At 58.2% G+C, this 57671-nt stretch carries 45 protein-coding genes and 2 pseudogenes (1 of these 47 running past the window's edge); 11 read left to right on the forward strand and 36 right to left on the reverse strand.

Annotated elements, in window-relative coordinates:
- The 8 genes from trbE to PQU94_RS04220 form a co-directional block, all read right to left on the reverse strand.
- Positions 1-2242, reverse strand: partial view of a conjugal transfer protein TrbE gene (gene trbE, locus PQU94_RS04185; RefSeq protein WP_272740242.1) — the 5' portion only. Its footprint begins 179 nt before the window's first position; only the first 2242 of its 2421 coding nucleotides appear in the window; it begins with the start codon at positions 2240-2242; its stop codon lies off the left edge, out of view.
- Complete coding sequence (locus tag PQU94_RS04190) at positions 2236-2499, reverse strand: VirB3 family type IV secretion system protein (RefSeq protein WP_272740243.1); 264 nt, start codon at positions 2497-2499, stop codon at positions 2236-2238. Before PQU94_RS04190 ends, trbE begins: the two co-directional genes overlap by 7 nt.
- Positions 2499-2855 (reverse strand): TrbC/VirB2 family type IV secretion system protein, encoded by a 357-nt coding sequence (locus PQU94_RS04195; RefSeq protein WP_272740244.1) that lies wholly within the window; start codon positions 2853-2855, stop codon positions 2499-2501. The genes PQU94_RS04190 and PQU94_RS04195 overlap by 1 nt, the downstream gene beginning before the upstream one ends.
- Complete coding sequence (gene trbB, locus PQU94_RS04200) at positions 2856-3881, reverse strand: P-type conjugative transfer ATPase TrbB (protein WP_272740245.1); 1026 nt, start codon at positions 3879-3881, stop codon at positions 2856-2858.
- Positions 3881-4291, reverse strand: coding sequence for a CopG family transcriptional regulator (locus PQU94_RS04205; RefSeq protein ID WP_272740246.1), 411 nt, complete (start codon positions 4289-4291; stop codon positions 3881-3883). Before PQU94_RS04205 ends, trbB begins: the two co-directional genes overlap by 1 nt.
- Positions 4288-6390, reverse strand: a complete 2103-nt coding sequence (locus tag PQU94_RS04210; RefSeq protein WP_272740247.1) for a conjugal transfer protein TraG — start codon at positions 6388-6390, stop codon at positions 4288-4290. Before PQU94_RS04210 ends, PQU94_RS04205 begins: the two co-directional genes overlap by 4 nt.
- Positions 6391-7166: 776 nt before the next feature.
- Positions 7167-8846: a methyl-accepting chemotaxis protein gene (locus PQU94_RS04215; RefSeq protein WP_272740248.1), complete on the reverse strand. Its 1680-nt coding sequence runs from the start codon at positions 8844-8846 to the stop codon at positions 7167-7169.
- A 40-nt stretch (positions 8847-8886) separates the two neighbouring features.
- Positions 8887-10584: a methyl-accepting chemotaxis protein gene (locus PQU94_RS04220; protein WP_272740249.1), complete on the reverse strand. Its 1698-nt coding sequence runs from the start codon at positions 10582-10584 to the stop codon at positions 8887-8889.
- A gap of 335 nt (positions 10585-10919) precedes the next feature.
- On the opposite strand from PQU94_RS04220, the gene PQU94_RS04225 reads away from it, so the two are divergent.
- From PQU94_RS04225 to PQU94_RS04235, 3 genes and pseudogenes are all read left to right on the forward strand, one after another.
- Positions 10920-12158 (forward strand): hypothetical protein, encoded by a 1239-nt coding sequence (locus PQU94_RS04225; RefSeq protein ID WP_272740250.1) that lies wholly within the window; start codon positions 10920-10922, stop codon positions 12156-12158.
- A 26-nt stretch (positions 12159-12184) separates the two neighbouring features.
- Positions 12185-12565: a response regulator gene (locus PQU94_RS04230; RefSeq protein WP_272740251.1), complete on the forward strand. Its 381-nt coding sequence runs from the start codon at positions 12185-12187 to the stop codon at positions 12563-12565.
- Between the two features lie 388 nt (positions 12566-12953).
- Positions 12954-13064, forward strand: a pseudogene (locus PQU94_RS04235) (HU family DNA-binding protein); the annotation flags it as partial.
- 104 nt (positions 13065-13168) lie between these two features.
- Here the strand turns inward: PQU94_RS04235 and PQU94_RS04240 are convergent.
- The 9 genes from PQU94_RS04240 to PQU94_RS04280 form a co-directional block, all read right to left on the reverse strand.
- Complete coding sequence (locus tag PQU94_RS04240; protein WP_272740252.1) at positions 13169-13612, reverse strand: Ros/MucR family transcriptional regulator; 444 nt, start codon at positions 13610-13612, stop codon at positions 13169-13171.
- A gap of 128 nt (positions 13613-13740) precedes the next feature.
- Positions 13741-13980 carry a hypothetical protein gene (locus tag PQU94_RS04245; RefSeq protein WP_272740253.1) on the reverse strand — a complete coding sequence of 80 codons (240 nt, stop codon included), beginning with the start codon at positions 13978-13980 and terminating at the stop codon, positions 13741-13743.
- A gap of 77 nt (positions 13981-14057) precedes the next feature.
- A complete protein-coding gene (gene rlxS, locus PQU94_RS04250) occupies positions 14058-16046 on the reverse strand; it encodes a relaxase/mobilization nuclease RlxS (protein ID WP_272740254.1) in 1989 nt (662 codons plus the stop codon).
- A 180-nt stretch (positions 16047-16226) separates the two neighbouring features.
- On the reverse strand, positions 16227-16802 hold the full coding sequence (locus PQU94_RS04255) for a lytic transglycosylase domain-containing protein (protein ID WP_272740255.1): 576 nt from the start codon (positions 16800-16802) through the stop codon (positions 16227-16229).
- Positions 16799-17305, reverse strand: a complete 507-nt coding sequence (locus PQU94_RS04260) for a S26 family signal peptidase (RefSeq protein ID WP_272740256.1) — start codon at positions 17303-17305, stop codon at positions 16799-16801. The genes PQU94_RS04255 and PQU94_RS04260 overlap by 4 nt, the downstream gene beginning before the upstream one ends.
- A gap of 20 nt (positions 17306-17325) precedes the next feature.
- Positions 17326-17562 carry a helix-turn-helix transcriptional regulator gene (locus PQU94_RS04265; RefSeq protein WP_272740257.1) on the reverse strand — a complete coding sequence of 79 codons (237 nt, stop codon included), beginning with the start codon at positions 17560-17562 and terminating at the stop codon, positions 17326-17328.
- Between the two features lie 255 nt (positions 17563-17817).
- Positions 17818-19008 (reverse strand): DUF932 domain-containing protein, encoded by a 1191-nt coding sequence (locus PQU94_RS04270; protein ID WP_272740258.1) that lies wholly within the window; start codon positions 19006-19008, stop codon positions 17818-17820.
- A gap of 425 nt (positions 19009-19433) precedes the next feature.
- A complete protein-coding gene (locus PQU94_RS04275) occupies positions 19434-19742 on the reverse strand; it encodes a DUF736 domain-containing protein (RefSeq protein WP_272740259.1) in 309 nt (102 codons plus the stop codon).
- A 312-nt stretch (positions 19743-20054) separates the two neighbouring features.
- Complete coding sequence (locus PQU94_RS04280; RefSeq protein WP_272740260.1) at positions 20055-22106, reverse strand: ParB/RepB/Spo0J family partition protein; 2052 nt, start codon at positions 22104-22106, stop codon at positions 20055-20057.
- A 379-nt stretch (positions 22107-22485) separates the two neighbouring features.
- Between PQU94_RS04280 and PQU94_RS04285 the strand changes: the two genes are divergently transcribed.
- The 5 genes from PQU94_RS04285 to PQU94_RS04305 all read left to right on the forward strand — a co-directional run bounded on the left by PQU94_RS04285 (position 22486) and on the right by PQU94_RS04305 (position 26776).
- Positions 22486-22761, forward strand: a complete 276-nt coding sequence (locus PQU94_RS04285; RefSeq protein ID WP_272740261.1) for a hypothetical protein — start codon at positions 22486-22488, stop codon at positions 22759-22761.
- 171 nt (positions 22762-22932) lie between these two features.
- Positions 22933-23544 carry a GntR family transcriptional regulator gene (locus tag PQU94_RS04290; protein WP_272740262.1) on the forward strand — a complete coding sequence of 204 codons (612 nt, stop codon included), beginning with the start codon at positions 22933-22935 and terminating at the stop codon, positions 23542-23544.
- A 143-nt stretch (positions 23545-23687) separates the two neighbouring features.
- Positions 23688-23837 (forward strand): lasso peptide astexin 2, encoded by a 150-nt coding sequence (locus PQU94_RS04295; protein ID WP_013479924.1) that lies wholly within the window; start codon positions 23688-23690, stop codon positions 23835-23837.
- A gap of 448 nt (positions 23838-24285) precedes the next feature.
- Positions 24286-24954, forward strand: coding sequence for a lasso peptide biosynthesis B2 protein (locus PQU94_RS04300; RefSeq protein WP_272740263.1), 669 nt, complete (start codon positions 24286-24288; stop codon positions 24952-24954).
- Between the two features lies 1 nt (position 24955).
- Positions 24956-26776 (forward strand): asparagine synthase-related protein, encoded by a 1821-nt coding sequence (locus tag PQU94_RS04305; protein WP_272740264.1) that lies wholly within the window; start codon positions 24956-24958, stop codon positions 26774-26776.
- A gap of 9 nt (positions 26777-26785) precedes the next feature.
- Here PQU94_RS04305 and atxE2 read toward each other — a convergent pair whose 3' ends face one another.
- The 11 genes from atxE2 to PQU94_RS04360 all read right to left on the reverse strand — a co-directional run bounded on the left by atxE2 (position 26786) and on the right by PQU94_RS04360 (position 43781).
- On the reverse strand, positions 26786-28873 hold the full coding sequence (gene atxE2 / locus PQU94_RS04310) for a lasso peptide isopeptidase AtxE2 (protein ID WP_272740265.1): 2088 nt from the start codon (positions 28871-28873) through the stop codon (positions 26786-26788).
- A 3-nt stretch (positions 28874-28876) separates the two neighbouring features.
- Positions 28877-31429 (reverse strand): TonB-dependent receptor, encoded by a 2553-nt coding sequence (locus tag PQU94_RS04315; protein ID WP_272740266.1) that lies wholly within the window; start codon positions 31427-31429, stop codon positions 28877-28879.
- Positions 31430-31917: 488 nt separating this feature from the next.
- Positions 31918-33330 carry an NAD-dependent epimerase/dehydratase family protein gene (locus tag PQU94_RS04320; RefSeq protein ID WP_272740267.1) on the reverse strand — a complete coding sequence of 471 codons (1413 nt, stop codon included), beginning with the start codon at positions 33328-33330 and terminating at the stop codon, positions 31918-31920.
- A 145-nt stretch (positions 33331-33475) separates the two neighbouring features.
- Entirely contained in the window at positions 33476-34222 is a 747-nt protein-coding gene (locus PQU94_RS04325; protein WP_272740268.1) for an SDR family NAD(P)-dependent oxidoreductase, read from the reverse strand.
- Positions 34222-35094, reverse strand: a complete 873-nt coding sequence (locus PQU94_RS04330) for a 2,4-didehydro-3-deoxy-L-rhamnonate hydrolase (RefSeq protein WP_272740269.1) — start codon at positions 35092-35094, stop codon at positions 34222-34224. Before PQU94_RS04330 ends, PQU94_RS04325 begins: the two co-directional genes overlap by 1 nt.
- Before the next feature lie 107 nt (positions 35095-35201).
- Positions 35202-36401, reverse strand: a complete 1200-nt coding sequence (gene rhmD, locus PQU94_RS04335; RefSeq protein ID WP_272740270.1) for an L-rhamnonate dehydratase — start codon at positions 36399-36401, stop codon at positions 35202-35204.
- An 8-nt stretch (positions 36402-36409) separates the two neighbouring features.
- Positions 36410-37210, reverse strand: a complete 801-nt coding sequence (lra1, locus tag PQU94_RS04340; RefSeq protein ID WP_368407058.1) for an L-rhamnose 1-dehydrogenase Lra1 — start codon at positions 37208-37210, stop codon at positions 36410-36412.
- Between the two features lie 20 nt (positions 37211-37230).
- The gene (gene rhaT, locus PQU94_RS04345; protein WP_272740272.1) at positions 37231-38316 is read right to left on the reverse strand and encodes an L-rhamnose/proton symporter RhaT; all 1086 of its coding nucleotides are present in this window, start codon (positions 38314-38316) and stop codon (positions 37231-37233) included.
- A 9-nt stretch (positions 38317-38325) separates the two neighbouring features.
- Positions 38326-40680, reverse strand: coding sequence for an alpha-L-rhamnosidase-related protein (locus PQU94_RS04350; protein ID WP_272740273.1), 2355 nt, complete (start codon positions 40678-40680; stop codon positions 38326-38328).
- An 87-nt stretch (positions 40681-40767) separates the two neighbouring features.
- Positions 40768-43122, reverse strand: a complete 2355-nt coding sequence (locus PQU94_RS04355) for a TonB-dependent receptor (protein WP_272740274.1) — start codon at positions 43120-43122, stop codon at positions 40768-40770.
- Between the two features lie 323 nt (positions 43123-43445).
- Positions 43446-43781 carry a hypothetical protein gene (locus PQU94_RS04360; protein ID WP_272740275.1) on the reverse strand — a complete coding sequence of 112 codons (336 nt, stop codon included), beginning with the start codon at positions 43779-43781 and terminating at the stop codon, positions 43446-43448.
- Positions 43782-44165: 384 nt separating this feature from the next.
- On the opposite strand from PQU94_RS04360, the gene PQU94_RS04365 reads away from it, so the two are divergent.
- The 3 genes from PQU94_RS04365 to PQU94_RS04375 are packed head-to-tail and all read left to right on the forward strand — an operon-like array spanning position 44166 to position 49760.
- Complete coding sequence (locus PQU94_RS04365) at positions 44166-46808, forward strand: glycosyl hydrolase (RefSeq protein ID WP_272740276.1); 2643 nt, start codon at positions 44166-44168, stop codon at positions 46806-46808.
- An 8-nt stretch (positions 46809-46816) separates the two neighbouring features.
- A complete protein-coding gene (locus tag PQU94_RS04370; protein ID WP_272740277.1) occupies positions 46817-49051 on the forward strand; it encodes a beta-glucosidase family protein in 2235 nt (744 codons plus the stop codon).
- Positions 49052-49094: 43 nt separating this feature from the next.
- Positions 49095-49760 (forward strand): TetR/AcrR family transcriptional regulator, encoded by a 666-nt coding sequence (locus PQU94_RS04375; RefSeq protein WP_272740278.1) that lies wholly within the window; start codon positions 49095-49097, stop codon positions 49758-49760.
- Positions 49761-49912: 152 nt separating this feature from the next.
- Here the strand turns inward: PQU94_RS04375 and PQU94_RS04380 are convergent.
- The 8 genes and pseudogenes from PQU94_RS04380 to PQU94_RS04415 all read right to left on the reverse strand — a co-directional run.
- Positions 49913-50014, reverse strand: a pseudogene (locus tag PQU94_RS04380) (transposase domain-containing protein); the annotation flags it as partial.
- Positions 50015-50132: 118 nt separating this feature from the next.
- On the reverse strand, positions 50133-50963 hold the full coding sequence (locus PQU94_RS04385; protein WP_272740467.1) for a protein NO VEIN domain-containing protein: 831 nt from the start codon (positions 50961-50963) through the stop codon (positions 50133-50135).
- A gap of 2 nt (positions 50964-50965) precedes the next feature.
- The gene (locus PQU94_RS04390) at positions 50966-52861 is read right to left on the reverse strand and encodes an SNF2-related protein (protein ID WP_272740279.1); all 1896 of its coding nucleotides are present in this window, start codon (positions 52859-52861) and stop codon (positions 50966-50968) included.
- A 17-nt stretch (positions 52862-52878) separates the two neighbouring features.
- Positions 52879-54183, reverse strand: a complete 1305-nt coding sequence (locus PQU94_RS04395; protein ID WP_272740280.1) for a hypothetical protein — start codon at positions 54181-54183, stop codon at positions 52879-52881.
- Positions 54184-54194: 11 nt separating this feature from the next.
- Positions 54195-54656, reverse strand: a complete 462-nt coding sequence (locus PQU94_RS04400) for a BglII/BstYI family type II restriction endonuclease (protein WP_272740281.1) — start codon at positions 54654-54656, stop codon at positions 54195-54197.
- A gap of 3 nt (positions 54657-54659) precedes the next feature.
- A complete protein-coding gene (locus tag PQU94_RS04405; protein WP_272740282.1) occupies positions 54660-55547 on the reverse strand; it encodes a DNA-methyltransferase in 888 nt (295 codons plus the stop codon).
- Positions 55548-55719: 172 nt separating this feature from the next.
- A complete protein-coding gene (locus PQU94_RS04410) occupies positions 55720-56664 on the reverse strand; it encodes a FecR family protein (RefSeq protein WP_272740283.1) in 945 nt (314 codons plus the stop codon).
- Positions 56665-56721: 57 nt separating this feature from the next.
- Positions 56722-57576: a sigma-70 family RNA polymerase sigma factor gene (locus PQU94_RS04415; RefSeq protein WP_272740284.1), complete on the reverse strand. Its 855-nt coding sequence runs from the start codon at positions 57574-57576 to the stop codon at positions 56722-56724.
- Positions 57577-57671 lie beyond the last annotated feature (95 nt).

Consider the following 57671-nt stretch of genomic DNA (forward strand, 5'->3'; position numbering starts at 1 on the left):
TTCCCCTGCGAGATTGCAGATAGTATTGGCGTTTGGGTATGGCCTGAGCGATCAGTTCAATCTGACGGGTATTGAGCCCCATGCGCTGGTAGGCTGTCTGAGCTAGCGGCTCGACCGCCCGCTCATTGGGCAGAAAGAGCCGCTGCGGACAGGACTCGATAATGGCCGGCGCAATGGCACTGTCGGCGATATCGGCCAGAGACTGGGTGGCAAAGACGACGCTGACATTCTTCTTGCGCAGGACCTTCAGCCATTCCCGCAGGCGGCTGGCGAACTGCGGGTTATCGAGAAACACCCAGGCCTCATCAAGGATCAGAAGCGTTGGCCGACCATCAAAGCGCGCTTCCAGTCGGTGGAAGAGATAGGTCAGGACGGGCGCCACAAGGCCCGTATCGCCCATCAGGTCTTCAGTCTCAAAACAATGGATGGGGGCCAGATCGAGCCCCTCGCGGTCGGCATCGAGGCACTGGCCGTAGGCGCCCTCAAGCGTATAGGGGGCCAAAGCCTGCTTCAACGCATTGGACGACAAAAGGACACTGAGGCCAGTCAGGGTGCGCTCGCCAATAGGTGCCGCTGCCATATTGTTGAGCGCCGTCCACAGCGCTGCCTTGATATCAGGGGTCACCTCGATCGTCTCATTGCCGAGCAGGCTTAGCAGCCAATGAAGTGCCCAGGTACGCTCATCGGTCTCATCGATCCGTGCCAGGGGCTGAAACGACAGGGCTGAGGTTCGTCCGAGGGCATGATGCTTGCCGTTCATCGCCAGCGTCGCGGCTCTGGCGGAGCCCCCCTTGTCAAAAATGAAGGTTTGCGCGCCCGCGTAGCGCTGAAACTGCAAAGCCAGAAAGGCCAGAAGGACCGACTTGCCCGCACCCGTGGGCCCCACAACCATCATATGACCGACATCACCGACGTGGGTCGATAGACGAAACGGGGTTGCCCCCGAACTCACCGCGTGCAGCAGAGGCGGGCCATCGAGATGGCAATTGCGCTCAGGCCCGGCCCAGACGGCTGAGAGCGGCATCAGATGGACCAGATTGAGAGAATGAACCAGCGGCTGACGCACATTGGCGTAGAGGTGCCCGGGCAGTGAGCCCAGCCACGCTTCGACGGCGTTCAGGGTTTCACGAAAGGTGGTGAAGCCTAAGCTGTTGATCGCCTGTTCCACCGCCCTGACTTTTTCATCGACCAACTGAGCGTCAGTATCGAAGACCGAGATGGTCGTGGTGAGGTAGCCGAAACTGACGTGATTGCCGCCGAGCGCCTGAAGGGCAGCGTCAGCGTCAGCCACCTTGTTGTCGGCATCGGTGTCGGTCAGAGGTGAGGCCTGCGCATACATCACCTCGCGCAGCATGGCGGTGACGGACTTGCGCTTATTGAACCATTGGCGCCGAACGCGGGTCAGGGTCTTGACCGCGGCCTCCTTGTCAAGCGCGATGAAGCGGGTCGTCCAGCGATAGCCAAAGGCCAGATGGTTGAGGGAATCAAGCAGGCCCGGATGGGTATGGTTTGGGAAGCCCAGGACCGTGATCGTGCGAATGTGCTGATCGCCCAGCCGGGGCGACAGACCACCGGTCAGCGGCGTATCGACGAGGATGGCGTCAAGATAGACGGGGATGTCGGGCACGCAGACGCGATGGGATTTTGAAGAGACGGTGCTATGCAGGTAGGTCAGGGTATCGGCATCGCCTAACGGTTCGACGCGCGGCATGATCCCAGCCAAGAGATCGAGGGCGGCGTTCGTGCGATTGATGAACATCTGAAGTTCGCGTTTCCAGTCCCGGCGCGCTTCGGTTCCCGGTTCAGCATCGGGCGTCTCTATGAGGGCCCGACTGGCGCGAGAAAGGGCATCGGCGGGGGGCATGAAGACGAAGGTCAGGTAATAGTGGCTTTCAAAGTGTGCGCTCGCCTCCCCTTCGAAGGCCGCACGGCGCTCCTCATCGATCAGGCGGGCAATCCCGGTTTCGGCGCGAGGTTCGGGATAGCGTATGGCCGGGGCCCGGCAAGCCTCAAAGAAGAGCCCCCAGCCCGTACCGAAGCGGCGCAGGACATTATTGACACGCGCGGTGACACTGACCAGCTCGGCGGGGGTGGCGCTTTCGAGGTCCGGGCCCTGATAGCGGATTGTCCGCTGAAAGCTGCCGTCCTTATTAAGGATGACGCCCGGCGCGACCAGTGCGACCCAGGGCAGATGATCGGACAGCCGGTCAGCCGTCTGGCGGTATTGGCGCAGGTTCAGCATGCGAAATAGCCTTTCTGGCGGAGGTGACGGAGCAGAACGGGTACGAAATCGGGATCGTAACGGGCGGCAAAGACCGCCAAAGTGTGCCCGATGAGCCAGAGAGCGAAACCGGGCAGCCACATCTGAAGGCCGAGACCTAAGGCGGCAGCCACGGTCCCGTTGGCAATCGCCAGGGTCCGTGGCGCACCGCCCAGTAGCAGGGGTTGCGTGAGGGATTGGTGCAGGGGGACATCGAAGCCCTCGACGCGGCTGGCCATCAGATGACGGCCCCCCCACCGAAGCTGAAGAAGCTGAGGAAGAAGGATGAGGCGGCGAATGCGATCGACAAGCCAAAGACGATCTGTACGAGCTTGCGGAAGCCGCCAGAGGTCTCGCCAAAGGCGAGGGTCAGGCCCGCGACTATAATCACCATGACCGCGATGATCTTGGCGACCGGGCCTTGCACACTGTCGAGGATCTGCTGAAGCGGCCCTTCCCAGGGCATGCCAGAGCCCGCCGCCTGTGCGGCTGGGGCAAGCCCAATGCAGAGGGCGAGCAGCGCCAGCGCGGCGGGTTTGTTGAAAGTGTCCGGTCGCCAACCCGGCACCGGCGAATGAAACAGGGTTTTGTACATCTACATCTCCATAAGGGTTGAACGCGCGATACCAGGGTCTTCCCCGTGCGGTCGCAGCGGGCGAAGGAGGTAGCCGCCGTGGGCATCGAGGCCGTCCACCCCGACGATTTCGGCGACATGCCGGGGGGCACCGGTCTGGGAATCTGCCCCGCGGATAAACACGATGACGTCGACAGCCTCGGCGATCAGAGCGGACGGGACATGGGTCACGGCTTCCTGAACGAGTTGTTCCAGACGAAACAGGGCGCCTTTGGCGGAATTGGCGTGTAGGGTCGCGATGCCGCCGGGATGGCCGGTGTTCCAGGCTTTGAGGAGGTCGAGCGCTTCTGCGCCCCTCACCTCTCCGACGATGATGCGGTCAGGCCGCAGACGCAGGGTCGAGCGGAGGAGATCGCCCATGGTGATGTGGCCCGGACGGGTGCGTAGCTCGACCACGTCCTGAGCGGCACAGCGCAGTTCACGCGTGTCCTCTACAAGGACCACGCGCTCGCCCAGGGCGGCGACCTCGGCCAGAAGCGCATTGGTCAGGGTTGTTTTGCCGGAACTGGTGCCGCCGGCCACCAGGATATTTTGGCGCGAAGACACCGCACGCCGCAGGACTTCCGCCTGAGCCTTTGTCATGACGCGGGCAGACACGTAATCCTCCAGGCCAAACAAGCGGTAGGCCGGCTTGCGGATCGAGAAGCACGGGCCGCGCGAGACCGGCGGCAGGAGGCCCTCAAAGCGTTCGCCGCCCGTGCCGTCGGCGGCGATGGGCAGTTCAGCGCTGACGATGGGAGAGTCCGGATGAAGCTCGGCGCGCACATAGCTCGCCACCAGGCGGATAATCCGTTCGGCCTCCGCCGGGGGCATCACACCCTCGGCTAAGACACGTCCCTCAGCCGCCCGATCAAAGCGCACAGTGCCATTGGGGTTGACGAGAATTTCAAAGACGGCGGGATCGGCCAGAGCCGCCGCCAAGCCCTCGCCCATGGCGGTCCGCAACATGGCCCGCAGGCGCTGATGGGATATCGATAATGGGTCCATCACTCCCCCTCCCTGGAAGAGGTTGGATTGAGCGACGTCTGACCGGTGGCGATATGACGGCCGACCTGAGCAACAAAGGCCTCATACCGCGCGCGTGCCAGCGCCCGGGTGGCCGCGTCGGCTTCAGGCAAATGTGCGTCCCGCAAAAGCGTCATCCGAATAAACAGGGCTAGGCTTTCCAATAGGATAAGCTGATCGCGCTCCATACGGTTCATCTGTATCGACAACCGGTCGAGCCGCTTGCCGAAATGCGCATCCAGTTCGTTGGAGGCACGGCGCTCAAGCCACGCGGTTACGGCATCCGACAGGATCGCGGATTTATTCAGGCCAGGTTTAGCAGCCAGCGTCTCGAGGCGCGCGCTGACCGCTGGAGCCAGGAACAATTGATATCGAACCTTTTTACCGGTCATCCGACACCTCCCTGATCCAGGAACAAATCGAGGTTCGCGTTCTCCTTAGCGGCGGTCTTACCTCGCGCTCCCTTGGTTCCTTTGGCCAGCACCTGGGCCTCCTCTCTGACCTGCCCCGCCTTGGTGATGGCGGCCATCACCTGTGGGTCAGTAACGTGCCGGGGTTCGTTAGCGGTATTGCCCTCGTTTTCAGGGTGAGGGGCTTTCACCTCTGGCTCGGCCGACTCAGGTTTGACGTCATGACCCGCGGGCTCAGTCTCACCCTCATTGATCGTATCCGACTGAGGGACATCCTCATTCGCCACGGAGAGTGTCGCGATCAGGCGGGCATCGGTGAAGCGGATCTGATTTTCCCAGTCGTTGAGCCGCTGTGGTGGCAGGTCAAGGTAAGGGCCCGCGGTGAGCAAAGGTGCTGGCACCGAGCGAGACCGGAAGTTCGGGTCCTCGTAGTAGCGCAACTTTTTGGCCCGGATCGGCGGCAAACCCGACACCAGAACAAGCTCATCGCTTGGCGGCAGTTGCATCACTTCCCCCGCTGTCAGAAGGGGCCGTGCCGTCTCCTGACGTGAGACCATGACGTGAGAGAGCCACGGTGCCAGCCGGTGGCCCGCATAGTTGCGCTGGGCGCGCTGTTCGGTGGCGGTGCCGAGCGCGTCGGATATGCGCTTGGCTGTGCGCTCGTCGTTTGAGGAAAACGCAATCCGGACATGACAGTTATCGAGGATGGAATTGTTCTCTCCATAGGCTTTCGAAATCTGGTTCAGGGATTGCGCAATCAGATAGGCCCGGATGCCGTACCCGGCCTGGAAGGCGAGCGCCGTTTCAAAGAAGTCGAGACGGCCGAGAGCCGGGAACTCATCAAGCATCATCAAGAGTTGATGGCGGCTACGCTTGGCGGGATCACCCTCCAGCCGTTCGGTGAGCCGCCGACCGATCTGGTTCAGCATCAGGCGGACCAGAGGCTTTGTGCGCGAGATGTCTGACGGTGGGATCACGAGATAGAGCGACATCGGGCTCGCGGCATTGACCAGATCCGCGATACGCCAGTCGCAGGTGGATGTCGTCGCGGCGACAACCGGATCCTGATAAAGGCCGAGGAAGGACATGGCGGTCGAGAGCACACCTGAGCGTTCGTTAGGGGCTTTGTTGAGGATGTCTCGGGCGGCTGACGCCACGACCGGATGCACGCGCGGTGGTTCGCCCTCGCCACCTAAATGATTGGTGGCGAGCATGCAGTTCATCGCGTCTACCAGGCTGCGATCGGGGTCAGAGAGGAAACGGGCCACGCAGGCCAGCGTCTTTTCCGGTTCGGCGTAAAGCACATGAAGAATGGCGCCTACCAGTAAGGAATGACTGGTTTTTTCCCAATGCGAGCGCCGCTCGAGTGACCCTTCCGGGTCAACCAGGATGTCGGCGATATTCTGAACATCGCGGACTTCATTGATGCCTTTGCGCACTTCCAGAAGGGGGTTGTAGCGGGCTGAGCGCAGATCGGTCGGGTTGAACAGGACGGCGTGGGAGAACCGCGAGCGCCATCCCGCTGTCAGGTCCCAGTTTTCGCCTTTGATGTCATGGACGATAACGGAACCGGTCCATGACAACAGGGTTGGCACGACGAGTCCCACGCCCTTGCCTGACCGCGTGGGCGCAAACGCCAAAACGTGTTCCGGGCCCTCATGGCGCAGATATTCCGGGCCGACCCGACCCAGAAAAACACCGCGTTCGCGGAGAAGACCCGCTCGGCTTATCTCCTTCAAAGACGCCCATCGCGCCGAGCCATAGGTCGTGACGCGGCGCGCCTGACGAGCGCGCCATAACGACCCGGCCACCGCCGCAACACAACCGAAGGCGCCACTTGACGCCGCCAAGAGGCCACAGCGATGGAAAACCGCCGGTGCATAGGCCTCGTAATGGAACCACCAGGCAAACACCTGCCAGGGCCTATAGACCGGCCAGGCTGAAACCCGAAACCACGGAGCGCCCAGTTGCGTCTGATAGGCGAGTTGATGCGCCGCCCATTGCGTCGATGCCCATACCCCGAGGATGACGATCCCGAGGACAAGACCTATCTGACCGATGAGGAATTTTGTTGGCGTCACGGATCTGCCTCGCTACGCTCAGCATCTGGCTGCGCGTGTGAGACAAGATCATCGAAGGGGGCGCGATTTCATATCTACACCTTGTACGCTCTCCCTACCCTTACGCCGACTCTCGATCCGTGCGCAGGCGCGAACACCCTTCAACGGCAGAGCTTTATGAACGCTATGCCCCCTGACGTTAGAGAGACACGAAGCCATAGTTCAATTCAATAGATATGCTCGATGCTCAATTCCTGCTAATTATTCTTCGTGGAGATTGATTTCTTCAGCGGTGCCCCGGGCCTCCGCCTCCGCACTGCCCAATGCGGTTAAACCCACGGGCTTGGAGCGAGTTCACTTCCGACTGCGTCAAAAAGGATTTTTTGCTCCTGATACTTTGAGCACTATGAAGGCGCGGCCTTAGTTAGTTAATTCGACACCTCTTCAAAAGGTGATACACCGTCTCCTACCTGTAAATCAAAAGCGACGAGGTATATCTCGGCAATATAACTCTTCAGTTTCGCCACATCAAAGAGGAGGCTACTCTAATGTGGCTCTTTTGCTTTTTGTGCTAAAGCTATCAAACGCAGGGCTTCAGTGTTTATTTGGTCGCAAGCCTGTCTAAGGGATCGGAGTTTGCTTTTAAGTTCGGCGTGGATACACGCCGTAGGCAATGCCTCTAGCTCTTGTGAGACGTCGGCCCCAATTGAAATATGTGGCCGTTTCCAAAATGTTGGGTGGATGTGGACAGAGCCCGTAGTTTGCACCTTGATGTTCATCGGCGACCTCTTTCAGTTTCAAGCAGCGCGCACGTTTGCTAGGAAGGTTTCCATTTCGTGGTGGAGCCGCTCCGACTGTTGAGCTAACTCGCTTGAAGATGCGAGAACCTGAGACGCCGCCGCTCCAGTTTGTTCGGTGCCTTGAGCAACGCCAGCGATGTTCGCCGTCACTTCTTGCGCGCCGAGCGAGGCTTGAGCGACTGCCTTAACAATCTCACTTGTCGCTGCCGATTGCTGCTCAACAGCAGCCGCAATCGCCGAATTTGTTGAGCTCAATGCCCTAATAGTTTCGGATACGTTCTGGAAGTTTTCACTCGCAAGAGCGGTGGTTTCCTGAATCTTGGTAATCTTATCCGAAATTTCGCTGGTGGCTCGCGTCGTCTGCCCAGCCAGTGCCTTAACCTCAGACGCGACCACCGCGAAACCCTTTCCTGCCTCTCCCGCACGGGCAGACTCGATGGTGGCGTTCAAGGCAAGCAGATTGGTTTGACTGGCCAGCCCGGCGATCAGGTCAACAACGCCCCCAATAGACGCGGCCATCGCGTTGAGTTCCGAAATAACAGATGTGGCTTTGTCGGCCTCAGCTACAGCCTTTTGCGACATTGTAGCCGAGCTGGAGACCTGCCGCCCGATCTCGCCTACAGACGCACCAAGTTCTTCAGCTGCAGAGGCCACAGAGGTCACATTAGTACCAGCTTCCTCGGCTGCAGCAGACACCGCGGTGGACTGATGCGAGGTCTCTGTGGCCGTTGCTGTCAACTGCGTAGCCGCGGCCTGCATTTCGGTTGCTGCTGAGGAAACCATGGAGACCACGATACCAACTGACTTTTCAAAATCATCGGCGAGTTTCAGCATAGCGTCGCGTCTTACGAGCTCCGCCTGCACGCGAAGCGCTTCCGTTTCTTCTCGCAGCCGCTTCGCCTCCGTTAAACCTTCGCGAAATACAAGAAGAGTAGACGCAATAAGCCCAATCTCATTCTTTTCGGTCGTGTGTGAAACTTGAGTCTCGAGATTTCCCTCGGAAATCTTTTTCATCGCCTCCGTTACATTAGAAAGTGGTGAAATCACCTTGGCCAACACGGTCCAAATCGCTGCAACTGAGAGAAGCCCGCCTAAGGCAGCGGCTGTGAAGAGGATTGATTTTGCCTGATCTACTGTCTCCTGGGCATCCGACCTGCTTTTGTCAGCCCCCTCACGGTTCATCTTTACGAGGCTCCGGGTAGTCGCAGACAGTGTGTCAAACGAAGCATTCATAGGCCCCCGGAAAAGAGCAGATGCTTCAGCGTTCTGGTTGTTTCGCGACAATGTGAAAAGCCGCTCGTGCAGTGACAAATATTTCGCCAGCTTAGCTCGAAAATCCTTGTAGAGGCGCTCTTCTTCTCCAGACGAAATCAATTTCTCGTACTTAGCCTGGTTACCCTTCAACTCGACCAAAACAGCATCGAATTTCGCTTCGGCCGCCGCCATGTCCTGTGTGGTAACAGACATGACATGACTGCCTTCCGCGATCCGCATATCAGATGCGTTTGTATTGATCGCATTTATTGTGTCGACCGATGGAAGCCAGTTATTGGCCAATTCGCGGGTGTCGTGGTTTGCTGCCTCAAGCTCCACTAGCGCGAGAGCAGCTAATCCGATTAGGGTCACGGTCAGTAGACCAACTAAGCCCAGAAGCATTTTTTTTATGTTGAGTGACATAGAACCCTCCTCGGTGGGTCTCAATACTCTGGCAGACTTTTTAGGCTGCCCTTACGATGTTTTCCGCCTCGGACGAAGCAATTTGCATGTTTCTCGCCATGTCTTGGGACGTGACACTTTGTTCCTCGACTGCACCTGCGGTAAATAATACCTGCTCCTGAACGTTAGAAACGGTGCGTCTGATCATGTTCAATGCTTCCACGACGGCGGATGAACTCGCTCGGACTCCGCTTATTTCGGAACTGATTTGCTCGGTCGCTTTCCGAGCCTGCGTCGCCAAGTTTTTCACCTCGGTTGCAACCACGGCAAATCCTCTCCCTGCCTCACCTGCACGAGCGGATTCGATAGTGGCGTTTAGTGCCAAGAGATTGATTTGACTTGTAATATTGCTGATGAGTTCGACAATTCCATCCATCTGCCCTGCCGCTGACGCCAGCTGACGCGCACTTTCGTCTGCATCAGTCACGCATTGGTTCGCTTGATCCGCTGCCGCCTTAGTCTGCGTCATTGTGTCCGCAATGGATCGACCCGTTGCGGCCATTTCCTCAACGGCCGCAGAAAGGTCCTGAAGTGAATGAGACAGCTCAGTCGTTCGGTTGAGTGCGATCCGCCTCGCCGTCACGTCGGTGGCAAATTTCACGATCTTGTAAGGGCGCCCGTCAATATCGAGAATAGCATTGTATGTCGCCTGTATATACACTGTGCGGCCACCTTTTGCGTGGCGATGAAACTCACCTGCAACAAACTCCCCCCTTGCCAGCTTTTCCCAAAATTGCCGGTAGTCGTCACTTTGGGCAAATTCCTCATCAACAAACATCCGATGATGTTTCCCGCAAATTTCATCATGCCGGTACCCCATCGTCTTCAGAAAATTGTCATTCGCTTTAAGGATAGTACCGTCAAGGGCGAACTCGATAACCGCTTGCGCCCGGGATATTGCCTCCAGTTGCCCAAGATTGTCAGCGTCTTTCTGGGCCTGAGTTGTTATATCGGTTGCAAACTTCACAATCTTAACTGGTCGACCATCAACACCGAAAACAGGATTGTATGATGCCTGAATTACAACTTCACGACCGCCCTTAGCAATGCGTTTAAACCGTGTGGAGATGTATTCACCCGACCGAAGACGTTTCCAGAAAGCTTCATATTCAGGGGACTTTTGTTCACGTTCATCCACGAACATACGATGATGGCGGCCTACGATCTCTTCGAGGCTGTAGCCCAGCACACTCAGGAAATTTGCATTCGCCGTCAGGATGGTTCCATCGAGTGCGAACTCGATCATGGCCTGTGATCGCGAAATCGCGGACACCTTACTTTCGAGATCAAGGTCTTTGAGTTTACGTTGCGTCACATCTGCGGCGACTTTAATCACTTTGTAAGGTCGGCCGGCTTTGTCCAGGACGGGGTTGTAAACGGCCTCAAGGTATACGTCTCGGCCATCTTTTGCTCTACGGCGAAACTCTCCTTTTTTTGGGATACCAGACTTGAGGTCTTTCCAAAAGGCTAGGTAGGCAGGGGTGGAGACCTCGTCTGGGGTCAAAAACATCGAGTGATGTTTTCCAATAACCTCCGAAAGGGAATAGCCGACCGTAGCCAGGAAGTTCGCGTTAGCAGCCAAGATACGACCATCAAGATCAAACTCGATAACGGCTTGGGTGGCTTCTATGGCCCTTAATAGTCCTTCAGGGTCTTGGCCGTTTGAATGCTTTATCTGCCAAAATTCGAATGCAACCATAACACACCTCTACCATCAAGGATTACAGTGTTATGCAGATGCGTTTCCAAGGGGTTAATTCAGACACAACCCTCAAGAGAATGGGAATATTCGCCAATACCTACAACGATAGGACTTTTTGAATAAAAACGCGCTCAACAGCACTCATACATCGACCCACTCGCCTGTAAATTTAACGTGATCACATCGATTCTGCGCGATTTATACCCGGACGTCCTCAAATGCCCGCCAATCGGGTTGGGCTTTACAACGCAACTTTTAATTAACGAAGTATTTTAAAAAAATTGAAATGCCGACTCACATATCATCGTTATTCAGTGAGTGAGGGCAAAAAGATGCCTGGTGTAAACAGAGACTACTTACATACAGCCGAAAAAGGGGAGGACCTCATACTGGATATTCCCAGGGAGGACTCCGCTTACATCGTTGAACGGTTACGCGAGACCCGCGCGGCAGAGCTGCGACGGGCGTTTGTCATTGATCTCGCAACACTTTGCGACGTTTTGAATGAAAAGTGGGATCGTAAACAGCCTTTTGTAGTTGATCTCCTGATTACAACCTTCAAAAAGAAACATCCCGAACCAAATTGGTGCCTTCCGTTATCAGAGCACTTGTTTTTATGCGTGATACCGACCCTCGGCGAAAATGCCGGAGCCCGTGCTACGGCCGACCTGCGTCAAGCTGTTGTGGACCATTTCGTGGGCAGTGTTGATGAGCCCCCCAGGCTGTATTCGGTGACGGTATCCGACACGGACCGTCTCTATCTTCATCCGATGACGCCCTTTGAATTTTACGATGTCAGCGACAGCAGTGAGACTTCTCAACACGGCGGTGCGCAAAATTTTACAGATTCAACCGCGGTTAGAACCCACAAACACGCTGCTTTGTGGAAAGTGGCGGAGACCCCTTATCGCATACTTTGCACACTTGAGCCTCTTTTCGAGATGCGTAAATTGACGATGATAGGTCATAGGCTCAAGCTCACCGTCATACCCCATGATAGCAACTGCGCTATTGACCGAAAGGAGTTAGCAAACCTCGACTGGTCGATACGTGAGCGCATCGACATCGCGAACGTGCAGTTAGGCGTAAGTCAGCTCCGGGCAAAAGCGCCTGACCAACGACGTATGGTCATGGTTGTCCCAGCCTCCTTTTCGACGTTTTCAAGCACTCGTGGACGCACCAGGTTGATTGCAGAAGTTTCCAACGGTTGTAAGGAGCTTGGGATTAGATGCATTTTCGAAGTTAAAGACATCGACGGCGTACCGACGGGTCGGATGTCAGAGATTGTTGCTTTGCTGCGACCGTTCTCAATGACCTGCATCGGCAGCGTCAAAGCTAATCCCAAATCTATATCGGGCGTTAAGGATTGCGGCCTCGGCGGCGTAAGCCTCTGTATTGACGCAGGTCAAACCGACGACACTGAACTTGAGAGCCAGTTGTCACTCCTAAGCGCAGCAGCGAGGATCAGTGCGGGTGCCTGTATGGTGGAGGGATTTCAGTCTCTTCGACAGCTGGCAGTCGCCAAAGTCGCGGGAATAAGTCACGCGAGCTTACAGGCAGAGGGAATGTGAGCTCTTAAGGAAAGCGAGAGAACAAAATGCCAAATGATATCGTTCATACTTGTCTGATCGTCGACGACAGCCGAACAGTTCGAAAATATGCGAGATCAATTCTCGAACACCTGGCATTCGAGGTGAGCGAGGCGCGCAATGGTGCACATGCTCTACTTTTGTGCGAACGCAATATGCCCGACGCCATTCTGCTAGATTGGAACATGCCTGTTATGGACGGCCTGACGTTTCTGAAGGAGTTGAGAGGACTAGGTTCGATCAAACAACCACGCGTGGTCTTTTGTACGACGGAAGGGGACATGGTACACGTAAGCGACGCCCTTTGCGAAGGCGCGGATGAGTACATAATAAAGCCTTTTGACGATGCAACAGTGGCGCACAAATTCCGACAAATCGGCTTAGTTTAGGCGCTATCCTCCAATGGCGATCAATAGCGAGGCCGACGGTACCTTTATCGAAATATTCGTCCTAAACGTCACAAGAAACTTTTAGACCCGCTGATGTAACGGTTATGTCAAAAATCAACTATGGTGCGTGAAAGTTCGCAAACCTTATCCTTGATTTGCACCCCAAAGTCGCGTGGCCAGAGACGCTTTTTTCCCTCTCGGGAGACCTGAACTAACAGCGCGTTTGAGAGTTCAATTTCTAGCTTGCGTCCTTTTTTATGAATTTTAGTGACGGCCATTCGTGCAACTCACTAAGACCTATGCACCGGAACGCCAACGACGCCCTGCATCGCAGCAACGGCATCTGAGAACCGCATCAAGACCATTTGCGATCCGGCAGACATACATGCCCGTGCGCGAAGGGCGAAACCCTTCGACGGGCGCCACCATCCAGATCGCCGCCTCAAAGAAGCTGGTCTTCCAACCGGGCAAGGCCGTCAAGGATCGCCTGAACGCGTAGCCCCACCTCCAAACGGCAAAAGCCCCGGGATGTTCACGGGGCTTTTCATAGGCATTGGCACGAGGGATGCCGCAAGACGGGCCCTCGAAACGATGCTCTAAGGCCTACGCCTTCGCCCGACGCGCAGGCTTTGCTGCCACCTGAGACGCCGACTTGCGTCCCCCTTGTCCGAGTCCTATCTGCTTGGCCAGATTGGATCGGGCCTCGGCATAGGCCGGAGCGACCATAGGGTAGTCTTTGGGAAGGTTCCACTTGGCTCGATATTCGTCGGGGGTCAGGTTGTATTTCGAGGCCAGATGGCGCTTCAAGGATTTGAAGCGACGACCATCTTCCAGACAGATAATGTAATCCGCACCAACCGACTTTTTTATGGAGACGGCGGGTACCTTGATTTCAGGTTCGGGAACGGGAGCAGATGCCAGACCGTTTAAAGCGACCGAGACGCTGTGTATCAGCTGCGGCAACTCGGCCGCAGGCACAGAATTATTGCTTACATAGGCCGTGACGATTTCAACGACGAGATTGGTCGTATCTGCTTTTTGTTCCAATGTCTGTTGCCTTATACCGTCTTCAAGACGATTACTGTTAAAGGAGAGGTCAGTTACCTCTATCCTTTAGCCCGCTCTTCGTCAAAAGTCATGTTTGACGCGTCAGGTCCTCTGGCAAACGCGCCATCCTAGACCTGGATCCGCACGACAATCAGATCAACGAGGTTGGCGCTCATGGCGGACGGGTGTGCGCGTGACCGAAAGCCCCGGCCTTGCGCGAACTGCTCGAGTTCTCGGGCCTGTCGGCTCCAGGTCGAAAGATCGCTGCGGCCATCAAAGAGACAGCTGTAATCGCCCGGATCACCCGACGCGATCGCTTCGCGTAACGCCTGAAGCGTCACTTCCTTGACGCGGGTCTGCATGGTCATGGGTCACTGCCTCTCCGCTTACAGTGTGCCACAGCTGCAAGCGCGCGGCCACAAGGATCGTCCACCACAGGAGCGGGTTAATCGATTTCGAGGCCCCGCGCCCGGCAGATGGTCCAGTTAATCCCCCCTTCGCGCATCAGACCCGAGACTTCCTGCCCGATGTGTTTGTCGAGAACGGGCCGCCACGGCACAAGGGCGAAGTCTTTGGCCCGTTCGACCACGGCGTATTTCTCCGATTCCGTCGCGATGATTTCCCGCAGCCGTCCCTCCACCAGGCCGCCTCTCGGTACGGTACGACAGCTCTTTCCGGTGTTGGCCTCCAGACCCACGGCGACTTCGGTCATTTCCCGCTGATGCAAGGTCTTGAGAACAGACCGGTCCAGGGTCTCAGCCCCCGGACCCGTGACCGGCATCCAGAGCCCCTCCTCCAACAGCCATTGACGGCGCGCCTGCAAGGCGACGCGAAGCGCTTCTCCAAAGCCGGTGCGCGCACACTCAGTAGACGGGCCGGCAACCCACTGACGGTCAAGCCAGGTCACGCCCTTATAGCTGACCAGTTTATCGAGGGTACGCGACGCCTGTACCGTGATCGAAACCGGCAAGCGCGCTACGTCTTTGCGCTCATAGGCCAGAGCCTTATCGAGGTAGTCAGGATCTATACGGAACCGACCGTCGGGCAACCGGTCGATAGCCCCAGTCGTGCGGCGGATCGCCTCAAGACGCCGGGCGTGGGTTTCGGCGAAAGGACGACGGGCGGTGGGATCGAACATCAGGTGTATCTCAATGGTGTAGTAACCGCCATTGGCTTGCGCCACCGTGAGCACCGTTCGATCGACCTCCCGGATTTCCGGCCGGCGTGGCGTCACCTGAAGGACCGCCTCTTTGGGCAGTGCCTCTGTCGCGGCGCCCTGCCCTATATCGACGAAATGCGTCCGGCCATCCATGCCTTCCAGTATGACGTAGTGGCGATCGCTTTGCTCCTCGAGGATCCCGCGCTCAATCAGGCGACCGGTCAGTGCGCCCACGGGTACGGGTGAGGGTGCCGATGGCAGATGCATCTGCGCTTCAGACAGCGTCGCCTCTAACCCGCGGTCTGTCAGGGCGCGGTGCAGGGTTTTGATAATATCTCCCCGCTCTCCCATCTGGCGCAGCGTCGTCTCCATTTCAGGGTCGAGCCGCCATCGCCCGCCGGATGCTTTTTCGGCCAGACCCAGCGCTTGCAGTTTGACCAGCCGTCCCGCGCGGGCAGCGCTCATCGCCGGATCGCTATGACCGGCCACAACATGCCCCTGATCGTCGGCCTCGCGGCGAAGCTGACGATCGATGGAGGTCAGGCGTTCCTGACTGACTTCGGCCTGCAGGGCCAGGGCGATTTCCCGCTCCGAGCGGGGTCCCAGATCGAGGCTGACCTGGGCCTGCACCCGCTCGCGAAACCCTTCGCTCAGATATTCGCGGGCGATCACCAGATCCTTGCCGCGATCATCGCGGCCGCGAAGCACTATATGGGTGTGCGGATGGCCGGTGTTAAAATGATCAACGGCCGCCCAGTCGAGCCTCGTTCCCAGATCGGCTTCCATCTGTTGCATGACCTTACGGGTCAGCGGTTTGAGGTCGTCATAGAGGTGGGCGTCTTCTGGCGCGACGATGAAGCGAAACTGATGGCGATCCCCGTCGCAGCGTCCCATGAAATCAGAGGCCTCTATGCGGTCGGCCTGCGGGCCGTAGAGGACGCCGCGCGCACCCTCGCGGGTGACGCCGTCGCGCTGAAGATAGGCGAGGTGTGCGGCCGCGGCGCGAAGGCCTTTCCCGGCCAGGCGAACAAACCGTGCCTTGACCACCACACGCCGGGCCGTTCGGCCTCGCGTGGCACTGGCGGTCAGGAGCCGCCCGACGCCGGCGCCACGGCCATAGGTTCCACTGGATTTTGTGGCCGATTTTCCTGCCCGCTTGAAGCCACCGGCGCGCTGAACCGCCCCGATGACGCAGGATCGGAACGACTTGGGCGCTTTCGCCGTTATGGACCGCATCCGCCCGAGTCTCGGTTCAAACCGTTCTTCAGAGGTCATGTTTGAGAGACTCCTCACCCAATGAAATCAATCCCTTGCGCAACGACCATCTCTCCCTTTAGCCCCCTTATCTCCCGAATTTCCGATGTGCAGACAAAGACTTACCGTCACGAAGAGACGGTCTTTTATCTTGCCCGAAACCCACCCGTCCCTCGCCGAACCTCGTCCGATCTCGCCCCGTCACGGTCCCAAGCCCTTTCCACCTTCGGCGGTGCGTTTGATCGCGAAGAGACCCCTGTCGGACGGGGTCAGGGAGGGACGTTCGGCGACCGATGGCTGGTTTTCCGGGACAAGCTTTTTGAGATAGGCGCGCGTTTCAGTGGGCAGGGTTTCGCCTTTCAGACTGGCCGCATAGCGCGCGGGTCCGGCATTATAGGCGGCAAACAAGCCGGGATACCCGAACTGATCGAACATGGCGCGCAAATAGGCGGTGCCGGCGAGAATGTTATCACGGGGATCATCCGGATCGGCCCCAAGGTTGTGGGCCAATCGCATATCGGACCACGTGCCGGGCATCAGTTGCATAAGGCCCATCGCGCCGGCTTTCGAGCGGATCGGTTGTCCGTTCAGGTGTGTGTGGCCGCCGCTTTCAGCCTGCATGACGCGATAAATCCAGTCCTCGGGCACGCCGAAGCGCTGAGAGGCCTCACGCACGGGTTCAGCCCAACGGACCAGCGCGGGCGAGGTTTGCGCGTGGCTCTCTCCCGCCGACAAAAGGACGCCCAGCGCGCTGAGGACCGATTTCCAGCGGATCATAGGGGCCGCGCCTTTCCGATAACATGGTCGAGGCCGACCGGTCCAAAATAGCGGCTGTCAAAGGAGTCAGGGGCACCTGGGTTGAGAAGAAACACCTCATCAGAATGCAACCGCCGACAGCCCCGCCACCACGGCAAGGGCCGGTCCAGGCGATCCCGCAGACGGCGTGTCGCCACCTGTTTTCCGTTGATCCGAATGTCGGCGTCCATGGCACAGACCGCGTCTCCGCCAATCGCCGCCAGGTGTTTGAGCACGGGAACCGTTGCAGGCACATAGCGCCTTACATCAGCCAGTTCACGGGCGGCCTGAGGCAGGCGCGCGACCACCAGATCACCCGTCTCCAGCTCTCGGACGGGTGCGACGAAATAGAGGCCGATCGGCACACTGGGACTGGCGTTGTAGATCAGCGAGGGCGGAGTCTGTCGTTGCGTAGAGAGCCCCAAAACGACCAGAGCCGCGACGCTCAGACCCGTGACACGCCATCGACTGCGGCTTGACCTCATCGAAATCTTGGGAGCTGCCATCACACCCGCGCCTCAACAGGCACGTCGGTTTGGCCAGAGGCGCGCGACCAGCCGTCGATGTCGTCGATATGGTAGCGGACATAGCGGCCATGGCGGCGATAGGCGGGCCCCTGCCCTTCGGCGCGAAACTTTTCGAGGGTGCGGCGTGACAGCCCCATATAGTGGGCGGCCTGATCGGTATTGAGAAACGGGCTGCCTTTTTTGGCGCTGGCAGCCCGCGCGTTTTCATCGGACATGGGATCGTTTCCTTGCGATAGAACGGTAAAACCACAGCGGTTTCGCCCCAAGGATGCGGCCCCGTAAGGGGTGTCGGGAGTGTCGAAATCCCCTCCCCGCCGATCAGACTCCCCTCTGCCCAGCGGTCTCCATTGCCTCTCTCTTGACCCCGCGAGCCAGGCCGCAGGCATGGCGAGCCGCGGCCTTCGACACCCGCGGGACCCGGCAATAAGAGAGGGACCGCGCAGCCAATGTGACCGCGCGGCGGGGGCGCGTCAGAGGGCAGCGGCCATCAGTTTTCGGGCCTTGGTTTCGAGGTCCAGACGGGCGTCCTGATGCGGTTTTGAGCGCGGCAGAGCGGTCAGGCCTTGCACAAAATCGAAGACGCTTTCGGGCTTTTTGCCTTCTTCATTGAGCACGGTTTCGATGATTTTGGCCGTTTCGGGTTTCGAGAAGCCGCGCTTTTTCAGGAAGTCTTCGCGGTCTTCATCGGTCTTTGCGACCACGGTTTCGCGCGCGGCCCTGATGCCTTCAATGAAGGCTGCGGGCGAGGAATTGGCAAACTTTGTAAGCGCCGGGGCGGCCTCCCACGCAAAGCGGCTGGCGGCATTTTTGCTGTGGCGGATGCTGATTTCCTGAAAGTTTTCGACGCCCCAGAGATTGCGGTTCTGGCACACGGCACGCAGATAAAACGAGGCAATCCCGAGCGTTTTTGAGCCCACTTCGGAATTCCACGCATAAAAGCCCCGGAAATATAGATCGGGCTCGCCATTAGGCAGACGCCCGGCTTCGATGGGGTGGGTGTCGTCGACGAGGAACAAAAACACGTCACGATCTGAGGCATAAAGCGTCGTGGTTTCCTTGGTCACATCGACAAAGGGATTGTGGGTCATGGTGCCCCAGTCCAGCACCCCGGGGACCTTCCAGCGCGTATCGCCCAGACCATTTCCGGCGATCTTTTGCACGGCCTGCACCAGTTCGTAATCCCAGATGCGGCCATAGTCAGGGCCGGTGACCGCGCGCAATTCAAGTCCGCCGGTGTCGGTCTCAAGTGTTTTGATCAGTTCGGCGCGGTGGTTCAGCAGACCATGCTGCAGGTTAATGGCGGCCAGAGGGGCCGGGAGCTGGCGCAGATAGCCCGACGGTGCGCCAACCAGCCCGCACAACTGACCAAATGACCAGTGGGTGGGGGCCGTCGGGGTGTCGCGTCCGGGGCAGACCAGCCGCAGGCTCTCAACGTCGTCGCGCTCGGCGATAACGCGCACGGCGTCTGAGGCGACAGTGCGCACATGGGCGGTGTCGCGGCGTTGGCGGGTATGGGCAAAGAGGTCATCGAGGCTTAGAAACCGCTGATCGTCAGGCCGTGAAAACCACTGACCAGAGACGCGGCTATTGACGGTGCCGCGATAGGGATTGACCTTGAAGGCTTGGGTGACGGGGGCTTCGGTGGGGGTATCGTTCATCATGGAAAAGTCTCCTTTGGGCTTGGGTTGCAGCGCCTTTACCGCGCTGAAACCCTGCCCCTCGGCGAGAGCGGGGTCGCAACGGTCAGGGGCGATGGCGGCGGTGGGGGATCACCCAACCTGCACGCAGGCGAAGCCAAGGAAGGTTGGGGAGACCGCTGCCATCGGGACCGAAGGGACACCCCCTTGACCGGCGCGAGGGCGGAGCCCTTAGCTCTTTTCCTAAACAGCGCCCTCACGCCCTTGTGTGTGGTCAGACCGCCCGCCTTCCTTTAGCGTCATCCTCGTCACCGGCCCCATCCCCCCCCTCGATTCCGGTGACCCGAGCGGCCCCTTTGACCGGGGCCGCTCCCTCTTCCCTCTCCTGAGACCACAAAAAAGGCCCCGCCGCATGTGCGGCGAGGCCGAAAAAGACCGATTGCGGTCAGCTACTGGCTGCGCCGACGCGACCAGAGGAGGTTGAAGGTGTCGGGGTCTTCGCCTTCGAACAGGCTCGCATAGATCGGATGCGGGAAGGAGGGATCATCGAGCTTGATCGAGATGTAGGCGCGGCTGTTTTCGGCGGTGCGTTTCCAGCCGGCGCCAACCTCGGCGGCACCGCTATAGACGCGGTAGTCGGGGGCGTTTTCGGAGCCGCCGTCGGTTTCAACGAGCCTGGCCTTGAAGTTGAGCGAGACGGTCTTGATGGTGCCGGTAAAGCCGGTGTCAGATTTTACAAACGTGCCGATGATGGACATAGGGGTGTTCCTTTCTGAGGTCGGGGCCGCGCCAATCGCGACCGCGATGGGGTCGCTGCGAACGGGGCCGGACCGCGCGCACCCGCAGGGCCGAAGGACGGGCGGCGGGGCGCTTTTTTGCCTCGCGATGCAAAGCGCGAAGCGCGGCGGAAAAAAGCCCCCAAAGCCCGTTGCGCGCCCAAGGTCCGGTTGCGTTCAGACCTCCATCGTCGCGGCCGCCCTTGCGTCGGCCCGCCTCAGACGGGACACCCCGCGCCCCTCAGAGACGGGCAATAATGAAAACCGGGACCGCTAACGCGGCCCCGGTCTCCCCTACTCCGCCGCTTCCGGCAGATCAGGCACTTGATCCGAGGGCGGCAAGGCCAGTGGCTCATGCGCCGTCTCCTCCGGTGGTGCGGGTGTGCGCAGGCAGGCAGGCAGCCAGCCCGTGCCCTGCACGAGTTGCTCGGCGGCTTCGGCCATTTCCGGCTTTTTCAGCTTGTGGAGACGACTGGCCGTCTCATCCCCTACCGCTTCGCGCACCGCCGCTAAGATTTGCCCCTTGGTCACCCGGCTGAAATAGCTGCGCGCCGTAGGGGTCCAGTGGTCGGTCATGTTCAGCCGCAGATCACGCGCCATCATCAGCGAGGCCACATAGGGGGCGGCAGGCATATAGGCTTGCCGCACGGCAAAGACCGTCAGGGCCGTACAATGGGCCATCAGCGACCCGAGCGTTTCAGCGTTGAGCGTCAGAAGATGGGGCCACAGATCGGCGGGGTTATCGGGCAGACCCGCCGCCCATGCTTCGTGTCGGGCGGCGAGCGCGGCGGCGGTCGGGCTGTCGTCTAAGCCTTCGGCGAAGCTTTCAATCGACGCGCTGCGCGCGGTGATATCGAGACAGGTGACGCTGCGCTGACTATAGAAGGTGTCGAGCGCCAGCTTATGGACGAGAAAGCGGGCGGCGAGTTCCGGCTGTTCGGCCAGTGTATAGCGCAGCGCCAGCGTCCAGTGGGTCGTCAGGTCTCGCAACAGAAGATCAGACAGGGGCACGGTATCGGAGGCATCTTCTGTGTCCTCGGTGTGCAGGCCAGCCCCTTCGGCCTGATCCTCACCCTCCCCGTCTTCCGGCGCATCGTCCGGGTGAGCCGCGAAGTCTTCGGTCTCCGCCTCGGCGGCCTCGGGTTCGGGCCGCGCGTCCTCAGGGCGGATCAGCCCCCGATGAATGGCCGCGCCGCCGTCGCTCAACAGGGTGACGATGACACCGCCACGGGCGATGTCTTGCGGATCATAGACGTCCTGCGGGGTCTCAAGGGCGGCGATTTCAGTTTCGAGGACGCCTGCGGCCTGATCGATCTCGTCGGGCAGTTCGTCGGCTCCCTCAAACGGCGCTAACAGGTCTTCGAGCGCCTGTTGCCTGGCTTGCAACTGCTCTGCGGCCTTCGGTGACAGGGGCACGGTTTGCGGATAGACGCGCCCCCAACCGTGCGCATAGGGGTAGTCGAGCGCGGCGGCGGCCCATTTCCAGCCCTCGGCGGTCTGGGTTTCGGTGGCCAATGCCGTTAGGCGGTCGAGGACCAGCTGGTCGAGCAGGCCTGCATCCGTAAAATAGCCGCCGCCTTCTTCGGTAAAGAGGTCGCGGGCGATGACGCCGCCTGCGGCTTCATAGGCATCTGCGCCGATAAAGCGGGCGCGGCGATCCTGTGAGGGGACCTGTCCTTCGGTGAGAAGGCGGCGGATGTGGTAGGGATCGGCGTAACTGCCCCTGAGGCGGTCAAAGACGGCTTCCTGTCGGGCATGGTCGGCATTGACGGTATAGGCCATCAGTTGCGTCAGGGTGAGTTTTTCATCTCGGAGGGCCTGCAGGAGGACGGGCGAAACCGCGCCGAGGCGCAGGCGCTGTTTGACCACGTGTTCAGAGACCCCAAAGCGGGCGGCAATATCGGTCGCATCCATGCCCCGGTCGATATTCAGGGCGCGGAAGGCTTCGTACTGGTCGGCGGGGGTCATGGCCTCGCGGGTGACGTTTTCGTCGAGACTGACCTCGTGGGCGTCGTCGGTATCACGGATGACGCAGGGGATGAGGGTGTCACGGGGGATTTCGGCATCTTTGGCGCGGGCGATCTGGGCGAGCCTGCGCCCTTCACCTGCGGTGACGTAATAGAAGCCGGTTTCATCGCCGTGGTCGTCGCGCTCTGGCCTGACGATGAGGTTTTGCAAGAGGCCCTTGGCGGCAACACTGGCGCGAAGGGCTGCCAGTGCGGCAGCGCTGTGCGGGGTTTTGCGGGCATTGTCGGGGGATTTGAGGAGGCGATCCAAGGGGATCAGGGTGTGGGTGACGCCTTGGGCCGCGAGGCTTGAGGCGGATTTGAGGGCTGGTTTAGACATGGTCTGTTCCTTTCTAGGCTTGGGTTTCAGCGGGCACACCGCCGCGCTGAAACCCTGGCCGTCGCCGAGACCGGGGTAGCAGAGGTCAAGGCCGTTCTGGCGGAGGGGTATCCCCCGGCTGCACGGACGTGACCGCGTGTCCCTAAGTCTCAGATGACCGGAGGAAGACGGGGAGACCGCCAGAAGGGTTCTTGACCGGCGCGAGGGCGGAGCCCTTAGCCCTCCCCCACAGACCCTAAGATGCCCTCAGCACCTTACGGCCCTGGGTTGAAAGCTTCACCCGTTCGTGTCACCCTCAAGCCGATCCCACCTTAGATGTGCGCCCATGACCGATGTCCCGCCCATGCCCCCACGCGGCTCCCTCCAGGAGGAGGCGAAGGTGACGATGGCGACCGAGCGGCTGTTCAATGAGGTGGTGAACGGCATGGAGAACCCGTGGCTGTCAGGGCAGATGGCGCGGATGAACGAGATCATGCGGCAGGTCCGGCCCTATGAGGCGGCGCTGATACCGGACCGGGCGCAGGAGCTGGAAGCCTTGGCCAAAGCCTGGGCGGATCGGGACATAACGCGGCTCCAAACCCTGCTTCAGGTCTATTTTGACCGTCGAAAGGCGCTGGTCCCGCAGCTTGTGAAACTGATCAACCGGCCTCAGTAACGGTAAAGGGCCGTTGGGGCCGCTCTATGACATATTGATGACAGAACGCATTTCCACTACCTTGACGCGCAACCACAATTCAAATGCCCCAAACTCAGCCACGCTCTAAGGACGGGCACTGGCCATCCGTATAAGGTTTTTCAGCTCAAAGTGTATGAAGGGAGCGGGCGTATGCCCACGCAGGACTCGGTTGTTGAGACACTCTATCTGGAGGTGAAGCGAGAGCTTCTGTCCGGGCGTGTCCTGCCGGGCGAGCGGATCAATATCAAGGCCTTATGCGAGCAGTACCATGTCAGCAAATCGCCGATCCGCAATATATTGAACCGACTCGTCGGTGAGGGCCTTCTGGCGGCCCAGGCCCATGACGGGTTTTACCGGCCGAGGGTGACTGTTCAGTCGTTGCGGGAACTCTATAACTGGGAGCAGGACATTGTGCTGCTAGCGTTACGTGACGGGGCCATACCCTCCGCGCCACCGCCAGAGCTTGCGCTCGATAACGCAACCGAAGACAGCATCGAAGCGGTTCTCAGACTGATCGCTGAGGGCAGCGGCAATAGTGTGTATCGGACCGCACTTGCCCAGGTGTCGGCGCATCTTGGGGCCATCCGCCGCAGTTCTCCGTTCCAAGCCTTTGACGTCGAGGCAGAAATCAACAGCCTGCTTGAGGCGCTGAAAGAGCCCAATCCGGACGCGCTGCGCCGTCGGCTGAAACGCTACTACCATCGACGCTTGTCAAGGCTGTCGGACATTGTGGCCGAAGCCTATCGCTGCCGCGCCCAGTAGACGTCAGAGCCCCCTACCGCCGTCACCCCTGAACATTCGGGGTATCCCGGAAGTATCCCTGCCAGAACACTCGCCTCACGGGCGTAGGCTCACGGGGCCATGCACCGCATGGCTTTCCAACCTCAAACCTACAGGAGTGTATGATGACCAAGCGTACGACCATTGCCGCCCGCCGCGTGGGACTGATCGATCTCGGCAAGGCTACCCGCCAGACCAAGGGTCTGACGCAAATCCAGGCGCTCGACAGCGTGTCTGGCCAGTTCCGCGACCAGCTCGGTCTGTCGGCAGACTAAGCTTCGGGTGCGCGCTCCCACGGCGCGCGCCCTCTTCTCCTTCCCATTGTCAGCGTCACCGACCCCCGGCTTCGCCGCGATGGGATCTCACATCCACGCTGAGCCTTCGGGCTCAAACTCAGGAGACTTGGTATGCTTACAGTCTTTCGCCGCAGAGCGGTACGCACGTCTCTGGCCGACCTCGGTCGGGCCACGACACAGACGAAGGGGCCGACACCTATGGTAGGCCTCGATAGCGTTAGCGGCCAGTATTGGGATCAGCATGCGCCTTTGGCGGACTGACCCTCGGGCGCGTGTCCCGGCGACACGCGCCAATGCCTGACCCGCAAACACACAAGGCCGTCTCGCAAGCGAACCCAACGACCTTAGCCGTTTGCTCCACCGCAGCACCCCCCAAATCTCAGCGATTCTGCGAGAACGCCCCCCATAGAGAGAACTGGACTGACAGATGGGCTACGATCTGGCCAACGGTCTTAGCTATTGCTTTGTCGATGGTCGCGCCGTTTTTTTCGACCGGACACACAACCGCTATTTTGCCTCTACACCGGCCAGCGCTGACGCCCTCTCGCGGCTCGTGGCTGGCGACGTCCTGTCTGCCGCAGATGAGGCGGAACTCGCGGCGCTCGTGGAGGCCTGCGTGATACGGCCCCGGGCTCAACCGGGTCTGACACCCCCACCTACCCTTTACAGCCTCCCGACGCGAACCGTGCCTGCGATCGACCTACCGGTGGCGGTCACTTGCGGACTGAGCGTGTTTTCGACCCGAATGGCCGTGACCCTGGCCCTTCGACTTCTGCCGCTTAACTTGAATCTGTCCGGGCTCGCCAGTCGCAAGCGGCGCTGCGCAAGTCGCACGTTGGCCCCAAAAGGCGCCCCCTCCCCGACACTGATCCATGGCTTTCTGGGCACGCGGCGCCTGCTCTCCATGAGTGATAAATGCCTGCCGACCTCTCTGGCGCTATGCCATTTTTTGCTTTCGCACGGCTATGAAACGGATGTCGTGATCGGCGTGCGTCTGCGGCCCTTCGCGGCCCATGCCTGGGTGCAGCGAGGTGAGATGCTTCTCAGTGATGTGCTTGACAATGTTCGCCCATTCACGCCCATCGCGGTGATCTGACATGGCCTTCCGGTACATCGCCGTTGTCTATACTGACCCCAACCCCTTCACAGAGCATCCACCAGCCTTTGTGGCCCCTGACCTGAGTCTCCAGTTCCACACAAACAGACTGGCCGTCTGGGCGAATGCCCCAGCCATTGCCTTTCAGCACCAAGACCAGGCGGGTGTGATATTGGGCACCCTTTTTGGGCGGGCAACGCCCGCGCAAGTGGTGGAGACCCTCACCCAGTCCTCCTCCGAACGGATTCTCGCCTCGGCGGGCAGAGACCTGTTTGATGACTATTGGGGTGGCTATATCGCTCTGCTGAGCCTGCGCGGGGACACCCGAATTGAGGTTCTCCGTGACCCGTCAGGCGCCCTCCCCTGCCTTTATTTTGCTACCCCCCATGCGGTCTGGCTGGCATCTGATATTGATCTTCTTGTGTCTATAAGCGGCCTTGCCCCCCAGATCGATTACACGGGTCTGGCGAGGCACCTGTTTGCCGCGGACCTGCGCTCGCCACGAACGGCGTTGGTCGGCGTGCGCGACCTGCTGGCCGGTCAGTGTCTGCGCTTGCCTGAACGTCAGATTACCGACCTCTGGTCCCCGTGGGCGCATGCCCTGCACGTCGATGACCGGCCGCGAGATCAGCTGGCCGAAGACCTCAAACACACACTTGAGGGCTGTGTGTCAGGTTGGGCGAGCCGGTTTCAGCACGTCTGGCTGTCCCTCTCCGGCGGTCTGGACTCCTCGATACTCGCCTGCGCCTTGGGGCGAAGCCCAACCCACACGACCTGCGTCACCTTGTCGACGGCTGATCCTGATGGCGATGAACGCACCTATGCGAGGCTGGCCGCCAGCTCGCAAGGTCTTGCTCTGCAGGAGGAGGTCCATAGCTTCGCGGACATTGATATCGAGCGTTCCACCTCCGCGCATCTGCCCCGGCCTTCCCAGTATCCGTTCGCACAGAGCGCCAATCGCCTGAAATGGGCGGCATCGCAACAGTTTGGCGTTGACGCTTATTTTTCGGGCGTGGGCGGGGACAATGTGTTTTGCCATCTGCGCTCTGCCTCACCGCTGGTCGATCGCTTTCGGGCACGGGGACACTGGTCGGATCTGTGGGCGACTTTGACGGATATCTGCCGTCTGACCGGATGCAGCTATGGCGAGGCCCTGCGCCACGCGGCGAGACGCCAGCTGCGGGCCTCACCGAGGTACGACTGGCGCGGCGTAGCTGGCTTTTTGTCGAAGGCGGCAATCGACGAGATCGGCGACACGCTTTATCACCCGTGGCTGGAGGCCCCGTCGCAGGCCCTGCCGGGCAAGGCCGCGCACATCGCGCACCTCACCCGCATCCAGGGTACGATCGATGGTTTTCCAAGGCACTGGCCACCAGACATTAATCCGCTCTTGTCGCAGCCGCTCGTCGAGTTGTGTGTGGGGATACCATCCTGGCGGTGGTGCGAGGGCGGCCGGGATCGCTCGGTCGCGCGACGGGCTTTTGAAGCCGATCTGCCCGAGGCGGTCATCCACCGCACCTCCAAAGGCACCCCGAATGTGTTCGCGTTTGAGATTGTGGAACGCAACCGGGCGCGTTTACGAGCGCTCTTGCGCGACGGCCATCTGGCGCGGGCCGGTCTAATCGACGTGGAGGCGATTGATCGCGTGCTTACACCGGCGCACGTGATGACGGCACCGGATCATATTCTGCTTCTGGGATTGAGCGAAGCTGAGGCTTGGACCACCCATTGGCAAAGCGTCGGGCATACGACAAAGCCCCCGCGCCAGGAGGACACCCCCAGAAATGAGACCCCGCCCGACTCCCGGGCGGGGCCACCCTAGCCACCCGCCCTAAGGCGCCGGAGTGGGGCTTGGGGATCTGTCTTTAAGGGCGCGCAGGTCTCGCCAACGCGCGTACTGCGCGGCCTTTTCGGGTGACGGATCGGTTTGATCCATCAACCAGAAGCGAAACCAGTCTATGGTCCGTGTGTAGACGGCGTTTCGATGCGCCGGCTGCCATTTGACGTGGTGTTCGTTCGGGTAAACGATCAGTTCGACGGGTCTCCCGGCCCCGGTCAGGGCGGCGACACCGGGGAGCGCGCCCAGATACTCCTCATCCGCGGACTGGATCAGCAACGGCGTATGGATGCGATCGGCATTGACGACAAAGGACGTTGAGCGCCAAAAGGGCTCGTCATCGGCCTGATCGGTCTCTATACCGTAGGCTTGCAGGGCTTTGGAGAGACGCGGCCCGTTCATGACCGAAGCCGTGAAGCTGTCGGTGCAACAGCTACTGGTGACAGCGGCGGCAAAGCGGTCGCTGTTGATCAGTCCGAAGTGCACGGTTGTGGCCCCGTCACTCAAGCCGGTCAGACCGACGCGCGCGGGATCGATCAGGCCACGCTTATCCAGCACATCGATCAGGTCTTCCAAAGTGTGCAGGATGTTCCAGCGGCTGCGCCAGTCGGTATAGTCAGCCTTGGACTGAGCGATGGGCGAGGTAAATCGCTGAAACGAGGCCTCGCTGCGAGGACTATGGAAGCTCAGGACGGCAAACCCCGCTGTGGCGAGCGGCAGGATCGGATTCTCGTCGCCGGTCCCGCCACGTAGAAAGCCCCGTGAACTGTATTGCACGATCACGAGGGGCAACCGGGTGCCGGGCTTATAATCGGGCGGCAGGACCAGATCACTGAACACCTCAATCCCGTTGCGATTTTTGATCGTCAGACGTTCGACCTTTGGCAGGCAATAACGCGCCCAGTCGGGGTTGGGGTCATAGAGCGGCGACATCTGGCCGGAGGTCAGATCGAGGTTTACCAAACGGCGGGGCTGAAGGGCGGCCTCCTGTGCGCAGATCAGGTGCGTTGACTGACGCTCACAGCCCTGAAGGAGGCCGGTCGAGTGCCAAATCCGGACCGGATTGAGCCCGTCAGCGGGCATGCGGTAAAGTGCCATCTCATTATTGGCCCAGCCTTCGCGACGGAGAAAATAAAGACTATTGCCGGTCGCATCCCCCCATATCCGGGTAATGTTCTGGCAGGCCTCTTCGACGCAACGCACGGGCTCAGCATCCCTGCGTTGCGCTATCAGCGTGGTCGGCGCGTTGATGTTCTCAGGATCGGTTCTGCCGACACTGAACGCTGTGCGACCGACCACCGCACGCAGGGGGTCTGGCTTCTCGGAAAGCTTGGCCACCTCTTCAGGGGTAGCGGCGCGGCGCGTACCGGCCTGCAGGTCCATCACCTGATAGACGACCGGGATCGGCTCCAAGACACGCGGCCGCGACCCCGTTAGGGGGTGAAACCGCCCATCAAACACCCAGCCCTGTCGCCCTTCACGTTCGATGTCGGCCTCAGCCTCGGCGAAGCCCGGTCGACCCGCATAGACGAGCCTAGTGTCGTCCAGCCATTGCACGTCCTCGATGTCATAGGTCTCCTCAATGACAGGCGTTGCCCCCTCCCTTTTGATGCCTGCGCGCCAGACACGCACGCGCCCCTGGTCCTGACGCAGATAGGCCAGATGCGTGCCCGAGGGCGACCACCGCGGCTGGATGGTGAGGTTTGCGCCTGACGGTGCGTTTCGGGCATACCCCCAACTGGGTATCGTCCAGAAGAGATACTCACCGCCGACATCGACGACGATGGGGTCTGCGGCGTCGTCGATCGCTTTGATGACCATGCGAAACGTGTAGCGGTTGGTTACGGGATCGGCTTGCCGGACCTGAAACGCGATATAGCGACCATCCGGCGAGAGGCTGAGGAGCGGTGTGGTTTCACTGGCGCTCATCGTGCCGATGTCCACCAGACGGACCAGAACGTCGGCGGTGACAGGGGGCGCCTCCTGCGCCGCCGCGAACGCGACGGGCGGGAGGCAACCCAATGCCGCCAGCAGTGCCCCGACGCTGATCGCGCCGGGACACCAGAATTTAGACGACCTCATCGCTCACCACGCCTTCACGAGAGTCAGGCTGATCGAGCGTCCGATGATTGAGGCGTTGGTGCTGTCAAAATCTACCCCCGGAAAGTCCCGACTGGGGCTGGCCGCATAGGGCGGGCGCCGGTCGAGCAGATTGATGGCCGAAAGGGCGATCCGGGTGCCGCGCAGATAGTCTGAGCGCGAGGGGAAGGTGTAGGCGAGTTGCGCATCAAGCGTCGTCCACGACCCGATGGGTTGGGCGGGGGTCACCCCCACATCGGTGCTCCCGGAGACGTAGTTGGCGGTGGCGTTTGCCGACCATCCATTGCTTTGCCAGGTGAGGCCTGCCCTGCCCTTGAGCTCAGGCGCGCGGAAGATCAGCCCCGAAATGACCGTTTCGGGGGTAGTGGGCAGGGTTTGCTGGCGTACCTCAATGTGGGAGATGTTGGCGAAGGTGCCGATCTCTCCGATGTCGGTCGAGAAAGTCTGCCCATAGGAGACATCAACGCCCTCGGCCGTTTGGGAGGTGGCGTTTGTGTATTGATTGCGCACGATCGCGCGGACCGTCGACGGGTCATAGGTCACGCGGGCATAGTTGAGGAAGGTAACCGCCGATCCGACCAGCGCCTGAACCTCGCTCAGGGTGGGGTTATACTGCACAAATGGCGCGTAAAGCGGCGACGACAGAGACTGGCTATAGACGGCAATCGGCAAAACCACCCGATCGGTGTAATCGACCGAGAAGACATTCAGCCCAAGCCGCAAGCGACTGAAGCGAGACGTCTGGTAATCGATGCCGACGGTTTTCGAGGTGGAGCGCTCAGGGGTCAGATCGTAGTTGCCTCCGAGCGAGACCAACGCCTGTTGGGTACCGGTGCCACCGACAAAGGGTAGATTGACGTAATATACCTGGCGAGCCTGATAGGTCTGCAGAAAGGACGGGGCTTTGAAGGACTTGCCCCAGGAGGCACGCAGGGTGAGATCAGCCATGGGCACATAGCGCAGGCCGATCTTGGGCGTGCTGGTCCCACCGAAGTCGCTATAGTGTTCGCTGCGTGCCGAGAGGTTCAGTTCCAGCGCCTGAAGGCCTGGCCGATCAGGGTTGGCTGCCACAAGGGGCACCAGCGCTTCCCCATATATGAAGCGTACGTCACGCGTCTTGTTGAAGTAGGCCACATCGTTGGGATCGAGATTCCGGAAGCGTTCTTTGCGATAGCCACCGCCCAGGGCCACCTTGACTTCGCCAGTCGGCAGCGTAAAGGCGCGTCCGTTTAAGGTGGCCTCAAGCCCTTCGCTCTGGGAGCGATAGTTGGTGCGGAAGAAGGTCGCCGCCGTTTCGTATTTGCCGTCAGAGATAAAGCGGCTCGACGCATTAAGGGCCGCTACGCGCAATTGCCAGGACGACCCCAATTCTGTCTCAAGCGCCAGCGCGACGGAATGGGCGGGTGTGTGTGCGCGAGACATATAGGCCGGATAGCCAACGAACTGGGACAGTTTCGCAAAGGCGGTGCGTTCGCTGACGAGTGCATCGAGGGTGATTTCGGTACGCGCCCCGGCGAAAAGGCCCCCGGACAGATAGAGGGAGTTACGATCCTGGGGGCGCTGCAGGGTGGTTGTCGGCGTACCCGCGAGGTTTCGCTGACCAAAGGTGATGGCTTCCTGTTCGGAATGCTCGAGGTTGGCGAGGAGATAGCCCCGGTCACCTGCCCAGCCGGAGAGGACGGAATAGGTCCGTTCGGCCCCACCGCCTTGCGTGGTCCCGCCGAGAAGCAGGCTTGTGGTGGTGCCGGAATAGTTTTTGCGCAGAATGAAGTTGACGACGCCCGCCACGGCATCGGAGCCATAAAGGGCGGAGGCGCCATCGGGCACCACATCGACGCGCTGGATTGCCAATAGTGGGATACCGGAGATGTCCGAGGCCTGGAAATAGGTGTCGTAGGCCAGACGGTGGCCGTTGACGAGAACGAGGGAGGCATCGGTGCCAAGACCGCGCAGATTGACGGTCGAGGCGTTGGAATGGTTCACCTGATCGGGCCCACCGGCGCCGGTGCCGATGATACCGGGGTTCTGCCCGCCGGAGAAGTTCTCTGGCAGTGAGCGGATCAGGTCTCCGACCTGCCCGTAGCCAGAGTTCTCGATGTCCTTGCGAGTTAAGGTCCGAACGGGCGATGTGGGGTTGGCCCCACGGATGTGGGTGCCCGTCACGATGACCTCCACCGCCTCGTCAGCCGCCCCTGCCAGGGGGCTCTTAATTACCCGAAGTGAGATGGTTTTCTCATCTTGGCGGGCCACTTCGAGGTTTGTGCCGGCCAGGATCAGTTTCAGGGCGTCTTCGCGCGTATATTCGCCCTTGATTGCGGGCACCCGGCCGACATCGGCGGCCTCATAAGGAAAGAGGATCTGCAGCCCGGCTTGCTCGGCAAAATCGTTCAGAGCCTTGGCGGCGCTTTCAGCAGGAATGTCGAGTTTGTACTTAGGTGCCTGCGCATAGGCGGGCGCTGCGCAGACGAGTGCGGCAGCCAACGCCATAGCTGACAGAGAGACTGACGAATGGTACTTTCGGTTCGTGACAGGTGTCATATTTTTCCCCTAGCCCACGCCACAAGCGGCGTGTCAGGCGATGGCGTCCCGTCACAAATCCGTCTCCACACCTTCAATCACTTAATTTCCAGCCTTTGCGTAACCTGGGCATGACGGCCTCACAAACCAGTCGCGTATGCGCCCACTCCGGACATTTTTGCTGCCAACGGCATCCCTGCCCTAAAGCGGACGACTGCATGCTTCCAAAGGAGCTCGACATGACCTGGAGATCATGCCCACTGCGCTCCGATGGCTTAGGGTGCCTCCTTGACGTTACTTCAGATCGCCGTCAGATGGCAGGTGACATTCCCAAGGGTAACCGAGGGCTTTTGTCGAGGCATACGGCGATTTCACGTTAAAGTCCCTCCTTGAATAGGAAGGTTGAACGAACGACACCGCTCAGATACTTCATTGTCTCCATCGCAACGACAAGCTGAGCACCGTACCGCGATGCGGCGAACGCCCGGCTACACCTTCACGAAACTCGACTAACCGCAGGCGACCTGGCCAAAAAATGGATTTGAAGCTACGACTTCTGGGTAGACGTCCGTGTTTATCATACAGGTTGGGCACCAATGCCCGCCCTTCAGATAGAGGTTAGGTGTCATAGTGAATGTATGTCCTCGCGAACATTGCCACGCCGCTACGCTGTAGGGTCCACGAAGATCGTCCGATAGGCATTTACCGCCTCTGAACCGGGCGGCGTCTTTCAGCAGTGCCAAGTCCCAGTCCACCGGAGTTCTGCTCTCATCATAGCCGTGGTCAAGTGTTGTCGGGCTTTTTGAAGGTTGCACGTAATCAAAGCCTTCCCAGGTTCTGGCCAAGCGATCGCACACTTCGCGCGACCCGAAATAGGCGTTTATGTGCTCCACATCGTTGTCAGCAAACCACCGGAGTGAGCCCCCTTCCGCCTTAGCCATGGCTTCGATACGCTTGGATATAGCTCTCGGGAAAAGGCGGCTTGCCAGCTTGACGGCGACGGGGACATTTTCCGAGATCGCAGCGAGAATATCCTCGATTGTATCACGTCGGAAGGGTACCAGCCGTTCAAGCTCATCGGAGTCGGAATACCACTGACCGTGGAAGTTTTGGGTCGCGAACCAGTGAGGCGACAACACATTCCGGTAGTCAGCTATGCCCATCACCGCAAACATCTTTTCCATGTACTCATGATTGACGACCCGGCAACTGGCACCTCCGCCGATATTGTAGAAGCGCCTCCAGAAGTGATCCGGTACGCCAGAGACACAGATATTGGTGAGCAGCCGCCCGGAGTCGCGGGCGGATACCCATTCGAAGACCCCGTTTATCGGATTATGGAACATAATCGGGTCCGACATTTTCCATATCTCAGGATAGGCCATCCCGGTCTGACGCAGTGAGACCCAATGTTTAAGTCCGGACTCCGCCACGATCGCCTCCGCCTGCGCCTTTGAAACTGCATAATGATCGAACTGGCTGATTTTGATAGGATCACCCGTCCGGCCCCAGTGAAAAGGCGGATTGCGGCTGCCGGTTTCAGCCACCGTGCCGATGTAGACCAGCTTAATCGCGTCCGGGTCGGGTTGGGCTTTCACCGCCCTGACAATGTTGGCGGTACCGCCCACATTAACCCTATGCGTCAGATCCGGAAAACGATCCGCAAGCGGCGACACCATGCCCCCTACGTGCAGGACGTAGCCTGCGCCTTTCACACCCTTTTCCACGTCTTCGTAACGAGTCAGATCCCCCCATACCACCCTCACCCTATTGTGGCGGCTGAACCGTTTAATAACGGGATGGGATTTTTCTTTAGGCAGCACAAGAATCCGAACTTCAAAGTCGTCGGTATCGGCCAGTTGCTTAAGCACCTCCCGGCCCATATTGCCGGTTGCACCCGTTAAAAACACCGTCTGCCGCATTGCCATTCTCAGACTACTTTCTTGTTTTTCCGCGCTAAAGTTCGACCGTGGTCCCGGCGAACAAAAAACCGCTCAAAGGGAGGATAAAACCCGTTCGCACATAGGCACTCGATAACCCGCCGCGCTAGGAGCCGCTGGCTTCACCCTAAAAGGTCGTCCGGCCGCCCGACGTGTCGAACACTGAGGCGGTGGTAAAGGAGCACTCTTCCGAGGCCATGAAGCACACCATGGCCGCCGATTCATCGACAATGCCCAGACGCCCCATCGGGATTTTCGAGCGCATATAATCGACCTGGCTTTGCGGCAGTTGCGCCAGAATGGGCGACTCAAACGTGGCCGGGGTCAGGGCGTTGACAATGACGCCCTTGGTGGCCAGTTCCTTGCCCAGCGACTTGGTGAAGCCGATCACGCCCGCCTTGGAGGCCGAGTAGGCCGAGGCGTTCGGATTGCCTTCCTTACCGGCGACCGAGGCGACATTGACGATGCGGCCATAGCCGTTTTCCAGCATGAAGGGGATGATCTCACGGTTGCAGTAGAACAGGCCGTTGAGATTGATGTCCATGACCTTAAGCCACGACTCGACCGGGAATTCCCACACCGGCACGGTCGCGCCCGTAATGCCCGCCGAGGCGACCAGAATGTCGATCTTGCCTAAGATTTCCGCCGACTTTTTAGCCGCCGCAGAGACCTCTTCCAGCTTGGAGACATCGAGCGCCACAAAACCAGCCGCGCCGATTTCCGTGGCGGTGGTTTCCAGCAGTTCGGCATTCAGGTCCCACAGGACGACCTTGCCGCCCTCAGAGATGATGCGTTGAGCGGCGGCCTTACCGAGGCCCCCGGCGGCACCGGTGATGACGGCACAGCGGTTTTCAAAACGTCCAGCATAGGTCATTAGCCGATGATCTCCTGATGTTCGAGCGAGAAGGGCACAACGGTCTGGCGCTGTTCGCCGAGGCCGGTGATGCCGAGGTGCATGGTGTCGCCCGCATTGAGGTAGATGGGGTTTGGCTTCTTGCCTTCGCCGACGCCCGGCGGCGTGCCGGTGATGACCAGATCGCCCGGTTGCAGGGTGATGAAGCGTGAGATGTAGCTGATGCAGTGGGCGACGTTGAAGATCAGGGTCTTCGTATTGCCGGTCTGCATGCGCTCGCCATTGACGTTGAGGAACATGTCGAGGTTATGCACGTCGCCAATCTCTTCCGGCGTGACAAGCCACGGGCCGGTCGGGCAGAAGGTGTCGCAGCCCTTACCCTTGACCCACTGCGTGCCGCGCTCCTTCTGGAAGGCGCGCTCGGAAATGTCGTTGACCAGCACGTAACCGGCGACGTGGCTGAGCGCGTCGGCTTCCTCGACATAGCGGCAGGTCTTGCCGATGATCAGGCCGAGTTCGACTTCCCAGTCCATCTTGGTCGCATCGCGCGGCTTCATCACCTCGTCATTAGGGCCAGTGAGCGAGGTCACGGCCTTGGTGAAGAAGATGGGCTCCGGCGGCACGGGCAGGTTCGATTCGGCGGCGTGGTCGGCATAGTTAAGGCCCACCGCAATGATCTTGCCGATCTTGTTGACCGGAACGCCATAACGCACGTCGCCTTCGACGACGGGCAGGGCCGAGACGTCGGTGGCCTTAAGGCCCGAAAGCTTGGACAGGCGCACCTCTTCGGGGGTGATGTCGGCGACGACCGATGACAGATCACGCAGTTTGCCGTCAGCGTCGATCACGCCGGGCTTTTCCTGACCCTTGGGGCCAAAGCGAACGAGTTTCATAAAGCTTTCCTCAAAAATAAAGCCAGATCAAAGCGACGAGCCGTCTCTGGCTTTGATCTGACGATATGGACCACCCCTGAAGGCAAGGCCTTCAGGGGTGAGTTTCATTAATGTTCGTAGGGGCGATAGAGCTTCACTTCGGGGTTCAGGTCCACCCCAAAGCCCGGCTTATCAAGCGCCGTGACCTTCAGGCGGCCCTTTTCCGGGATCGGCTCATTGAGCAGTTGCGGATGGAACATGGGGGCCACGTGATCGGCCTTCGGCGCCATCATCAGGAACTCGGCAAACGGCGAGTTGTGACGCGTAATGACGAAGTGATAGCTATAGACCGAGGACCCATGGGGCACGACCAGCGCGCCGTGCGCATCGGCCAGGGCCGAGATCTTTAAAAGCTCGGTCACACCACCGCACCAGCCCACATCCGGCTGGATGATGTCGCAGCAGCCCATTTCCAGAAGCATCTTAAAGCCCCATCGGGTCGATTCGTGCTCACCCGTGGTGACCAGCATGCCGGCCGGGACGTTCTTCTTCAGTTGCTGATAGCCCCAGTAGTCGTCCGGATTGATCGCTTCCTCGATCCACTTCAGACCGTACTCATGGCATTTGTGTGCGAGCTTCGTTGCGTAGTTGACGTCGAGCGCCATCCAGCAATCGTACATCAGCCAGAAGTCTTCACCGACGCGCGAACGCATATCGGCGATCAGCTCGATATTCTTTTTAAGGCCTTCGTCGCCTTCGATGGGGCCGTGATAGAGCGGCAGCTTGCCGCCGATAAAGCCCATCTCCTTGGCGAGGTCCGGGCGCGCGCCGGTCGCATAGAATTGCAGTTCGTCGCGCACCGCGCCGCCCAGCATGTGATAGACCGGCTCCTGACGCAGCTTGCCCATCAAATCCCACAAGGCCAGATCGACGCCGGAAATGGCGTTCACGACAATCCCCTTACGGCCATAGTATTGCGAACCAAAATACATCTGATCCCAGATTCGCTCATACTCAAACGGATTGCGGCCTTCGAGGAAGCGCGCAAAGTGCTTTTCGACCATATAGCAGGCGGGCTCACCGCCGGTCGTCACCGCAAAGCCGACCGTCCCGTCATCGGCTTCGATTTCAACGACCAGCGTGCCCAGCACATTGATGCCGAAGCTCTTGCGGCTCTGACGATATTCCGGATAGCGCCCCATCGAGGTCGCGATGTGATTGTCGATCCAGTGGCCTTCGCCCTGATCGTGGTAATCGGCGCCGCCGCCGCCCTCGCCACCTTTAATGACGTATGCGCGCACCTGCTTGATTTTTGGAGAAATTTTCATAGCTGTCTTTACTGGAGATTAACAAACATACCGCCGTCGACCAGCAGTGACGCGCCTGTCACGTAGCCAGCGAGTTCATCGGAAGCGAGAAAGATGACGGGGCCCGCCAGATCTTCGGGTTTCCCCAGTCGGCCCAGCGGTACACGCGACGCCATATAGGCGCGCTTTGCCGGATCGGAGAGATCATCCTTGTTGATGTCGGTCTCGATTGTGCCCGGCAAGACCGCGTTGCAACGGATCCCGTGTTTTCCCAAAGCGATCGCAGTGGACTGCATCAGGGACAGAACACCTGCCTTTGTTGGCGTGTAATGCGTTTGATACTCCCCTCCCACCAGGGCGGAAATAGACGAGACAGCGATAATAGAACCACTATGCCCCTGCTTATTTCGCCCTTGGTTTACCATCTGCTTGGCAGCGGCCTGGCACATGTAATAGGCCCCAAGCAGGTTGACTTGGGTGGTCTGTAGCAAGACCTCGTGCGGCATATCAAGAAAGCCATGGAAGGGACAAATGCCGGCATTGCTGACAAGCGTGTCAATCCGACCAAACGCCTCCACAGCCGCCTGAACAAAATCAGACGCTGTGGCAGGGTTCGCTACGTCCCCTTTCAGAGCAAATGCCTTGCCACCCGCCGCCTTGATTTCGGTGACCGTTTGAATAGCGCTGTCGTCGTCACCAATATAATTAATCGCGAGGTTAGCGCCCTGTCGTGCCGCCCCCAGGGCAACGCCCCTGCCAATTCCTTTGGACCCGCCGGTGACGAGGACCACCTTGTCCTTCAGCAAGAGGGGGCTTTTCGTCGGGCTCATTGAGAATACACCAACCATTCTCAGTGCCCCGCCAGCATGTTGCCAATCCCGATGACAATGGTCGCGGCAACGAGGATGGCTATACCCGACCACACACGCGAACGAGTTGCCCTTGAGGTTCCCGCCCATTCCTTCAGCCAGAAGCCCCATAGGGTCGAGAATAGGATGATCGACGCCATGTGCAGCGTCCATGACGAAAAGCCATATTCGCCCATCTGGCTTTCGCCCATGGTGTAGAAGAAGAACTGAAAGTACCAAAGCGTGCCGCCGACTGCCGCCAGCAGGTAGTTTTTAACCAGAGGCAGGTTGTGGCCATCACTTCGAACCCCACGCCATTCACCTGCGGTACGGTTTTTCAGGATGAGGTAGCCGCACCACAGAGCGTTCGTCGTCAGTCCACCTGCCAGAACCACGCAAAGGACCGGCAAACCGACCCACAATGGGCCTGTACCCGCTGCGGCCGATGCTTCGCGGATAGGGGCGCCTGCCGCCAGACCGAAGGCGAAGCACGACGACATCACTCCGGAAAAAACGGCAATCAGGATACCCTTTTTGAGATTGAATTCCCCCCGGCTTACAGGGACCCCGTGGGCATCTGCCCCCATATTCGCGTCAGCGGCGATTTCCTTTTCCTTCGCTTGTCCGGCGGCGGCGACGGTAACGATGCCGATAATCACAATCAGAATGCCCAGAAGGACGATCTTCCCGGATGTTGTAGCCGCAAGAACGCCGAGCGTGCCTGAAAACAGGGGCTCACCCAATGTTCCAATGACCGTGGTCAGGCCCAACGCGACAGCCATGCCAAGGCTCAGGCCGAGAAAGCGCATGGTGAGTCCGAAGGTAAGACCACCGAGTCCCCAGAGGGCACCCCACACGTAACACCACCCCAGCGTCGAAGGCGCCTGCGCTGATAAAACCCCGAGCAAGTCTTTGGTCTGAAGGGCGGCAAAAAGCCAGGGTGCGATCAGCCACGAGAAGATACCGCCCGTAAGCCAGAAGATTTCCCACGACCACGCCTGAATGCGTTTGTACGGCACGTAGAAGGAGGCGGAGGATAAGCCACCGAGCCAATGAAAAAGAACGCCTATAAGCGGATTAGGTGTCATGACTTGGTCCTAAGGGAAGGTCAGGGTGTTGCGACCCGGCTTGAGCGCCTGCTCGCGGTCGTTCCACACGAACACGCCGGACAGGTTTTTCGGGATGTCGATAGTGGCTCTAAGCTGTGTGCCCGTCCGGCGGTAGCGCACAGAAACGGGTCCCGCCGGGGTCTGGGCGGTGGCATCCAGCTTTTTGAGGCTACCGAGGTGCGGCTCAATTCTTACGGCGGCATAGTGCGAGGCTGCCGGTTTAATGCCGGCAATGATCTCCAGCATGTCCGCGGTCGGGTGCGCGCTCCACGCGTGGGTATCAGACCGCGTATTGCCCCGCTCCTCCGGCCATGTCGTATAGTTCAACTTCAGAAGATCACGCCACGTCTTTAAGAGGGCGTGATACGCCTCGCCCTCACCGGCCTTTTCGAACGCTTCGACAAGGTACCAGGCAAAGTAATAACTTACCGGTGTAATGCCGTCCGGTGCATCAATCCCGTCTCCGGAGGTGATGCGCTTGAGGATAGCTTTCGCCGTCTCCTTCGGCACCACGCCGTAAAGGATGGCCAGAGCGTTTGTATGCTGGGAATAGGCCTTGAGGGCGGGTGTATCGGCAAAAAGCCCGCGCTCGGCATTCCAGCATTTTGAGCGAACGCCTTCGGCTATTTGGGCGGCCCGCGTATCAAAGGCCGCCGCGCGTGCCGTTTCACCAACCGAGGTTTCCAGCGCGCTCATCTGCTGAAGCGCGCCCAGATAGTGCAACGCCATGAGGCAGGAGTCACCGTTTTCGTCGTAGGTCGGAAAGGCGTTGCGATCCGCCCCGGTTTGCCCGACCCAGTCCACGAAATTCCAGCCCGGATTTTTCCTCAGCAGGCCACTGTCGCTCACAAACGGATCGAACCAACTCATGAGTTCGCGGGCGCGCGGCAGGTTGCGCGCAACGACGCCATTATCCGCATTTCTCTCCTGGTAATCGCTCAGCATGGCGATCCACAGCAGGGAAAAGGTCGAGATGGTATTGCCACGATGAACGGGATAGGCCCCTTCCAGCACTCCCTCTTTCGTCCTGGAGCGCCCCATGGCATCGATCGCGTTTACCGCCAGACGCGTATCTCCAGACACAGCGTAGGAGATCAGTGCCTGTAAGCGGGTATCACCGATATACTGGAGTTGCTCCCAATAGGCGGTGTCCATGTAGGTTTCGTGGGCATCTATCAGCGCCGTGCGCCAGCCCACTTCCCATATCTTGTTGAGTTGCACATCGTCGGAGAGAAATGAGCCGATCTGCTGAAACGGATAGCCCGTCTCGTAAGTGGAGAAACCCTTTAAGACCAGCGGCTGATCCTTGGTCTCTATGTCCAGTTCCAGATAGCGCCACGTCCGCCAGAACAAGGGGGCAAGCGTTCGCTCGGCCCCGTCGAGACGAAAGCTATCCTGAAGCCCTTTCGCGAGGCGGGTTCCCACCTCGTCGCGATCGCCTTTCATATTCTTTTCGTCATACAGAGCCTCAGAATAGGTGGCCCGGATCGTGGCGTCGGCACCCTTTGCGACCTCAAGGGACGGGTAGCCGGAAACCATCACGTCCCGGCGCAGCAGAATTTTGCCCTTCGTGTAAGCCGGGATTGTTACCGCCTTATCCGGGAAGCTGTCCGTTCCGGGAATGTCCGTCCTTACGACCCTACCCGATGACACCTTGCGATAGATCTGTTTCGGCAACGGGTTCGGCGTCAGGGTCCAGGACGGGACTTCACCCGGCTTCACAATCGTTTGGGCGTCCGTCCACTGTATCCCGGTGCCAGCCCCCTGCTCCCAGCCCCAGTTGCTTTTAGCCGCATCGATTGTCTCCGGCGAACCTCCGACATAGTACAGAGTTTTGAATTGTTTGATTATTTGAGCATATCCCGAACCAAAGCTTCGCCCCTTGTCGAGCGAGACACGCCAGTTCGTGCCCGAATCCAAAGCCTCGAACTCCGTACTTTCGGCGTCCAGATAAAAACCACCGCGCGCGCTGATCTGGGCCAGCGGCCTGACGGCAGCGGAGGCGTTCCAAACAACGGCGGCAATGCTGTTTTCGCCGCGTTTCAGATAAGGCGCGATATCGACGCGCTCATATCTCCAGTTGGCGAGATCACTGGTGGCAGGACCTGAAACCACACGCTGCCCGTTGACATAAAGGACGAAACGGTTATCCGCACTCACCCTTACCCACAGGGCCTTGGGGCGCTTCGTTACACTCAAACTCTTCTGAAAGTTCTGGACCCCGCCCCCGGCGGGCAGATCCGGGTGGGCAATCCATTGAGCGTCCTTCGCGTGGACAGGCGCACTCAAGGTCAGGCCAAGGCAGAAAGCCAGAAGCGACAGTGCGTGGGGTCGAGCCGACATGCGTTTTTTTCTCATGAGTGCCCTGCTGTGAGGAAAAAGAGGCCAGGTCGTGGACCTGGCCAGTATTAAGGTCAGAGGGGAGGAAGACTACTGACCAAAATTGTACCGCAGAGTGACACCATACTTCCGCTGATCCGGGAAGTAGCTCGACAGATAGCCACCTGCGGCCGCCCCCTGGAACTGGGCAAAAGCGCCCATGTTGCGGTCTTCATCGAACAGGTTCTGCGCCCAAGCGCTTAGTTCCCATTTCTGATTGGGCTGACGAACGCCAAGATACAGATCGACGGGTGCGTAAGCCGAAATCCGGAAGCCGTTGCGCTGATTTTCCATTGGCGCGACATATCGCACAAGACCGCGCGCAAAGAGGTCGAGATTGCCAACATTCCAGCTGTATTCCGATTGCAAGGAGGCGTTTAGCTTGCCGGGGATATTCTGATCCGTGTTGATCAGCCCTCGATTGCTCGGGCACACGGACACTTGACGACCACGCTGAACGAACGGGGCCGCTTCGTCGGGAATGCCGTCATTGTTGCTGTCATTGCAGTAAAGCAAGGCGTTGACGTAGTGAGCATCGACGTAGCTCAGGTTCAGTTGCGTGGACCAGTTCGCCGTTGGCGCCCACGCGACCAGAGCCTCGATACCGGTCGCTTCCACATCACCATTGGTGTTCAGATTGATCCCGCCGGTGGCGGCATCATAAAAATAGGAACCGCCCACGCCCGGACCAGCCGGTTCGTTCGGCTGCGCTGCCACCCGGACATACACATTGTTGGCCCGACCGATATAATCCTTTACGTCCTGTTTGAAGAGAGACGCATTGAAGGTAAGGCGACGGTCAAACCACTTCGATTTGACCCCGACTTCGATCGCGTCAGTGACTTCATCCTTGTATGACAGATAAGCCGGATTGAGACCTTGAGCGGTGACAAACGAGGTCAGCCCGCCGGGGCGCAAGCCGCGACCGTAGCTGGCATAGGCCATCAGGTCTCTGGAGAAGGTGTGACGATAACTCGCTGACCCCGTCCAACCCTTGGTCTCCCGATAAGATTGAGATTCAGGCACCGACGGAATCACATTGCCGAAAACAGAGATGTAGGAGTTGCCGTCAGACTCGTTCTTCTGCCAGCGCAATCCGAGTTCCAGCTGATCCTTATCCGTCAGGGCAAACCGGTGGTTGGTGAAAAGCGCATAGCCCTTGGCATAGTTACCTGGCCGGTTAAAGCCGGTCATCTCTGTCGTCAGCACTGGCCCGTACGGGCTGATGTAAAAATAGGAAAGGGTCTGCGCGAGCTGGAACTCGAATGAGCTGCGCGAATAATAGGCGCCCACCATGTAATTCCAGCGCGGATTATTGACCGATTCAAAGCGCAGTTCGTGCGTCGTCTGCTGCGCCTTCAGATCAGTGTTCTGGTAGTTGTTGTATCCGGAGATAACGTTGGTGAAATCCTGATCGCGACGCGAGGCATCCTGAGTTTGCTGGTAGCCGCCAATGTAACTCAGGCGGTGCCCGATGACGTCCCAGGTGACGTTTAGGGATGTCAGTTTGGAGTTGTTGTAGAAGTCGGCGTCGCCTTCAGCGATGGCGGCGTGATCGGCAACGGTCAGTGTGCGACCCGGTGCTTGACCGGCACTGGTGAGGGGCGCACCGATTGCCGGGCGATAGTTTACGACGCGGTTGTTTACGTCCTGATGGACCAGCAGGATTTCCAAATCGGACGACGGTTTGTAGAGGAGCGAGGCACGCGCGCCATGCGACATATTGCTGTTTTCGCGGCCGTTGATGATATTCTCCACACCGTCGCGGCTATGATCGTAAAGGACGGCCACACGGAGTGACAGTTTGCCTTCGATCAGCGGCAGATTGCCAGCGAGTTGCGTATTGACTTTATCCAGAGACCCTATGGTCTGGGTGACAGTGCCTTCGCGAAAACTCAGATTGGGACGCTTCGACGCAATCGTAATGGCACCGGCCGGAGACGTCTGGCCCCGAAGCGTACCTTGAGGCCCTTTCAGCACTTCAATCTGACCGACGTCAAACAGGCCGCGAAAGGCCGTGGCGGTCGAGATCGGCGTCTCGTTCCAATAGACCTGCACGGTTGGACTCGCACCCGTATCCGGGTCAAACGAGACGCCTCGCAGAGAGATGTTCTGTCCGCGCCCGTCCGCCGTGTTTAATTCAAGGCCAGCTGTGACCTTTTGCACATCCTGAAAACTCTGGATGTTTAACTTTTCAATGGTCTGAGCGGTAACCGCATCGATCGACGACGGCACCGACTGCAGGGTCTCCCGCTTTTTCGTCGCCGTAACGACCACTTCGGTGACATCGGTTGCTGAAGCCTCCTTGCCGGAAACGGCGGAGACGTCCTCCGCCATAGCCGGCGCAAACAACCCCAACCCCATCAGACATGCCGACGAAAGCATCGTCGCCCTCAGATTTCTCATAGCGTTTCTCCAAGGCGGGTTTACCCCGCCATCCACTGTTTCATTGATTAAAAGCGATCCGTTTTGATTGGTTCGCCTGAATTGGTCTCAACTCCCGCCGCTCGCTTCACCGAACGATCACCACTGTGCAGAGTTGTGCGACACGCCTCATTAAGTGTCAACTACCGTTTCATTAAATTTCTCAGAATCAGCTGACCGTGACGAAAAAAGCGCATATTGAACGGCAAACCTGTCATGAAAGCCGCATTTTTCGCTATTTTGGCGAAAAAAAATGGCCGCAGCGAACACCCCGCGACCATTATTGAAACCATAAGGTATATTTTCTATTTGGCTGCCTTACAAGGCACCTTTGCCAGATCGGCGCTGATGGCCTTGAGCTTTTCGTCGGTGAACGTCTCCGGCGCAAAGTCCTGCAAGGCTTTCAACGCCATGGGCCTAGCCATCTCGATCTGATCATTATCCTTAAGCTCAGGGATATGCTTCACCAGCACCGCCTTGGCTTCAGGATTGTCGAGAAGGTCGCCCACGCTTGAGTCGGCAGAATAGGGGCAGGCCGCAGCAACCGGCGTGGCTGCAGGCGCATCAGCGGCGATTGACTGTGTAGCCAACCCCGTAAGCCCAAGCCCCACAACCATCGCCGCCATTTTTAGAGTTTTCATGATCGCTTCCTGATTCGTGCGTTCCACCCGGATTAAGTATCCGGTAAGGTATATATAATCGCAAAATTAGACAAAATCGACGATCATTTTTGAAAATTGACAGCATTTTTCCGGTCATGTACACCTGATTTAATCAAAAATCATGATCGGAATTGCGTCATTCCGACACTTTTCACAGGTAAGGGAACCATGCCGTTTCATTTTGACAGGCGTACCTTTCTCGGTGGTGCCACCACGGCCGGCCTCACAGCAGTCGGTTTTCCCTCCAACGCCAAACCATTGAATTCAATAAATAATACTTCGAGAAAATCAGGACCGTGGGCACGTTGGTGGTGGCCAGGCGGTGTGGTCTCAGATGCAGAGCTCAGGCGGGAAATCCGAGAGATGAAGGCCGCCGGGTATGCGGGCGCTGAAATCCAGGCCTTTAATCCGGGCATTCCCAATCTGACGCCCGATGAGCGCAAGCGTATTAACGACTACGCCAATGACGCGTTCTTTGCACACATGCAGACGGTCACCGAAGAGGCCCTTCGCGCGGGTTTTCTGATCGATTATACGCTGGGATCAGCTTGGCCGAGCGGCGGGGGTTTTGCCATTACCCCTGAACTGGCACTCGTGGAATTAACTCCAGCCATAACGTCCGTCTCTGGCTCATTGTCATTGCCTGTTAGAATAAATCTTCCGAAGCTAACCAAAAAATTTGGCAATATGGGGTTTGGTGCCTGGACCAAGGACCCGAGAGCGGAGCGGTGGAAAGAACGCCTGGCGGCGCGCCATAAGGTGGTTGCGATTGTGGCGATCAAAGGAGACGCGCCCGTTCTGGAAAACGGAGCTTCCTATCGCGGGGCAAATGTGACTCAGTCCGGACGGGTCGTCGCAGCACCGGGGATCGTGCTTACCGACAAGCTGCGCCCTGACGGAACGCTGGACTGGACGCCGCCAGACAGGGACAACTGGCAGATCGTTGCCTTTTCGCAATTTGCCGTGGACTCGGGGGTAATGGCCGGTGTGGGCGAGGGCCCCCAGTTGGTTCTCGACCATTTTGACCGAAGGGCGCTGGAGGCCCATCTCGGGCGGGTCGGTACGCCGCTCGTTCAGTCAGTGAAAAAGACCCTAAAGGCCATTCGCTCTACCTTTGTCGATAGTCTCGAACTGATGCAGGATCTGCATTGGACAGAGCATTTTCTTGACGCTTTTAGGGCGAAGCGGGGATACGATCTTACCCCCTATCTTCCTTTCATTCTGCAGCCCGGATGGATGGAGGCCTGGGGGCAACGCTATTCCCTGCCCTATTTTGACGCAGGCGATCTCGGTGAGCGGGTACGTCATGACTATCGGACCACCCTCTCCGATTTGCTAATCAAAAACTTCTGGGCCCCTTTTGCTAAGTGGAACAGGGCAAACGGTCTGAAGGCGAAGGGGCAGGCCCATGGCGGCCCCTGCGACGTTCTGAAGGCCTATGGGCTTATGGACGTTCCGGAAACCGAAGACCTTGAGTCGGGCGGCGATATCGAATTCATGCGTCTGGCGCGGTCGGCAGCGCATATTTACGGGAAACCCATCGTCAGTTGCGAAAGCTTCGTCTGGAAATCCGAACCTTACGACGTGTCGCCATACCGAATGCTCCAGCGCACCAACAAGCTGTTTGTCAGTGGCGTTACACAGATCGTGGCGCACGGTTATGCCTACCGATCTCACCCTGAGAAATGGCCCGGTTGGTTCCCGTTCGCCCCAAGCGCCTTCTTGTCGGGCTTCAGCGGCATGTATAACGAGGCGAACCCTGTTTGGCCGGGAATCGTGACGTTGAATGGCTACATCGGACGCATGCAGGGCTTGCTACAGTCTTGCACAAAGGTCGTCAGAATCGCGGTGTACCTTGGGGAGATTGGCTACTACCACGGTATTGAGTCTCAAGGACGCCACGAAGCGAGCGTATGCGACCTACTGAGTGCCAGCGGCTATGACGCGGATCGCATCAATGCGGACGGACTTTTAAAATCCACCCCTGCCTCAAAAAAGCTGAAGACACCCGGGGGGCATTCGTATGATGCCCTTGTCTTTCCGCCGCTGGATGCCCTCCCCACAGAGGTTGCGCTCAAGACGTTGGAATTGGCAAAAAGTGGGTTGCCCGTCGTGTTTGTCGATAGGGTGCCGTCGCGAACCACCGGCGTATACGATCATTCAAGACGGGATTCGGAGGTTCAAGCGGCCGTGCGGCGGGCTATTTCGCTGGGCGCCACCCAAACCCGCCTTGCCGACGTCTCCGACACCCTCGCCGCGAGAAATATCGCACCAAATGTCAGGTTTGTTTCAGGGGCCTGTGCTTTCGCTGAATTCAGGCGCGGACAGGCGCGCTATTTCCTGTTCTACAATGCTGAGCCTGAGCCCCAGAATGTCAAGGTTCAGCTGAGCACGGGCGGGGCGGTTCATTGGGACCCTTTATCAGCAACCGTTTCAACCCTGCCCACAGATGGCAAAGGCGCGATTTCGCTCGATTTGGCACCCGATGAGTCTGTGTGGATCGCGGTCAATGACCCCCAACTCAAAGCGCAGCATACTGGCCAGATTATCGATCGCCGCCAATTGCCCGCTTCGACGTGGTCGGAACGCTTTGAAGGGCACGGCCGTCTGGGCCGTAAGGTCGAAGTAGCAACCCGTGGTGCCAACTTTTCGGACTGGCGCGCCCTCGCCGATCTGCAGGATTTTTCAGGGGTAGCGACGTACGTCACCGCCTTCGATCTTAAGCCAAAAGGACCGGGCGAGGACGAGACGACATTTATCGACCTCGGCGTCTTCCACGACCTGGCCGAGGTATCGGTGAATGGCCTGCGCGTCGGCTATGCCTTCGCCACAGGACAACTTCTCGACATCACCGCCGCGGCTCGCACCGGTCGCAATTCGCTGGAGGTCCGTATCATGAACACCCTCAACAACGCGATGATAAATCCGGCGGCGCAAGGGTTCAGGGATTTGACTGCCAAACCCGCCGGCCTTCTAGGGCCTGTCTTTTTGATTACGAAGAAATGAGACCGCCCATGTCCAACTCGCGCATTTCCTTAAGACAAACGACTACCCTGGCTCTCTTGGCTACTGGCGTTTTCCTGAGCGGTGCCGTCCGCGCGCAGGACGCCTCGGTCGATGCCCGTGCTCAAGCCATCAACGCGCAGCTGACAGAAGAGGAACGATATTCTCTCCTGAAAGGCTACTTCCCGACCTTCCAGAAAAACATTCCGGGCGATCCGATCATCGCAGCCGGATATGTACCGGGCATCAAGCGACTAGGGGTTCCCTCACTCAAAATGTCCGATGCGGGTATCGGCGTCGCAAACCTCCTGAACCGAAGAACGGATGACGTGGCGACATCGTTGCCTTCCACCCTCTCTCTCGGTGCCAGCTGGGACAAGGACCTTGCCTATCTTGGCGGTGCTATGATCGGGTCCGAAGCCAGAGCGAAAGGCTTTAACGTCCTTCTCGCCGGCTCCATCAATCTGATCAGAGACCCGCGTAACGGCCGCAGTTTCGAATATGTCAGTGAGGACGCCCTCCTCTCAGGCATCATTGGCGGCTATGGGATTAAAGGCGTTCAAAGCAACCGCATCCTTTCAACCGTAAAGCATTTTGCGATCAATGATCAGGAAACGGGACGCAATGTCCTGAATGCGAAGATATCCGAAGCGGCGCTGAGAGAGTCCGATCTTCTCGCTTTTCAGATAGCCATTGAAATTGGTCAGCCCGCCGCGGTCATGTGCGCCTACAACAAGGTTAACGGCGACTATGCCTGCGAAAATGACTTTCTCCTCAACACGGTTCTGAAAAACGACTGGGGATATAAAGGCTGGGTCATCTCCGACTGGGGTGCCGTTCACAGCGCCGGTAAGGCCGCGCTGAACGGCCTCGACCACCAGGCGGGCTATATGCTCGACAAAAAGCCATTCTTCGGGCAGCCCCTGAAAGACGCGGTCGCCGCCGGAGAGGTTCCGCAAGCGCGAATCAACGACATGACGTTCCGCATCATTCGCAGCCTCCTGGCGACAGGCGTGATGGACGATCCGGCACCCGCGACACCGCAACCCATTGACTACGCAGCCCACGCTCAGATCAGCCAGAAAGCCGCCGAAGCGGGTATCGTACTCCTGAAGAACGAAAGAGGCCTGCTTCCACTAGCGCAAACTGCGCGGCGCATTCTCGTCGTAGGCGGTCACGCAGACAAAGGGGTTTTGTCGGGTGGCGGTTCATCACAGGTTCGGCCCGTAGGCGGCCCGGCGCTTGAGATCGTCCCTAAAGGTACCGCGGCCTCTTTCGCGCGCATTACCTACTTCCCCTCTTCTCCCCTCGAAGCATTGAAAGCCAGATTGCCGAATGCCGAAATAACCTTTGTGGATGGTACCAATATCACTGCGGCAGCGCAGGCGGCGGGTAAAGCCGATCTTGTGATCGCCTTCGGAACGCAATGGATGACAGAAAGCATGGACGTTCCCGACCTTAACCTTCCAGATAACCAGGACGCTCTGATCGCGGCAGTGGCTCAGGCCAACAAAAACACGCTCGTGGTCCTGGAAACGGGCGGTCCGGTCGTCATGCCGTGGCTGAATAAGGTACGAGCCGTGGTTCAGGCCTGGTATCCGGGTTCCAATGGCGGGGAGGCCATCGCGCGTGTGCTCCTTGGGGAGATCGATGCGGCCGGGCGCCTGCCTGTCACCTTTCCGGCGTCGGCTGAGCAACTCCCGCGGCCAAAGGTTCCCGGCATGACGGAGCTTAAAAATTCAAAAGGTGCCATCACCTACGGGCTCGCGGCTGGCGTCAAGGCCTTTGACGTTGACTACGATATCGAGGGGGCTGATGTGGGTTACCGCTGGTTCCAAAGACAGCGCCTTAAACCTCTGTTCCCGTTCGGGTTTGGCCTGTCCTACACTGCCTTCAAGTATTCAGACCTCAAGGTGACAGAAGGTGACGGTCTAACCCTCTCCTTTAGGGTAACCAATACGGGCATGCGGGCCGGCATTGATACACCTCAGGTCTATATCAGTGTTCCGGACAAGTCGGGTCGCAAGCTGGACCGGTTGGTCGGATGGGGGCGAGTTTCTCTGGCACCCGGTCAGAGCCAGACTGTTACTGTAACGGCTGATCCGAGGGTGCTTGCGAATTTCGACGAAACCCAACAAAAGTGGAGGCTCCCCAAGGGCACCTACAAGGTCAGGGTAGGTTTCAACGTGTCGGACACGCAACTCGTCGCCAAAACCTCAATAGGCGCTCAGGACATACGGCCTTGAGCATCTCCCCATTGTACCTATCTACTCAGTACCGGAGCTTTTAATGATCAACGCCAAGATCGACCCTAAGGACAAGTCAGAACTTGAGGACCCGCGTCCTCTTCAAAAGGTCAAGGGCCGCCCCACGCGCGAGCAGGTTTTAAAGATCAATGAAAGCATTGTCAAAACGGCCATAGCGCATTTCAGCCAGTACGGGTTTACAGGAACCTCCATTGACGCCATTGCGCAGGAGACGGGCATCTCCAAACGTACAATCTATGCCCGTTATCCCACCAAGCAGGCCCTTTTCACAGAAATCGTGGTTGAGAGCGTCACCAAGCTGGTCTCCCGAACCAGCTCACCCAAGGACGATCTAAGGGCGTGCCTCGCCTTTCACATCCGCAAAGGTCTGGTCGTGATGGACGATCCGATCATGCGAATCCTCGATCGAATTGTCGACGCTGAAATGGCGCTGATGCCGGAAATCCATAATGCTCTGTCGAACGCAACTCAGGCCTTAGGTGTGGATGTTATAGCGGCAGATATTGTTCAGTTGGCAGGGGTCATCGGTGTCAAGGACGCCAGCTTCGTAGCAGGGGCTCTCGTCGACATGTCGGCAGGCAGCTACCGCCGGCTGTCAGCGGCCAATATACCGCTCACTGATGACGTCCTGGAAACGACAACTACGAAGATCCTGGATATTTTGATGAAGGGCATTTCGGCGTGGTAGGCTTGGGCTCTAAGGAACTAACGGGCGCATCTTGCCGCTTGGCACGGTCTCCAACATGCTGAGATGCTCTTGGGTCGCAGACGTTTTTTCGTAAGCGCTCATTTCGCTGCATGTAGCGATTTCCGAGGTTGTAGACCGCTGTTGAGCTGGGCTTAGGATTTGGCGAAGTTGAAGGGCAAGAGGTCCTGGACGTCTGCGTCCTTGTCGCGCTTTGGCATCTCAGTGAAGACATGGCGCAGGTAACCATACGGTTCCGAGACAGATTGGCACTCGCCTATAGCCGGATCCACCGGCATCCCCAGACTCCAGCACTTCAAGGTATATCTGACTCAATTCAAGAGCCGAAGGATCAAGCGGCGCATCTCCATACATTCAAATTCCAATAGGAATTTGCGCGTTCGTCCACTTGCCTTTCTGGTTATCGGAAGGAATGTGCGGGCGAATTTGCTCGACAGTGCGTACGTGAAGGATGGGAGGATTTTTGTCCATATCCCAAACGTGAAACAGGTACGCTTCGCCAATTTGGTCGGCGTTGTCCCACTCGTTCCTGGAAATGTAGAATCTTAGTGGAGAAGCGATCGTAGATTTCACTTCGATCAGCAGGTTTCTCTCGCCGACCTTCGTTGGGCGGTACGACAGCACATCATATCCTGCTGTGTTGTCCTCTATGGCCATCCATATAGGATTTCTTCCAATCCCCAACCTAGTAAGTTCAGCCTGTTCGTGAGCTAAGGACAGCGATTCCGCTTGTCTTGCACGGACCAGCTTTTCCTGGTCGAAGTTGAGACGCACTCGCCCCTGGGCAAGGTCCCACCATGAGATGTCATCGCCGGAAGGCGGGTCATCCAACAGCTTCGCTTCGCGAAACACGCTTCGAATGTCTCTATAGTCTGCCCCTTTGATCCGCTTGATAAAACGCCCGCGTCCAAGCGTCATCAGTTTTGCGAACGCAGGCATCTTCAAAATTAAGACAGCTAAAATGCATTCCCGATAAAACATTACTGTTTCGTGCGGAGCATCTACTACCACCAACGGGTGGAGTGCTTTCGCTGCCTCAAGGTCATACAATCTAGCCTGCGGTGAGTGGGCGATCAGCGCTTCTGGGCAAGACTCGAGCGTCAGCTCAGGCACGGCTCTGATAGCGGAGCGCATGAGCCTGAGACCTTCAAAAGCCGAAATTGTGAAAAGGCGGTCAAACTCCACGATCAAGCCTCTTCTTGACCTTCGATCGGCTGTCTTCCTTCCAACTCCTCCACCAAATCGACGAGATCCTGCATATCCACGTCGTAGTCGATAGGATCATCAGCTTCGTCTTCATCTAAGGCAAGCTGACGCAGGTCCAAGTCGTCTAGCAAATGTTCTAGACCGTGAATTTTTTGCGCAAGTCGCCGACTTACAGATAGATCGACGCTTCCCAACCCTGCTGGGGCCTTAGTGCGATAGATATGGATATTTGTTTCAGTCCCGGGTGCTAACCCAAGGCGATGGATACGGTCGATAGATTGCAGGTAGTGTGTCGAAACGTAGCTTCGGTCGAGGTAAATCGCGTCGTGACAAACGGTATGGAGACTTATACCTTCGCCAGCTGCGGCAGGGTTCGCAATCATCACTTTGCAAAATGGGTCCTGGTGGAACCTCAAAAGGCGACCCTCCCGCGTGTTCCCGTCGGACATTTCACCAGTCGGGACGCCGCCGAAGAGCGACACCGGATTCAAGTCGGCCAGGAGGCGTTCGAGGTCGAATATAGACTGTGTGAAGATGGTCCAGATGACTGTCTTCTTACCTTCCTTAGCGAGCGCTCGCACGTGCGAGCAAACTGCCCTCATTTTCAGCGACGCACCTTCTTCAACGACTTGATCGGCGATACCCGATGATATGTTCCCTTTGTCCCGAGTCATAGCTTGGAGTGCTAACGTGGGATTGGTCGAAAGTTGCAAGAGGCGCATGACAGATTTGCGGGCGGATAGGAAATCTGGCTGCCCCGCTCTCGCGATCGCCTTGGTGATTTGCCGTAAAAGCTCATCCTTCACGACGCCGTACAGCGCCAGCTGGCCATCAGCCATCGACACATCGTGAAAATGTCGGACAGCGGGAGTCAAGCCTAACTCGTGTTTTGTCGTGCGGACATATAGATCGCCGAGAACTTGCCGAGGTGACACCCCACGCTGAATTTGAAGGTCGTAGCCTTGCCCAGGCCAAAGGAAGCCCAATTGTGACGCCATATCGTTGGCGTCTTGCGGCATCGGCGTGCCAGAGAGGATATCCCGCCGTGCCGGTGACGACGCAATATTGATGAGGAATGCACCACGTTGCGATGCCAGGCCCGCTTTCATTCGGTGCGATTCGTCGAGCACTAGATGGGCAGCTTGCCGCGAAAAATAGGCTGCAATGATCGACTGCTGTCTAACTAGGAGATCGTAAGACATCAGGAAGCGTCGGGCTCCGCTCCGGAGTGCCATTTCATTTTCAACTTCACTTCCCGACAGGACGGTGAATTCCTCGCGGACCCAGTAAGGCGCGGCGGTATCCACGCATTCAGCCACGATACCTCGCCACGCCGGAAAGGCTGCTTTCGGTGCGACCACGAAGAGATGAGAGTCCGCCGTCGCCGCCAACAAACTAAGTGCGAAGGTTACAGTCGTTTTGCCTGCGCCGGGCACGGAAAAGTTCGCACCGTGGGGGAGCGACAATAAGCGTGCCAAATCCCTGCATTGGAACGGCTTAAGTTGACGACTGAATCCAAGGGCGTTTAGTCGTGGCTGTATGTCTGCTTCGCTGATCTGAAGCGCCAGCGCATCTTTTGCCGCCCGCGCTTGCTTCGTTTCAGCGACGAATGTTGCGACCTTCGATCGGGCACGCTCATTTGGCAAAAACCTAAATCCCAAAGCCTTCTGAGTGCTAGCGCTTCCAAACTCGCGGATAACGTTGAGCACTTCAGGCCATGGAACGTCGATTGCGTCATCTCTCAGGATTGCATCGGCCTGGACCGAAAAACGAGCCCTAAGCCGCTCCCAGATAGGAGAGCTACCGTCGTCACCAAGCTTCGACAGCGCTCCACGCAGCCGAGACGGATCGTAATCAATCCCTATTGAAAAGGGCATTGCGCGGTCGCTCCCGGTTAACGCTTATGCTTTAGAATCTTGTCTTCTAGGTCCGCAACAATTCTCTTTATAGCGTCAAGTTGCTTGGAAATCTTCCCTACAGTTGATTTCTCCGCTCGTGACATATCAACCGAAGCGAGCTTGGTGTGCGCTTGCTGGATAGCTTTTAGCGCAGCGCCGCCAGATTTCTGTCCTTTGTCCAGCTGGATTTCAGTTTGCACAGCCTCTATGAGCGCTTCTATTGCAGCTTCATTGTCCGGTGAACGAAGAGCGGCAATCACACCCGCAAAATTCGCGGACTGCAACTCGTCTCCAATGTCGATAGCGAAATCGTCTGCTTCTCCGTCACCGTCGGCGTCCTCCTCTACCTCGGTCACGATACCCAGTTCGTCCGCCACGCGATCCAATACGTTGTCGGCGAGTGATCCTATCGCAGCGTTATAGTCGTACAGCCGACCTTCCAACCGCCCCTTGTTCTGGTAGAGCGACCACGCAATCGCTCGGCTGGCTTCCTTCATCGCTTCCGATTTGCCTTCTAAGAGCTTCGGTAAGTCGCCAAATAATTGTTCAGCGTCCTCTCGTATCTCGCTGTAGTTTCCCTGAGTGCCTGGTGCCTCTTTAAGGTAAAGGTCGGCCTCCGCAAGTGTCTGGATCGCGTACTTTATGTCCTTTTCTTTGCGGCGGAGTTGGTCAGCAACAACCTTGGGCGTCCGACCAAGATTTACCAGGCGACTGATCAGCTGCGCCTCGCCGATCCAATCATAGTCGAGCTTCGTCTCGGGCACCGCCTGAAGATTTGCCTCGATATCAACAATGTCTTCGGCGGTCGCATCGGCCGGCAGTACCAGGACATCGATGTGGCTGAAATGCGCAAACTTGCTGCCTTGATCGTATAACTCTCTTAGCGCCGCGAGACGTCGGTTGCCGTTCACGACGATACCGCCTGCCGTGATGAGTAGCGGTTGGCGTTGTCCTTCCGCCTCAAGCACCTCTGCAACTGGAATGACGGAGTCGGCTTTGCCTTTCAAGGCGAGTCTGTGCAGCAATTGGTGCTGGGCCTGCTGCACTTCCTCGGACTCAGTGCCGGCCAAAAAATAGTCTGCCTTCTTGCCATGCTCAGCAATGTAGTCCCGCTGATCGGTGAACGTTCGAAAGTTCTCCATTCGATAAACCGGTAGGTCAATCGGTACCTGAATAAATGGAAGATGGTGGACGCGATTGCGGAAACCGTAGAACTCTCGCTTCTCGGTTGAAGCGACAACCTTGCTGGCGATTGTAGCGGCGCGAGTGACTGGGGCAGTGATCTGGATTTTGTACGGCATCGATCGCACCCTCACTCGAACGCGATTAGCAGGATAGGCACGTGGATGACCTGTGCAAAGACCGCAAGCTCTTTAGAAACACGCTCGAAGTTGGCAATGTTGCTTCCAATTTTTGAGGCTGCAAATTTTGTTGGAAGGGCGAAAGCGGCCGCCTTTATACGCTTTGACTGTGCCAGATATTCAAGTTTCAGGAGATCATAAGGAGCCCGACTCATGTTCCCGGTCTGAACTTGGAACGCGAGGTCCTCCTTAATGGCGGTAACGGTGTTACGCAACTCTTGGTCGATCTTCACGTTCAAAGCCCAGCCTTCGGCGGTGAACTCATTCGAGATGTGGTTGCGAATATCGTTGGTGCACCCAGGCTGCATTTTAATGCCGGGTGCTTCGAAGACGTCAGTGATCCAGTCGTAAAGCTCACGTTCTTCCCAAGCGGCTCGACCATGATGATGATCATAAATGAACTGAAGCTTCATTTCTTAGCCTCCATTCGGGTCGTAGACTGGCTTGTTTAACGGACGCGTTCGTAGCTCGCCAGCATAGAATCTGGCTATGCGGTCGGAAGCGATGTCGATGTATTGTTGGGTGATATCGCAGCCAAAAGCCATCCGACCGTGTTTAAGTGCGGCGATTGCGGAAGACCCAACACCTAGGTATGGATCCAGCACACTTTGTCCAAGATTGGTCAGCGCGAGTACGAGGCGCTCCACAAGGGCGACCGGAAACTGGCAGGGGTGGTCAGTCTTCTCCACGTGATTCGCTTTTACGTTTGGGATATCCCAAACATCCGAGGGGTTCTTGCCGAGCGGATTACCAGACAACTCCCCTCGATTCGGGCCTTTGAAGTGCTTCTTATCAGGATATTTGGAGGGAACCCGAACCGGATCAAGGTTGAAAACATAATCGTCGGACTTCGTGAACCAAAGGATTGTTTCATGCCTGCCAGAAAACCGACGTTGGCAGTGAAGTCCGTGCCCGAAAGTCCAGACAATTCGATTTCGTAGTTTCAGACCGTGTTGTTTGAATATTCCGTATAGGATGGCGTCTAATGGGAAGACCTCTCCGTCATCTACGTGATTGCCAACCTGCCAGCAAATTGAACCGTTCGGATGAAGCAATCGAACTGCTTCCGCTATGGTAGAAGCCTGTTGTTCAATGTAAAGGTCCAGAGATGTCCTGCGTTCATACTCTTTACCGATGTTGTAAGGTGGGGATGTAATAATCAAGTTCATGCTCTCTTTTTTTAAAGAGCGCATAAAGTCGATGTTGTCCGAGCACTCAATAGTGTATGGCGGATTTTTTATGAACGGGATGACGTTTTTCGCTGAACTTTTCATTCCAAAATGTTCGCATTTTACTCCGATCATGGCAAGGTCTACCGTAATCGGGGGTGGTCACAGAAAGTTCAGCATTTTAGCTTCGCTATCGGGTTGGTTGCAAGCGCCCATACCACAAATTGGCCCTTATTCCGGAAATTAAATCACATCTACTTTTTCCAAGATTCGAACAGACTACAATCCGTTCGGTACTTTTCCACCGTCATTTGGACAGCAATCTCGATCCATCGTTGGCCGTAGTCACATGAATAGAGAAGCTCGATTCCAGGTTCTCTAAAAAAACCTCCGGATCGCGCGTGCTGAAGCGCCCGCCGATCCTCAAGCCCGCCAGTTCCGGATCAACAATGACGATGGGGCGTGGCAAGTAGCGATTGTACTCTTCGACGGCCACGCCGAGGGTCTGGCCATTGAACACCACGGCGTCCTGACGCCAGGCCGTTGTAAAATTGAGATCGCTCTGAGTGATCGGCCTGACCCGCGTCTCCACACCGCTCGCAAGGGCCCCCTGCCCTGCCTCGACCTTTTGAGCCTCGGAGTCCCCTTCGATCGTACAATCGCCTTTGACGACGGTGATCTCCAGGACCGATGCGCGCAAACGGACATTCACATCCGCCGCTGTCATGAGAATCGCACGGCCCGCGGCCCTCACCTTGCATGGCTTTACGTTGGGCGGCACAACGACGCCCAGTTCGCCTTGCTCTAACCAAACCTCACTGCCCTTGCGCCCCGTCTTCCAGGCAATGCGCGTGTCTGTATTGAGCTCAAGGCGAACGCCATCCGACAATTTCAGGCTCCGGCGCTCTCCGACACGGGTTGAGGCTTCAGCCCGGCTCTGGGTTAGGACCCACGCGCCGCTTCCCACTGCGATGACCAAGGCGCCCGCGCCGGCTTGCAGCCAATGGCGGCGCGTCAATGTGCGCCGAGGGTGCAAATCGGGATCCTGGCTGAGATCAACGTCCTTCAGCGCGTCGATCGAGTCCGCCGTATCAAGAATGCGGGCGTAAGCCACGGCATGATGCGGGTTGGCGTCTCGCCAGGCTTCAAAGGCGCTGAGGTCCGCTGTTCCGGCTTCCAATCGTGCATGCCAAAGGGCAGCCTCCTCCGTCAGGGCCTTCCAATCAGTCGCCTCGGGATCATCTACGGACACGGCGCCCTCCGCCCAGCTGACGTGAGGCCAGACACTACGAAAAAACACATTCAGCGTCTATTCGCTCGCCGCCGCGTCCCGCCGCGCCTGACCGCTTTTCAACGGCGGGGGCTCCTGATCTGCCAGGCGTGCCGCGACAATCGCCATGCCCTTGGCGAGGTGCTTTTCGACCATGGACACACTGATACCCAGCTCCTTCGCTATGGCCGGAGGCGACATTTCTTTCAGGCGCCGCATCTTCATGACTTTCCGGCATTGGGGCGGCAGCCCCTCGATCGCCTCGAGGACAATGCGTCGGCGTTCCTTGGCAGAAAGGATTTCGTGTGCGTCAGGGCCTAAATCGGCCTGGTCGAAGGTCTCCATGTTGGCCACCAGTTCAATCGACACGATCTTTGAACGCTGGAACAGGCTTGCCGCGACGTTTCGGATGGCGCGCAGGGCGTAGCTTTTTGGATGGGTGATCGCCCGCCATTTGTCAGCCGTCACGAAGTCGGCATAGATGTCATGGAGGATTTCGCGCGCCGTCTCAGTGTTGCCCGTCATGCGCCGCCCGACGGAAAGGAACAGGCCCTCATGCGGAAACAGGTTTGCCGAAAACCAGCTATCCATCTCACGGCGGGGTGGTCGCTTTGGGCCGGGCGCGTTCCCACCCTGACCGAACCCCATGTAAAAGTACCGCTCAGGGACGTCGAGCGCCTCTGCACACAGAAGCAGTTCGCGATTGCCAATCCGGGCACGCCCCTCTTCAATCTCCCGCAATTGCGCGGCGGAGATGCCCAGATGGCTGGCCAGCCAGTCTTCCGACATCTGCACCAGTTCGCGGCGTGCGCGTAAACGCGCGCCTACATGCATATCGACGGCATTTATGGGAACGACTTCGACTAACTCTGGGTTATGAGGACCTTTACCCATAGCGCTCTCTGAATTGGAAATGACCAAATATCCCGAAATGGGATTATCCCAATACAGGATTAATTCAAAAAGCTCACAATCGCAAGAGCTTTGAG

Source organism: Asticcacaulis currens (assembly GCF_028550395.1).
In the GTDB taxonomy this organism is placed as follows: Bacteria; Pseudomonadota; Alphaproteobacteria; order Caulobacterales; family Caulobacteraceae; genus Asticcacaulis; species Asticcacaulis currens.

What these genes read in the sequence shown, in the direction of transcription:
- rlxS (WP_272740254.1), bottom strand. Translation starts at nt 16,046, where the DNA reads ATGACCTCTGAAGAACGGTTTGAACCGAGACTCGGGCGGATGCGGTCC.
- PQU94_RS04215 (WP_272740248.1), bottom strand. Translation starts at nt 8,846, where the DNA reads ATGTCACTCAACATAAAAAAAATGCTTCTGGGCTTAGTTGGTCTACTG.
- PQU94_RS04300 (WP_272740263.1), top strand. Translation starts at nt 24,286, where the DNA reads ATGGGCTACGATCTGGCCAACGGTCTTAGCTATTGCTTTGTCGATGGT.
- PQU94_RS04190 (WP_272740243.1), bottom strand. Translation starts at nt 2,499, where the DNA reads ATGGCCAGCCGCGTCGAGGGCTTCGATGTCCCCCTGCACCAATCCCTC.
- lra1 (WP_368407058.1), bottom strand. Translation starts at nt 37,210, where the DNA reads ATGAGCCCGACGAAAAGCCCCCTCTTGCTGAAGGACAAGGTGGTCCTC.
- PQU94_RS04395 (WP_272740280.1), bottom strand. Translation starts at nt 54,183, where the DNA reads ATGCCGTACAAAATCCAGATCACTGCCCCAGTCACTCGCGCCGCTACA.
- PQU94_RS04400 (WP_272740281.1), bottom strand. Translation starts at nt 54,656, where the DNA reads ATGAAGCTTCAGTTCATTTATGATCATCATCATGGTCGAGCCGCTTGG.
- PQU94_RS04195 (WP_272740244.1), bottom strand. Translation starts at nt 2,855, where the DNA reads ATGTACAAAACCCTGTTTCATTCGCCGGTGCCGGGTTGGCGACCGGAC.
- PQU94_RS04255 (WP_272740255.1), bottom strand. Translation starts at nt 16,802, where the DNA reads ATGATCCGCTGGAAATCGGTCCTCAGCGCGCTGGGCGTCCTTTTGTCG.
- PQU94_RS04290 (WP_272740262.1), top strand. Translation starts at nt 22,933, where the DNA reads ATGCCCACGCAGGACTCGGTTGTTGAGACACTCTATCTGGAGGTGAAG.
- PQU94_RS04375 (WP_272740278.1), top strand. Translation starts at nt 49,095, where the DNA reads ATGATCAACGCCAAGATCGACCCTAAGGACAAGTCAGAACTTGAGGAC.
- PQU94_RS04220 (WP_272740249.1), bottom strand. Translation starts at nt 10,584, where the DNA reads ATGGTTGCATTCGAATTTTGGCAGATAAAGCATTCAAACGGCCAAGAC.
- PQU94_RS04390 (WP_272740279.1), bottom strand. Translation starts at nt 52,861, where the DNA reads ATGCCCTTTTCAATAGGGATTGATTACGATCCGTCTCGGCTGCGTGGA.
- PQU94_RS04320 (WP_272740267.1), bottom strand. Translation starts at nt 33,330, where the DNA reads ATGCGGCAGACGGTGTTTTTAACGGGTGCAACCGGCAATATGGGCCGG.
- PQU94_RS04350 (WP_272740273.1), bottom strand. Translation starts at nt 40,680, where the DNA reads ATGTCGGCTCGACCCCACGCACTGTCGCTTCTGGCTTTCTGCCTTGGC.
- PQU94_RS04280 (WP_272740260.1), bottom strand. Translation starts at nt 22,106, where the DNA reads ATGTCTAAACCAGCCCTCAAATCCGCCTCAAGCCTCGCGGCCCAAGGC.
- PQU94_RS04355 (WP_272740274.1), bottom strand. Translation starts at nt 43,122, where the DNA reads ATGAGAAATCTGAGGGCGACGATGCTTTCGTCGGCATGTCTGATGGGG.
- PQU94_RS04305 (WP_272740264.1), top strand. Translation starts at nt 24,956, where the DNA reads ATGGCCTTCCGGTACATCGCCGTTGTCTATACTGACCCCAACCCCTTC.
- PQU94_RS04270 (WP_272740258.1), bottom strand. Translation starts at nt 19,008, where the DNA reads ATGATGAACGATACCCCCACCGAAGCCCCCGTCACCCAAGCCTTCAAG.
- PQU94_RS04225 (WP_272740250.1), top strand. Translation starts at nt 10,920, where the DNA reads ATGCCTGGTGTAAACAGAGACTACTTACATACAGCCGAAAAAGGGGAG.
- PQU94_RS04205 (WP_272740246.1), bottom strand. Translation starts at nt 4,291, where the DNA reads ATGACCGGTAAAAAGGTTCGATATCAATTGTTCCTGGCTCCAGCGGTC.
- PQU94_RS04360 (WP_272740275.1), bottom strand. Translation starts at nt 43,781, where the DNA reads ATGAAAACTCTAAAAATGGCGGCGATGGTTGTGGGGCTTGGGCTTACG.
- PQU94_RS04370 (WP_272740277.1), top strand. Translation starts at nt 46,817, where the DNA reads ATGTCCAACTCGCGCATTTCCTTAAGACAAACGACTACCCTGGCTCTC.
- PQU94_RS04275 (WP_272740259.1), bottom strand. Translation starts at nt 19,742, where the DNA reads ATGTCCATCATCGGCACGTTTGTAAAATCTGACACCGGCTTTACCGGC.
- PQU94_RS04330 (WP_272740269.1), bottom strand. Translation starts at nt 35,094, where the DNA reads ATGAAACTCGTTCGCTTTGGCCCCAAGGGTCAGGAAAAGCCCGGCGTG.
- atxE2 (WP_272740265.1), bottom strand. Translation starts at nt 28,873, where the DNA reads ATGAGGTCGTCTAAATTCTGGTGTCCCGGCGCGATCAGCGTCGGGGCA.
- PQU94_RS04315 (WP_272740266.1), bottom strand. Translation starts at nt 31,429, where the DNA reads ATGACACCTGTCACGAACCGAAAGTACCATTCGTCAGTCTCTCTGTCA.
- rhmD (WP_272740270.1), bottom strand. Translation starts at nt 36,401, where the DNA reads ATGAAAATTTCTCCAAAAATCAAGCAGGTGCGCGCATACGTCATTAAA.
- trbB (WP_272740245.1), bottom strand. Translation starts at nt 3,881, where the DNA reads ATGGACCCATTATCGATATCCCATCAGCGCCTGCGGGCCATGTTGCGG.
- PQU94_RS04265 (WP_272740257.1), bottom strand. Translation starts at nt 17,562, where the DNA reads ATGTCCGATGAAAACGCGCGGGCTGCCAGCGCCAAAAAAGGCAGCCCG.
- PQU94_RS04325 (WP_272740268.1), bottom strand. Translation starts at nt 34,222, where the DNA reads ATGACCTATGCTGGACGTTTTGAAAACCGCTGTGCCGTCATCACCGGT.
- PQU94_RS04415 (WP_272740284.1), bottom strand. Translation starts at nt 57,576, where the DNA reads ATGGGTAAAGGTCCTCATAACCCAGAGTTAGTCGAAGTCGTTCCCATA.
- rhaT (WP_272740272.1), bottom strand. Translation starts at nt 38,316, where the DNA reads ATGACACCTAATCCGCTTATAGGCGTTCTTTTTCATTGGCTCGGTGGC.
- PQU94_RS04245 (WP_272740253.1), bottom strand. Translation starts at nt 13,980, where the DNA reads ATGACCATGCAGACCCGCGTCAAGGAAGTGACGCTTCAGGCGTTACGC.
- PQU94_RS04295 (WP_013479924.1), top strand. Translation starts at nt 23,688, where the DNA reads ATGACCAAGCGTACGACCATTGCCGCCCGCCGCGTGGGACTGATCGAT.
- PQU94_RS04230 (WP_272740251.1), top strand. Translation starts at nt 12,185, where the DNA reads ATGCCAAATGATATCGTTCATACTTGTCTGATCGTCGACGACAGCCGA.
- PQU94_RS04405 (WP_272740282.1), bottom strand. Translation starts at nt 55,547, where the DNA reads ATGATCGGAGTAAAATGCGAACATTTTGGAATGAAAAGTTCAGCGAAA.
- PQU94_RS04365 (WP_272740276.1), top strand. Translation starts at nt 44,166, where the DNA reads ATGAAGGCCGCCGGGTATGCGGGCGCTGAAATCCAGGCCTTTAATCCG.
- PQU94_RS04260 (WP_272740256.1), bottom strand. Translation starts at nt 17,305, where the DNA reads ATGAGGTCAAGCCGCAGTCGATGGCGTGTCACGGGTCTGAGCGTCGCG.